55 protein-coding genes (2 of these 55 running past the window's edge) are annotated in these 56070 nt (G+C 51.8%); 22 read left to right on the top strand and 33 right to left on the bottom strand.

Annotated elements, in window-relative coordinates; all coding sequences use genetic code 11:
• The 3 genes in view from zwf to ABYA77_RS03665 are tightly spaced (at most 33 nt apart) and all read left to right on the top strand, a layout consistent with a single transcriptional unit that may run on beyond the window.
• Nucleotides 1-912 carry the 3' portion of a glucose-6-phosphate dehydrogenase gene (zwf, locus tag ABYA77_RS03655; protein ID WP_372964582.1) on the top strand. 561 nt of this gene lie to the left of the window's left edge, so only the last 912 of its 1473 coding nucleotides appear in the window; its start codon lies off the left edge, out of view; its stop codon occupies nucleotides 910-912.
• A complete protein-coding gene (pgl, locus tag ABYA77_RS03660; protein ID WP_372964583.1) occupies nucleotides 905-1618 on the top strand; it encodes a 6-phosphogluconolactonase in 714 nt (237 codons plus the stop codon). Before zwf ends, pgl begins: the two co-directional genes overlap by 8 nt.
• A gap of 33 nt (nucleotides 1619-1651) precedes the next feature.
• Entirely contained in the window at nucleotides 1652-2323 is a 672-nt protein-coding gene (locus ABYA77_RS03665; protein ID WP_372964584.1) for a bifunctional 4-hydroxy-2-oxoglutarate aldolase/2-dehydro-3-deoxy-phosphogluconate aldolase, read from the top strand.
• Here ABYA77_RS03665 and pyk read toward each other — a convergent pair.
• Nucleotides 2320-3768, bottom strand: a complete 1449-nt coding sequence (gene pyk, locus ABYA77_RS03670; RefSeq protein ID WP_372964585.1) for a pyruvate kinase — start codon at nucleotides 3766-3768, stop codon at nucleotides 2320-2322. The two genes, ABYA77_RS03665 and pyk, sit on opposite strands and share 4 nt — an antisense overlap.
• A gap of 122 nt (nucleotides 3769-3890) precedes the next feature.
• On the opposite strand from pyk, the gene edd reads away from it, so the two are divergent.
• On the top strand, nucleotides 3891-5711 hold the full coding sequence (edd, locus tag ABYA77_RS03675; RefSeq protein WP_372964586.1) for a phosphogluconate dehydratase: 1821 nt from the start codon (nucleotides 3891-3893) through the stop codon (nucleotides 5709-5711).
• Entirely contained in the window at nucleotides 5708-6304 is a 597-nt protein-coding gene (locus tag ABYA77_RS03680) for a uracil-DNA glycosylase family protein (RefSeq protein WP_372964587.1), read from the top strand. The genes edd and ABYA77_RS03680 overlap by 4 nt, the downstream gene beginning before the upstream one ends.
• Here the strand turns inward: ABYA77_RS03680 and glpD are convergent.
• The 4 genes from glpD to ABYA77_RS03700 all read right to left on the bottom strand — a co-directional run bounded on the left by glpD (nucleotide 6296) and on the right by ABYA77_RS03700 (nucleotide 11540).
• Nucleotides 6296-7759, bottom strand: a complete 1464-nt coding sequence (gene glpD, locus ABYA77_RS03685; protein ID WP_372964639.1) for a glycerol-3-phosphate dehydrogenase — start codon at nucleotides 7757-7759, stop codon at nucleotides 6296-6298. The two genes, ABYA77_RS03680 and glpD, sit on opposite strands and share 9 nt — an antisense overlap.
• A 130-nt stretch (nucleotides 7760-7889) precedes the next feature.
• On the bottom strand, nucleotides 7890-9140 hold the full coding sequence (locus ABYA77_RS03690) for an ABC transporter substrate-binding protein (RefSeq protein WP_372964588.1): 1251 nt from the start codon (nucleotides 9138-9140) through the stop codon (nucleotides 7890-7892).
• A 164-nt stretch (nucleotides 9141-9304) separates the two neighbouring features.
• Complete coding sequence (locus ABYA77_RS03695) at nucleotides 9305-11107, bottom strand: PHA/PHB synthase family protein (RefSeq protein ID WP_372964589.1); 1803 nt, start codon at nucleotides 11105-11107, stop codon at nucleotides 9305-9307.
• A 76-nt stretch (nucleotides 11108-11183) separates the two neighbouring features.
• Complete coding sequence (locus tag ABYA77_RS03700) at nucleotides 11184-11540, bottom strand: phasin family protein (protein ID WP_372964590.1); 357 nt, start codon at nucleotides 11538-11540, stop codon at nucleotides 11184-11186.
• A 198-nt stretch (nucleotides 11541-11738) separates the two neighbouring features.
• Between ABYA77_RS03700 and ABYA77_RS03705 the strand changes: the two genes are divergently transcribed.
• From ABYA77_RS03705 to ABYA77_RS03725, 5 genes are all read left to right on the top strand, one after another.
• Nucleotides 11739-13202 (top strand): DASS family sodium-coupled anion symporter, encoded by a 1464-nt coding sequence (locus ABYA77_RS03705; RefSeq protein WP_372964591.1) that lies wholly within the window; start codon nucleotides 11739-11741, stop codon nucleotides 13200-13202.
• Nucleotides 13203-13390: 188 nt separating this feature from the next.
• A complete protein-coding gene (locus tag ABYA77_RS03710) occupies nucleotides 13391-14191 on the top strand; it encodes a C39 family peptidase (RefSeq protein WP_372964592.1) in 801 nt (266 codons plus the stop codon).
• Nucleotides 14192-14245: 54 nt separating this feature from the next.
• Nucleotides 14246-15256, top strand: a complete 1011-nt coding sequence (locus tag ABYA77_RS03715) for a transporter (RefSeq protein WP_372964593.1) — start codon at nucleotides 14246-14248, stop codon at nucleotides 15254-15256.
• A gap of 39 nt (nucleotides 15257-15295) precedes the next feature.
• Nucleotides 15296-16921, top strand: a complete 1626-nt coding sequence (locus ABYA77_RS03720) for an OmpP1/FadL family transporter (protein ID WP_372964594.1) — start codon at nucleotides 15296-15298, stop codon at nucleotides 16919-16921.
• Between the two features lie 22 nt (nucleotides 16922-16943).
• Nucleotides 16944-17972, top strand: coding sequence for a MalM family protein (locus ABYA77_RS03725; RefSeq protein WP_372964595.1), 1029 nt, complete (start codon nucleotides 16944-16946; stop codon nucleotides 17970-17972).
• A 7-nt stretch (nucleotides 17973-17979) separates the two neighbouring features.
• Here the strand turns inward: ABYA77_RS03725 and ABYA77_RS03730 are convergent, their stop codons facing one another.
• From ABYA77_RS03730 to ABYA77_RS03740, 3 genes are read right to left on the bottom strand one after another with little or no spacing between them, the layout of a single operon-like run.
• Nucleotides 17980-19014, bottom strand: a complete 1035-nt coding sequence (locus ABYA77_RS03730; RefSeq protein ID WP_372964596.1) for a polysaccharide deacetylase family protein — start codon at nucleotides 19012-19014, stop codon at nucleotides 17980-17982.
• A 42-nt stretch (nucleotides 19015-19056) separates the two neighbouring features.
• Nucleotides 19057-19707: a DNA-J related domain-containing protein gene (locus ABYA77_RS03735; protein ID WP_372964597.1), complete on the bottom strand. Its 651-nt coding sequence runs from the start codon at nucleotides 19705-19707 to the stop codon at nucleotides 19057-19059.
• Nucleotides 19708-19725: 18 nt separating this feature from the next.
• A complete protein-coding gene (locus ABYA77_RS03740) occupies nucleotides 19726-20379 on the bottom strand; it encodes a TetR/AcrR family transcriptional regulator (RefSeq protein ID WP_372964598.1) in 654 nt (217 codons plus the stop codon).
• A 72-nt stretch (nucleotides 20380-20451) separates the two neighbouring features.
• Here ABYA77_RS03740 and ttcA point away from each other — a divergent pair, with 72 nt between their 5' ends.
• The gene (ttcA, locus tag ABYA77_RS03745; protein ID WP_372964599.1) at nucleotides 20452-21363 is read left to right on the top strand and encodes a tRNA 2-thiocytidine(32) synthetase TtcA; all 912 of its coding nucleotides are present in this window, start codon (nucleotides 20452-20454) and stop codon (nucleotides 21361-21363) included.
• Nucleotides 21364-21367: 4 nt separating this feature from the next.
• Here ttcA and ABYA77_RS03750 read toward each other — a convergent pair whose 3' ends face one another.
• The 9 genes from ABYA77_RS03750 to ccoN form a co-directional block, all read right to left on the bottom strand.
• Nucleotides 21368-22057, bottom strand: a complete 690-nt coding sequence (locus tag ABYA77_RS03750; protein WP_372964600.1) for a sulfite exporter TauE/SafE family protein — start codon at nucleotides 22055-22057, stop codon at nucleotides 21368-21370.
• Nucleotides 22058-22065: 8 nt separating this feature from the next.
• Nucleotides 22066-22299, bottom strand: coding sequence for a cbb3-type cytochrome oxidase assembly protein CcoS (gene ccoS, locus ABYA77_RS03755; protein ID WP_372964601.1), 234 nt, complete (start codon nucleotides 22297-22299; stop codon nucleotides 22066-22068).
• Between the two features lie 34 nt (nucleotides 22300-22333).
• Nucleotides 22334-24763, bottom strand: a complete 2430-nt coding sequence (locus ABYA77_RS03760; protein ID WP_372964602.1) for a heavy metal translocating P-type ATPase — start codon at nucleotides 24761-24763, stop codon at nucleotides 22334-22336.
• The gene (locus ABYA77_RS03765) at nucleotides 24760-25275 is read right to left on the bottom strand and encodes a FixH family protein (RefSeq protein ID WP_372964603.1); all 516 of its coding nucleotides are present in this window, start codon (nucleotides 25273-25275) and stop codon (nucleotides 24760-24762) included. The genes ABYA77_RS03760 and ABYA77_RS03765 overlap by 4 nt, the downstream gene beginning before the upstream one ends.
• Nucleotides 25276-25323: 48 nt before the next feature.
• The gene (gene ccoG / locus ABYA77_RS03770; RefSeq protein ID WP_372964604.1) at nucleotides 25324-26757 is read right to left on the bottom strand and encodes a cytochrome c oxidase accessory protein CcoG; all 1434 of its coding nucleotides are present in this window, start codon (nucleotides 26755-26757) and stop codon (nucleotides 25324-25326) included.
• Nucleotides 26758-26889: 132 nt separating this feature from the next.
• Nucleotides 26890-27780, bottom strand: coding sequence for a cytochrome-c oxidase, cbb3-type subunit III (gene ccoP / locus ABYA77_RS03775; protein WP_372964605.1), 891 nt, complete (start codon nucleotides 27778-27780; stop codon nucleotides 26890-26892).
• Nucleotides 27777-27962 carry a cbb3-type cytochrome oxidase subunit 3 gene (locus ABYA77_RS03780; protein WP_372964606.1) on the bottom strand — a complete coding sequence of 62 codons (186 nt, stop codon included), beginning with the start codon at nucleotides 27960-27962 and terminating at the stop codon, nucleotides 27777-27779. The genes ccoP and ABYA77_RS03780 overlap by 4 nt, the downstream gene beginning before the upstream one ends.
• 4 nt (nucleotides 27963-27966) lie before the next feature.
• On the bottom strand, nucleotides 27967-28575 hold the full coding sequence (ccoO, locus tag ABYA77_RS03785; protein WP_372964607.1) for a cytochrome-c oxidase, cbb3-type subunit II: 609 nt from the start codon (nucleotides 28573-28575) through the stop codon (nucleotides 27967-27969).
• Between the two features lie 15 nt (nucleotides 28576-28590).
• Nucleotides 28591-30021, bottom strand: a complete 1431-nt coding sequence (gene ccoN / locus ABYA77_RS03790; protein ID WP_372964608.1) for a cytochrome-c oxidase, cbb3-type subunit I — start codon at nucleotides 30019-30021, stop codon at nucleotides 28591-28593.
• Between the two features lie 171 nt (nucleotides 30022-30192).
• Between ccoN and ABYA77_RS03795 the strand changes: the two genes are divergently transcribed.
• Nucleotides 30193-30888: an alpha/beta family hydrolase gene (locus ABYA77_RS03795; protein ID WP_372964609.1), complete on the top strand. Its 696-nt coding sequence runs from the start codon at nucleotides 30193-30195 to the stop codon at nucleotides 30886-30888.
• Nucleotides 30889-30896: 8 nt separating this feature from the next.
• Here the strand turns inward: ABYA77_RS03795 and ABYA77_RS03800 are convergent, their stop codons facing one another.
• Entirely contained in the window at nucleotides 30897-32729 is a 1833-nt protein-coding gene (locus ABYA77_RS03800; protein ID WP_372964610.1) for a diguanylate cyclase, read from the bottom strand.
• A 129-nt stretch (nucleotides 32730-32858) separates the two neighbouring features.
• Here ABYA77_RS03800 and rlmM point away from each other — a divergent pair, with 129 nt between their 5' ends.
• Entirely contained in the window at nucleotides 32859-33935 is a 1077-nt protein-coding gene (gene rlmM, locus ABYA77_RS03805; RefSeq protein WP_372964640.1) for a 23S rRNA (cytidine(2498)-2'-O)-methyltransferase RlmM, read from the top strand.
• Between the two features lie 5 nt (nucleotides 33936-33940).
• On the opposite strand, the gene ABYA77_RS03810 is transcribed toward rlmM, so the two are convergent.
• On the bottom strand, nucleotides 33941-34234 hold the full coding sequence (locus tag ABYA77_RS03810; RefSeq protein ID WP_372964611.1) for an antibiotic biosynthesis monooxygenase: 294 nt from the start codon (nucleotides 34232-34234) through the stop codon (nucleotides 33941-33943).
• A gap of 84 nt (nucleotides 34235-34318) precedes the next feature.
• Between ABYA77_RS03810 and tusA the strand changes: the two genes are divergently transcribed.
• Nucleotides 34319-34561 (top strand): sulfurtransferase TusA, encoded by a 243-nt coding sequence (tusA, locus tag ABYA77_RS03815; protein WP_372964612.1) that lies wholly within the window; start codon nucleotides 34319-34321, stop codon nucleotides 34559-34561.
• A 13-nt stretch (nucleotides 34562-34574) separates the two neighbouring features.
• Here tusA and dsbD read toward each other — a convergent pair whose 3' ends face one another.
• Nucleotides 34575-36440, bottom strand: a complete 1866-nt coding sequence (gene dsbD / locus ABYA77_RS03820; protein WP_372964613.1) for a protein-disulfide reductase DsbD — start codon at nucleotides 36438-36440, stop codon at nucleotides 34575-34577.
• A 146-nt stretch (nucleotides 36441-36586) separates the two neighbouring features.
• Here dsbD and ABYA77_RS03825 point away from each other — a divergent pair, with 146 nt between their 5' ends.
• From ABYA77_RS03825 to pdxB, 3 genes are read left to right on the top strand one after another with little or no spacing between them, the layout of a single operon-like run.
• On the top strand, nucleotides 36587-37150 hold the full coding sequence (locus tag ABYA77_RS03825; RefSeq protein WP_372964614.1) for an elongation factor P hydroxylase: 564 nt from the start codon (nucleotides 36587-36589) through the stop codon (nucleotides 37148-37150).
• On the top strand, nucleotides 37147-38445 hold the full coding sequence (locus ABYA77_RS03830) for a DEAD/DEAH box helicase (protein ID WP_372964615.1): 1299 nt from the start codon (nucleotides 37147-37149) through the stop codon (nucleotides 38443-38445). Before ABYA77_RS03825 ends, ABYA77_RS03830 begins: the two co-directional genes overlap by 4 nt.
• A 22-nt stretch (nucleotides 38446-38467) precedes the next feature.
• Nucleotides 38468-39622 (top strand): 4-phosphoerythronate dehydrogenase PdxB, encoded by a 1155-nt coding sequence (pdxB, locus tag ABYA77_RS03835; RefSeq protein WP_372964616.1) that lies wholly within the window; start codon nucleotides 38468-38470, stop codon nucleotides 39620-39622.
• Between the two features lie 69 nt (nucleotides 39623-39691).
• On the opposite strand, the gene htpX is transcribed toward pdxB, so the two are convergent.
• The 3 genes from htpX to ABYA77_RS03850 all read right to left on the bottom strand — a co-directional run bounded on the left by htpX (nucleotide 39692) and on the right by ABYA77_RS03850 (nucleotide 42367).
• Complete coding sequence (htpX, locus tag ABYA77_RS03840) at nucleotides 39692-40573, bottom strand: protease HtpX (protein ID WP_372964617.1); 882 nt, start codon at nucleotides 40571-40573, stop codon at nucleotides 39692-39694.
• A 93-nt stretch (nucleotides 40574-40666) separates the two neighbouring features.
• A complete protein-coding gene (locus ABYA77_RS03845; protein ID WP_372964618.1) occupies nucleotides 40667-41140 on the bottom strand; it encodes a hypothetical protein in 474 nt (157 codons plus the stop codon).
• 12 nt (nucleotides 41141-41152) lie between these two features.
• Nucleotides 41153-42367, bottom strand: a complete 1215-nt coding sequence (locus ABYA77_RS03850) for a pyridoxal phosphate-dependent aminotransferase (protein WP_372964619.1) — start codon at nucleotides 42365-42367, stop codon at nucleotides 41153-41155.
• Between the two features lie 254 nt (nucleotides 42368-42621).
• On the opposite strand from ABYA77_RS03850, the gene ABYA77_RS03855 reads away from it, so the two are divergent.
• Both ABYA77_RS03855 and ABYA77_RS03860 read left to right on the top strand, forming a co-directional pair.
• The gene (locus ABYA77_RS03855) at nucleotides 42622-43107 is read left to right on the top strand and encodes a glutathione peroxidase (RefSeq protein ID WP_372964620.1); all 486 of its coding nucleotides are present in this window, start codon (nucleotides 42622-42624) and stop codon (nucleotides 43105-43107) included.
• Complete coding sequence (locus ABYA77_RS03860) at nucleotides 43085-43576, top strand: MarR family winged helix-turn-helix transcriptional regulator (protein WP_372964621.1); 492 nt, start codon at nucleotides 43085-43087, stop codon at nucleotides 43574-43576. Before ABYA77_RS03855 ends, ABYA77_RS03860 begins: the two co-directional genes overlap by 23 nt.
• On the opposite strand, the gene ABYA77_RS03865 is transcribed toward ABYA77_RS03860, so the two are convergent.
• Together ABYA77_RS03865 and ABYA77_RS03870 are read right to left on the bottom strand one after the other, a co-directional pair.
• Complete coding sequence (locus ABYA77_RS03865; protein WP_372964622.1) at nucleotides 43527-45518, bottom strand: ATP-binding protein; 1992 nt, start codon at nucleotides 45516-45518, stop codon at nucleotides 43527-43529. The two genes, ABYA77_RS03860 and ABYA77_RS03865, sit on opposite strands and share 50 nt — an antisense overlap.
• 39 nt (nucleotides 45519-45557) lie before the next feature.
• The gene (locus ABYA77_RS03870) at nucleotides 45558-46328 is read right to left on the bottom strand and encodes a hypothetical protein (protein ID WP_372964623.1); all 771 of its coding nucleotides are present in this window, start codon (nucleotides 46326-46328) and stop codon (nucleotides 45558-45560) included.
• Between the two features lie 236 nt (nucleotides 46329-46564).
• On the opposite strand from ABYA77_RS03870, the gene ABYA77_RS03875 reads away from it, so the two are divergent.
• On the top strand, nucleotides 46565-47566 hold the full coding sequence (locus tag ABYA77_RS03875) for a LysR family transcriptional regulator (RefSeq protein ID WP_372964624.1): 1002 nt from the start codon (nucleotides 46565-46567) through the stop codon (nucleotides 47564-47566).
• Here the strand turns inward: ABYA77_RS03875 and ABYA77_RS03880 are convergent.
• From ABYA77_RS03880 to ABYA77_RS03915, 8 genes are all read right to left on the bottom strand, one after another.
• Nucleotides 47555-48520 (bottom strand): GNAT family N-acetyltransferase, encoded by a 966-nt coding sequence (locus tag ABYA77_RS03880; RefSeq protein ID WP_372964625.1) that lies wholly within the window; start codon nucleotides 48518-48520, stop codon nucleotides 47555-47557. The two genes, ABYA77_RS03875 and ABYA77_RS03880, sit on opposite strands and share 12 nt — an antisense overlap.
• A 3-nt stretch (nucleotides 48521-48523) precedes the next feature.
• Complete coding sequence (locus ABYA77_RS03885; RefSeq protein WP_372964626.1) at nucleotides 48524-49675, bottom strand: JmjC domain-containing protein; 1152 nt, start codon at nucleotides 49673-49675, stop codon at nucleotides 48524-48526.
• A 14-nt stretch (nucleotides 49676-49689) separates the two neighbouring features.
• Nucleotides 49690-51057 (bottom strand): adenylosuccinate lyase, encoded by a 1368-nt coding sequence (gene purB, locus ABYA77_RS03890; protein WP_372964627.1) that lies wholly within the window; start codon nucleotides 51055-51057, stop codon nucleotides 49690-49692.
• A 74-nt stretch (nucleotides 51058-51131) separates the two neighbouring features.
• Nucleotides 51132-51752, bottom strand: coding sequence for a high frequency lysogenization protein HflD (gene hflD, locus ABYA77_RS03895; RefSeq protein ID WP_372964628.1), 621 nt, complete (start codon nucleotides 51750-51752; stop codon nucleotides 51132-51134).
• Nucleotides 51749-52927, bottom strand: coding sequence for a tRNA 2-thiouridine(34) synthase MnmA (mnmA, locus tag ABYA77_RS03900; protein WP_372964629.1), 1179 nt, complete (start codon nucleotides 52925-52927; stop codon nucleotides 51749-51751). The genes hflD and mnmA overlap by 4 nt, the downstream gene beginning before the upstream one ends.
• Nucleotides 52928-52978: 51 nt before the next feature.
• Nucleotides 52979-53428, bottom strand: coding sequence for an NUDIX hydrolase (locus ABYA77_RS03905; protein WP_372964630.1), 450 nt, complete (start codon nucleotides 53426-53428; stop codon nucleotides 52979-52981).
• Nucleotides 53425-54063 (bottom strand): pseudouridine synthase, encoded by a 639-nt coding sequence (locus ABYA77_RS03910; protein WP_372964631.1) that lies wholly within the window; start codon nucleotides 54061-54063, stop codon nucleotides 53425-53427. Before ABYA77_RS03910 ends, ABYA77_RS03905 begins: the two co-directional genes overlap by 4 nt.
• Before the next feature lie 136 nt (nucleotides 54064-54199).
• Nucleotides 54200-54502 carry a cold shock domain-containing protein gene (locus tag ABYA77_RS03915; RefSeq protein ID WP_372964632.1) on the bottom strand — a complete coding sequence of 101 codons (303 nt, stop codon included), beginning with the start codon at nucleotides 54500-54502 and terminating at the stop codon, nucleotides 54200-54202.
• Nucleotides 54503-54853: 351 nt separating this feature from the next.
• Here ABYA77_RS03915 and clpS point away from each other — a divergent pair, with 351 nt between their 5' ends.
• Nucleotides 54854-55213, top strand: a complete 360-nt coding sequence (clpS, locus tag ABYA77_RS03920) for an ATP-dependent Clp protease adapter ClpS (protein WP_372964633.1) — start codon at nucleotides 54854-54856, stop codon at nucleotides 55211-55213.
• 18 nt (nucleotides 55214-55231) lie between these two features.
• Nucleotides 55232-56070: the beginning of an ATP-dependent Clp protease ATP-binding subunit ClpA gene (gene clpA, locus ABYA77_RS03925; protein ID WP_372964634.1), read on the top strand. It continues 1429 nt past the right edge of the window; 839 of the gene's 2268 nt are visible here — the first part of the coding sequence; it begins with the start codon at nucleotides 55232-55234; its stop codon lies off the right edge, out of view.

The following is a 56070-nucleotide window of genomic DNA, read 5'->3' on the forward strand; positions in this document are numbered from 1 at the left end:
GCATTGCGGTTTGCGAACAACCTGTTTGCCTCTCAGTGGGACCAGAATCATATTTCTCATGTTGAAATAACGGTCGCGGAGAGCACAGGAATTGGTGGGCGCTGGGGCTATTTTGACCAGGCTGGCCAGATCAGGGATATGGTCCAGAATCATCTTCTTCAATTGCTGTGCCTGATAGCTATGGACCCTCCTGCGGATTTATCGGCTGACAGCCTCCGAGATGAAAAAGTAAAGGTCCTAAAAGCTCTGAAAAAGATCACGCCCGATATGATGGAGCAGTACGTCGTTCGTGGTCAGTATTCGGGGGGCGCGAGCAATGGCAAAGTAGTGCAGGGCTATCTTGAGGAAGAGGGGGCAGATAAATCCAGTGAAACGGAAACCTTTGTCGCGCTGAAGGTGGAAATTGATAACTGGAGGTGGTCAGGTGTGCCTTTCTATATTCGCACTGGTAAACGCATGCCTGAGAAAATGTCTCAGATCATCATTCACTTCAAGCCTGCGCCACACTATATTTTTGACCCAGACCAGAAGCACCTGGCTAACAATAAATTGATTATTCGGTTGCAGCCTGACGAAGGCATGACTCTGAAAATTCTGACCAAGGAAAATGGTCTTGATAAAGGCATGCGGCTACGGCAGAGCCCTCTTGAATTAACCTTCTCTGAAACCTTTGCGGCCGATCGTATCCCCAATGCCTACGAGCGGTTGTTGTGGGAAATTATGCGAGGTAACCAATACCTTTTTGTGCGTCGGGATGAAGTAGAACATGCCTGGCGCTGGGTTGATCAGATTATTCAGAACTGGCGCGACAGTGGTGAACCGCCTAAACGTTATGCAGCGGGAACGTGGGGGCCTGTAGCATCGATTGCCATGATCACCCGGGATGGCAGGAGTTGGTATGAGGATGCCTGATCTGAAGCTGCCGGCCGGTATTGAAACCTGCTTTATGGATTCGCCGGAGTCCGTTGGTGAAGCGCTTGCTGAAGACATTGCTCAATTGTTACGGAATCGTTTAGCTGAGGCTGATGAAGCTACCTTGGTGGTGTCTGGCGGATCAACACCCTTGCCCTTTTTCCGGGCTTTGCGGGAAAAGAGTTTGAACTGGGCTAGAGTGAAGGTTGTGCTGGCGGATGAACGCTGGGTGCCGGAGTGTGATCCTGCCAGCAATACAGCACTGGTGAAGCGGTATTTGCTGCAGGGTGCAGCAGCTGACGCTCAGTTTATTGCATTCAGGTACTCGGGTGAGGACGCCGTGAAGGCGTTACCAGACCTGGAAGCTGCAATAGCTGATTTGACGTTGCCCGTCGATGCTCTGGTGCTGGGAATGGGGAATGATGGCCACACGGCTTCGTTGTTCCCTGATGCGCCTGAATTGCCGGTTGCAATGAACAGGCAAGAGAGGCGGCGTGTTTTGGTTATGACGCCTCCTTCTCAGCAACATCAGCGAGTGACGTTGACCTTTCCTGTATTGGCGCAGGCGCGGTTTATTGCTTTGCATTTGAAAGGTGAAGACAAGCTTGAAACACTGGGGCGGGCGTCAAAGACCCCGGCTGACTGGAAATCCATGCCGATCCGGGCTTTTTTAAGTTCCGGGTTAACCGTGTATTGGAGCCCTTGAATTGCCAACTGGCCATACAGAGCGGAGAGCTTGATGCCACAACTATCGGAAGAGCATAAGCAACAAATTCAGACCGTGTTGATGACAGCACCGTTGATTCCGGTAATTACCATTCATCGTCTGGAAGATGCGGTTCCTTTGTGTCGGGCGCTGGTTGAGGGCGGGCTTAGAGTTTTGGAAATTACGTTGAGAACGGAGTTTGGGGTTGCGGCAATCCGCGAAGTCAGGAAAGCCTTACCTGATGCTTTGGTTGGAGCTGGAACTGTTACCGGAATTGCTCAGTACCGGGAAGTGGAATCTGCAGGTGCTCAGTTTGTCATTACGCCGGGAGTAACCGAGGCGGTTCTGGAGTTTGGGGTAACATCGGCGGCACCTTTATTGCCTGGCATTGCCACAGCTTCTGAGCTCATGATGGGGCATATCCATGGCTACCGGCATTTTAAATTTTTCCCGGCGGAGGTATCGGGAGGTATCGCGGCACTGAACGCCTTTTATGGCCCATTTCCCGATGTTATGTTTTGCCCGACTGGAGGTATTCGGCGTGATAATGCGGCTGATTATCTGGAGCTGGACAACGTTGCCGCGGTTGGAGGAACCTGGCTGACACCTGCCGAAGCGGTTGAAGCCAAAGACTGGGCGGCAATTACGGAAATTGCACGCGCCAGCCTGATGGATGCCTCAAGGCTGATAACGCCGGACAGTTAACGGATATCAGAGCCTACCCGAACGATTTTCAGTGTGTTGGTTCCGCCCTGAGCGTTGACGAAGTCCCCTTTGGTGATTACCACCAAGTCGCCATCGTTTACAAAACCACGGTTGATTAACTCTGCCAATGCCAAGGTTTTAACCTGTTCTTTTGCGTGGTTGGAGGAATCGAATGGAACAGTTTGAACTCCCCGGAACAGAGCAACCTTGTGCTGGGTAGAGTGATGCCGGGAAAAGGCAAATATTGGCAGGCTGGATTTTATGCGTGACATTAGCCGGGGTGTAGAACCGGTTTCTGTCAGGCAGATAATGGCTGTTACGCCCTGAAGGTGGTTTGCTGCATACATGGCCGACAGTGCGATGGCTTCATCCACGGCTTCCATGCTTTCGTTAATACGGTGTTTCGACTGATGCATGGAAGGGTGTCGCTCAGCCCCCATACAAATGCGTACCATGGCCTCTACCGCTTCTACGGGGTAATCGCCCACAGCGGTTTCAGCTGATAGCATCACGGCATCGGTATAGTCCATCACTGCGTTGGCTACGTCAGAGACCTCTGCCCGGGTGGGCATTGGATTGGTGATCATGGATTCCATCATCTGGGTGGCGGTAATGACCACCCTGTTGAGTACCCGGGCTCTGGCGATAATGTGCTTTTGAACGGCTACCAGCTCGGCATCACCGATCTCGACCGCCAAGTCTCCCCGGGCAACCATCACCGCATCGGAAGCTTTGATAACGTCGTCCAATGCATTGGTATCATTTGCCAGTTCCGCCCGCTCGATTTTGGCTACCAGCCCGGCATCAGAGCCGGCTTCTTTCAATAGCCGACGAGCAACGTGCATGTCTTCAGCTGTACGTACAAAGGAAACCGCCACGTAATCTGCTCCCAGCTTGGCGGCGGTTATAATGTCTTGCTTGTCTTTTTCTGTCAGCGCCTCCGCAGATAAACCACCACCGCGCTTGTTCAATCCTTTGTTATTAGACAGCGGGCCGCCAATCAGCACTGTAGACGTTATGCTGTGCTTATCAACCGCAGTCACCTCCATTTCAATACGGCCGTCATCCAGCACCAGAATGTCGCCAGGTGTCACGTCGTTAATCAGTTCTTCGTAATCAATGCCGACGCGTTCTTCGTTACCAGCTTCTTTATCCATAGCGGCGTCAAGCACAAAGGTCTGGCCGCGTTCGAGGGTTACCTTGTTGTTGGTAAAACGCGCAATTCTTAGTTTTGGGCCTTGAAGATCTGCGAGGATAGCGACGAAACGCCCTTGTGCGGCGGCTGTTTCACGAACTCTTTGGGCCCGGTCTATGTGCTCCTGAGCGCTGCCGTGAGAGAAGTTCAGGCGGGTGACGTCCACACCTGCGGTAATAATGGCTGCAAGTGATTCTGAACTGTCGGTAGCTGGGCCAAGGGTGGCAACAATTTTAGTGCGCCGGAGCATAGTGTTTGTCCTTGTGGAGTGTCGTAATTAAACAATGTATTGAGTATGGTTGATTGAATCTGAACGCAAGTCTTTAAGGAAGTACACTTACGTAGTGTGTTCATCAATGTGGGAGAGAATTCATGCAGCCTGCGGTTTTGAAGGTTACTGAGAGGATAGTTCAGAGAAGCCGGGCCACCCGTGATGCTTATCTGGCTAGAATGCATGCACTGAGCGAAAAGGCGCCCCTTCGTAGCACTTTGTCCTGCGGTAATCTGGCCCATGGGTTTGCGGCTTGCCAGTCGAGTGATAAAAACAGCCTCAAGCTGATGAATCGAGCCAATGTGGCGATTGTTTCCGCATACAACGATATGCTGTCTGCCCATCAACCTTATCACCGTTTTCCGGATGTGATTCGCGAGGCTGCCCACGGTATGGGGTCGGTGGCGCAATTTGCCGGGGGCACGCCAGCCATGTGCGACGGTGTTACCCAGGGCCAGCCAGGCATGGATCTAAGCCTGTTCTCCCGTGACACCATTGCGATGAGTACCGCGGTAGCGCTCAGTCACAATATGTTTGATGCTGTCACCTTACTTGGTATATGTGACAAAATTGTGCCAGGCCTGTTGATTGGGGCGCTGAGTTTTGGTCACCTGCCTGCGGTGGTGATTCCTGCTGGCCCAATGCCATCCGGACTTCCCAATAAAGAAAAACAGCGAATCCGCCAATTGTATGCTGAAGGCAAAATCGGCAGGGATGAATTGCTGGAAGCGGAGAGCAAATCATATCACAGTCCTGGTACCTGTACTTTCTATGGCACAGCAAACAGTAACCAGTTGCTGGTAGAAGTGATGGGGCTGCATGTGCCTGGTGCTGCATTTGTTCATCCGAATACCCCCTTGCGAGATGCGCTGACCCGTGCCGCAACAGAGCAGGTGATCCGTTTGTCCAGACCTCAAGGGGGAACCCTGGGATTGGCCGACATGGTGGACGAAAAAGCCATTGTGAATGCGCTGGTGGCCTTGCTGGTGACCGGAGGGTCCACCAATCACACAATTCACTGGATCGCGATTGCGAGAGCCGCAGGTATCATTATTGACTGGAATGACTATGCTGATCTTTCTGCAGCGGTTCCATCGATGACACGGATTTATCCTAATGGAGAAGAAGACATTAATGCTTTCCATATGGCAGGCGGAACGCCTTATCTGATTCGTGAGTTGTTGAGTGCAGGCCTTCTGCATGACGACGTGAATACGGTCATGGGGCCAGGCCTGGAGCGATACGCCCAAATGCCCCGGCTGGGCGCACATGAGCTTGAGTGGAGTCCCGCCGTGCAAGAAAGCCTGCGTCCTGATGTGCTCAGTTCGGTAGCTGATCCATTTGCACCCGACGGTGGCCTGAAGGTGCTGGAAGGCAATCTGGGGCGGGGTGTAATTAAAGTATCTGCCGTGGCTTCGGAGCACCACTGTGTGGAAGCACCGGCTGTTGTTTTTGATGATCAGAACGACCTGAAAGCCGCCTTTGAAGCGGGCGAACTGGATCGTGACTGTGTCGTTGTTGTTCGCTTTCAGGGGCCAGGGGCTAATGGTATGCCTGAGCTCCACAAGTTGACCCCGTATCTGGGCGTTCTGCAGGATCGTGGTTATAAGGTGGGGCTGGTGACGGATGGCCGAATGTCTGGAGCCTCGGGCAAGGTTCCTGCGGCGATTCATGTGTACCCGGAAGCCTTGAATGGCGGTCCGCTGGCTAAGATCCTCAACGGGGACATTATTCGCCTGGATGCGAATAATGGGCACCTATCCGTTTTGCTGGATGACGCGATCCTTGAATCCCGGGAGGTGGCTAACCGAGACCTGACCCGTCAGCATCAAGGTTATGGGCGAGAATTGTTTGGCTGGATGAGACGCGGGGTCAGTAATCCGGAGCAGGGTGCCAGCGTGTTTTGGGAATATGAAACATGAGCCGTTCCGAATTCGATCAACTCAGCTTTGAACAGCTGGTCTCCAGAGTCCGTGCATGCACCTTATGCCGTGACAAGTTGCCTCATGAGCCCCGGCCAGTGATTCAGCTTTCGGAGACCTCCCGTATTTTGATCGTAGGGCAAGCTCCTGGAAGGAAGGTACATGAAACAGGCCTGCCCTTTAATGATCCAAGTGGTGACAGACTTCGCCGGTGGATGGGGGTAGATCGGGATACGTTTTACGATGATCGTCGGGTGGCGATTTTGCCTATGGGGTTTTGTTTTCCGGGCACGGGAAAGTCTGGGGATTTACCGCCCATACCGGAGTGCGCGGATACCTGGCGAGAAGCATTGCTGGTCAGGCTCAAACACATTGAGTTAACGCTGGTTATTGGCCAGTACGCACAGGCCTGGCACTTGTCAGATGGTCGTCGATCGGTAACGGATAATGTGAAGGCGTGGAAGCAATATTGGCCGAAGCTGCTTCCGATGCCTCATCCTAGCCCCCGAAATAACCTCTGGTTTCGAAGGAATCTGTGGTTCGAGGGTGAAGTGGTACCTCTCCTTCAGGAGAGAGTTGGTCAGTTACTCTGAAAGTGCCGGGCCAACACACTTTGGCCTGAGACGGGGGGCTGTCTCACTGAGATAGGCTCCGAGCATTCGTTTTTGTTCTTCAGAAATGTACAGGCCCTGTTTGGTCCTGCGCCAGAGGATATCGTCTGGGGAGAGCGCCCATTCGTTGAAAATCAGGTAGTCCACTTCTTTCTGGCTCAGGGTGTCTGTATACCAGTGTCCCATGTCACCGCTGCTGCGCGCGCCCTTCAGAATGTGGTAGCTTTCAGTTCCGTAACTACGAACGAAGCGATGGATTATCGGTTTTGCCAGCCACGGGAAATCCGAAGTTAACTTCGAAGCTAGCTCAGGCTGAGAGGTGAAATCGCCTCCCGGGAGTAGTGATTTTCGCGTCCAAGGCTTACCCGCCTCCGGGAAATACTCACAGACCTGATCTGTGACGGCTTCAGCTAGTTTCCGGTAGGTGGTGATTTTCCCGCCAAATACTGAGATCAATGGTGGTTGGTTGTTTTCATCGTTTACTTCGTAGGAGTAATCTCTTGAAGCTGATTGCGCTGTGCCACCTTCTTCATCCATCAGCGGTCGCACTCCGGAATAGCTCCAGACCACATCTTTTGCCGTTATTTGTCTTTGGAAGTATTGGTTGGTGATTTCTAACAGATACTCGGTCTCTGATGGAGAAATTCTGGCTTCCGAAGGATCTCCCTCGTAATCCACATCGGTTGTCCCGATGAGCGAAAAGTCGTCTTCATAGGGAATGACGAACACGATCCTCTGGTCTTCATTCTGCAGAATATAAGCTTCGGTGTTTTGATTCAGGCGGGGCACCACAATGTGACTGCCTTTTACCATGCGAATCTGTTTGGGTGCTTTTATTTCCAGACTGTCCTTAAACAGACTGCTGACCCAAGGACCGGTGGCATTCACTATGACTTTAGCTCTGAGACTGTGACGGTTTCCTTGCAAAGTATCTTCCAGGGTGATCAGCCAATGTCCGTCTTGGCGGATGGCGCGGGTGCAGCGGGTGCGTGTAAGAATGGTAGCACCTTTGTTCCGGGCGTTGGCGGCAGATAGCACCACTAGCCGGGCATCATCAACCCAGCCGTCCGAGTATTCGAAACCTTTTGTGATCCCGGACTTCAAAGGTGAGTCAGAGCCAAAGTTGATAGAGCGAGAGCCAGGCAGTAATTCCCGTTTGGCCAGGTGATCGTATAGAAATAATCCGGTACGGATCATCCATGCGGGGCGCAAGTGGGGTTGGTGGGGCAGGCGAAAACGCATGGGCCACATGATGTGTGGCGCGCTGGCCAGCAGTGCTTCCCGTTCTGCGAGCGCTTCCCGTACCAAACGGAACTCATAGTGTTCCAGGTAGCGTAGCCCCCCATGAATCAGCTTGCTGCTGCTGGACGAGGTGGCAGAAGCCAGGTCGTTCATCTCACACAGAACAACGTTCAGGCCTCGCCCAGCGGCATCCATGGCTATGCCTGTACCGTTGACCCCACCACCGATAACTAAAAGATCACAGTGGTCAGGGAGCTCACCGGGCCTGGACGAGTCGGTACTGTTTTTGATCTGATCTTCAACCACTGCTGACTAACTCCTTGTATCAGAGCTGGAGTGGTTTGCCGGCCTGGCGGCGGCGCTCCTCCCACTCTTCTTGGGTCTGGGCTGCTTGTTCTCCCGGCATTGCGTCGATGATCTCGAAGTAATCCGAGGCATATTCATCGGCCACGACAGCGGTGCGGGGTTTAACTTTTACCACGTAAACTGTCTGAATGTTCTGATGATCCAGTTTACGCCAGTATTGCTCGTCTTTCAGAAAGCTGTATGTATGGTTTTCCAGCGCACGGATCACGTTGGCAGTGTTGGTGGTGCCAGCTTTTTCAACGGCATCCTTATACTGGTACACAATACTGTAGGCTGAGGCTGCAGAGGAAGAGGGGCGCATATCATATCGGGATGAAAATGCTTCGACAAACGCCTGCCCCCTTGGGTAATTGTATTCATAAGGGAGGTTCCATACCCAGGGAGCCGCACCGACGACGCCCTCCATTATCGTAGGCCCGACCTGCCGGGCCATGCTGAGAGTAAGATTGGGAACCACTACCTGCATACGCTTGGTTAATCCCATGTCATAGGCCACTGTGAGTGCCCGCACCATATCGTCTCCAAACAGGCCCATAATCAGAACGCTGGCATCCGATTCTGCCGCCTGTTCAAGCGCCTTGCGGAAGTCGGTAGTCAGAGCCCGCGGAAATGGAATTTTTACACCCGGGTGACGTTCAGTATCTTCTGTATTGGAGAACTGACGGACAGATTCCTCAACGGACCAGCCCCAAGTGTAGTCTGCCGTCATATAAAAATAGTTGTCAGTGGCATGGTGTTGTTGGAGATATTTGCCAAGGGCCTTAGCGGCCATCCAGGCATTGTAGGGTTCACGAAACATGTGGCTATGCCCTTCGCTTCCCGTTGTTTCATTCGAGTAGGTCAGGGTGCCAAAGTAGATGCGATTGCGGTCACGGGCTGCTTTACCTGAAGCAATGGCGACCGCACTGGATACGCCGCCAAACACCATTTTCGCACCTTCTCTGTCAATCAGTTCTCCGGTGTTTTTTGCGCCCCGCTCTGGTTCACCACGGGTATTTCGTATCACCAGTTCCAGTTGTTTACCTTGTATGCCGCCGGCCTGGTTGATTTCTTCAATAGCAAGAAATGCCCCCAGTCGTTGCTGCAATCCCTGATTTTTATAGCGCCCGGTTTCAGGGTAGTTCAGGCCAATTTTCAAAGTTTCAGCGGATACGGTTGCGCAGCCAAAAAACAGCAAGCATGCTGAGAGCAGGGTGGTCCTGAAAGTCATCGTGATTTTGCCTTCGGTGGTGGATGTCGTCAGCCTGCGAGTATCGGTCACAGGCTGACGTAACTAGTAAGTTTCCGCTGGAGTCCCGGGCACAGCAATGGGACTATCGTGGATATTTCTTTCCGGTTGCGTAGTATTTGATATAAATCAGTTTATCAGCGCTGTTATTGCCTGCCGGCCTCTGCCGCTTTGACTTTAACGTAGCTACCGGGAGCATCTTCAATAACTTCCAGCTTTCCATCGCCGGGAATTCGCGCAGGCACCTGAGCGCCTTCGTATTTCTTCACCCACTCTCGCCAGTATGGCCACCAGGATCCATCGTGCATCTCCGACTCGTTGAACCAGTCGTCTGGACTTTCCGGTAAGGCGTTGTTGGTCCAGTAGCCATACTTTTCTTTGTAGGGCGGGTTGATGACCCCGGCAATATGGCCAGATCCTGAGAGCACGAATTGAACGTCCCCTCCATAAACCCTGGCACCTTTATAGGTTGTTTTCCATTTGGCGATGTGGTCCTGGCGAGCAGAGAGGAAGAAGGATGGAATTTTAACTTCAGCCAGGTTGATGGTTTCACCACAAATCGTGAGCGCGTCCGGTTCAACCAAACGGTTATGCAGGTACATCTCTCGCAGATAGTAACTGTGCATGCGATAAGGCAGGTTTGTGCCATCCTGGTTCCAGTACAGCAAGTCAAAGGCTTTTGGTTTGATGCCCTTCAGGTAGTTGTTTGTCCAGTAGGACCAGAACAGGTCATTTTCTCTGAGCAGGTTGAACGTAAAGGCCATCGCCCGGCCATCAAAGTAGCCCTTTTTCTCCATGGCGCGCTCGATACCGCGAATGGAGTGATCATTAATGAATACACCAATGCCACCGGGATCCGAGAAATCCAGAAGTGTTGTCAGATAGGTGGTACTGACAATGGGCTTGAGTTTCTTTTTCTCCATCAAAGCCATCGCAGACCCAAGCAGTGTTCCACCAATGCAGTAGCCGATAGCATTCATTTTTTCTTCGCCAGTGGCTTTTTTTACCGCCTCTATAGCCTCAAGTATGCCGAGTTGGACATAGTCACTCCAGCCGGTTTCTTTGTGATCCGGGCCCGGATTTCGCCATGATACGACGAATACAGTTTGGCCTTGGTTTACCAGCCAGTGGATAAAGGAGTTTCGTTCCGAGAGATCAAGAATGTAGAACTTGTTGATCCACGGCGGAACAACCAATAATGGCCGCTTTGCAACGGTCTTGGTGGTAGGGTTGTACTGGATCAGCTGCATGAGCTCATTTTGATAGACAACCTTACCCGGAGTTGTGGCCAGATTACGACCTACTTCAAAGGCAGTGCGATCGGTCATGGCCACGTTAAACAGGCCTGGGTTTTGGCGCATGTCGTCAAGCAGATTGCGGGCACCATCAATCAGGTTCATGCCTTTGCGCTCCCACGTGATGCGTAAAACTTCCGGGTTGGTGAGCGGATAGTTTGAGGGCGACAGGGCGCTGGTCAGTTGGCGTGCATAGAACATCATTTGGTCATGACTGGGGCCTGGTAAGCCCTCTATGCTTTCGACCCAATCCAGAAATGCCTGGGAATTGATCAGGTAGGCTTGCTGCAATACCGAAAAGGGCAAATGCTTGTTCCAGTCATCGGCAAGAAAACGCCGGTCGTCTGCAGCAGGCATGACGGCAGGCTCTGTTTGTTTTCCTCTGATGCGGGCAAAAGAATAACGGGCAAGTCCCAGGTATTTTTTTGTCAGGTCTATCTCTGCGCTGGCGAAACGGAGAGGGTGCAGCACCAGATCCTCGGCCATGGCGCGGTAGGCATCTGACATTTCTGTGAGGGTCGAAAGCTTGGCGTAGTCCATCATGCCCGTGTCACCCAGCAGTTTCTCTATCTGCTGCTGACTTTCACGAATGCGGGGTTCAAAGGTCTTGAGAAATTGGTCTGCAGTCTTACCGAAAAAGTTCAGGCCAAGCATTGGGGCGGCTCCTGTTACCTGAATGGAAATAGCCGGAATAACTCTGTTATTCCGGCTATTATAGTGCCCAGGCTGATTAGGCTGCTGTTTTGCCAGCGGAAGGCTTGGAGTTAGTCGGTTTTTCCTTCACAGGTTCTTTCGCTTCAGTTTCGAAGACTTTTTGAACTTGCTCACGGGTTTCTGTGAAATAGTCTTGCCAGGCTTTCCAGTCACTGGTGAATTGTTCATTCAGTGATTTCAGAGTTTCGGCCTGGTTGGATGTCAGTTTTTTCAGACCGTCAAGATCCCGGACTTCGGCAGCTTGCTTGGCCTGCTCCATGGCAACGTCAGCGTAACGACGCAATGCTTCCATTTGCATTTCTGCGGCCTTGCTGAATTGGCTGAACAGAGTTTCGTTGAGACGAGTGGCTTTTTCAATCAGATCAGTGTTCATGGTTCACAGCTCCTTTGTGATAACTATATGAATTAATTATCCTAACCTGCGATAGATGACGAGGTTTTGACAGGTATCAATTATCTGCTCAGCATAGTCTCTAGTCTGTGAGCTAATAGTCGGTGAGTGAACGTCTTTATGGCTAATTCGCTTTTTATCGATTACCTGAAAACATCAACCTGACCAGAGTAATTGTAAATGACAGTAAGGAAAATAGGGAAGCAGGCAAACAAGGGTATGCCGAAGGCGCAGGCTATTGGTCTGATACTCGGGGCGGTATTTCTCTTGGTCACCGTATTGATGCCTGCACCTGAGAGTATGAGCCCGCAAGCATGGGCGGCTTTGGGGTTGATGCTGCTTATGGCTACCTGGTGGTCTACTGAAGCTATTCCTATTCCTGCTACAGCTTTGTTGCCGATTGTTCTGGTTCCTGCTCTTGGGTTGGGGCGGATCGGGGAGGCTACAGCACCCTATGCAAACCCAATTGTCTTTTTGTTTCTTGGCGGTTTTACGCTTGGGTTGGCGATGCAGCGGTGGAACCTGCACCGCCGGATTGCCCTGCTTACGCTCAAAGCAGTGGGTGATCAGCCACGGCGACAGATTGCGGGCTTTATGGCCGCTACAGCCTTCCTCAGCATGTGGGTAAGCAATACGGCTACCTCGATTATGATGCTGCCGATCGGACTATCGGTTGTCAGTATGATGGGGAGTGATAACCCCGAGGCGGTTCGTCGCTTTGGTACAGCGTTGTTGCTGGCTATTGCTTACGCTGCGAGTCTTGGTGGTATTGCGACGCTCATTGGAACTCCGCCTAATGCACTGCTGGCAGCTTATCTGAGTGAGACCCAAGGTGTTGAAGTCGGTTTTGCGCAGTGGATGCTGATTGGTGTTCCTGTCAGTGTTTCGATGTTGGTTCTGACCTGGTGGTGGCTTACACGTGATGATTTTGGCCTTGATGGCACGGGAAATAGCGGTGACATGATCAGTGACGAACTGGCCCGGCTGGGGCCGATGAGTCGCGGTGAGAAATTGGTGACAGTGGTGTTTTCGATTACGGCCATGGCGTGGATATTCCGGCCGTTGCTTTCTTCAGAATTAATGCCCTGGCTCAGTGACACGGGAATTGCGATTGCCGCAGCTTTGGTCATGTTTATTACCCCGGTGAATCGTGAAGAGCGTACGTATATTCTGGATTGGCCATCTGCCAACACGCTGCCTTGGGGCGTTCTTCTGCTGTTTGGTGGTGGTCTGGCCATGGCCGGGGTAATCAGTAGTTCCGGTTTGGCAGAATGGATCGCTTTGAGCCTGGGTGCTTTGGGTACGTTGCCAACATTCCTTGTTATTGTGCTGGTTGCTATCGTTATTATTTTTCTGACAGAAGTTAGCAGCAACACCGCCACGGCAGCTGCTTTTTTGCCCTTACTCGGAGCTTTGGCTGTATCTCAGGGGGTATCACCGTTGTTGTTGACTGTGCCAGCGGCTATTGCAGCAAGTTGTGCGTTTATGATGCCCGTGGCAACCCCACCAAACGCGATTGTTTTTTCCAGTGGGCATGTGCAGATAGCAGACATGATACGTGCTGGTTTTGTGTTGAATATTGCCGGGGTTTTTGTGGTTACTCTGATCACTTACGGTTTGGTAGGATTGGTTTTCCCGCTTTAACGCGTAGAGCTGATGCAGGGGGCGGTGGTGCCCCCTTGAACCAGTTCTCACTCCTGTCCTGGTGGGCCTCACCTGCAGCGATAGATTTGAGGCACAGTTATCTTTAAGCGGATTGCGATTTCGGTATCTTACGGTAACAAGATGTAACCGCTAAGTTGCATGTCTAATAAAAACAGGAACTTTCCATAATGCTGCTGGTGTTGGCCGGATCTATTCTCACTTTCGCCATTGTGCAAGAGGCCACCGAGGTTGAACCGTTTGACCGGGGCACCATCGTGTTGGAGCACAAAGTCGACTCCAGTGCGGTGGAGCATCGGTCGGATGTTCGGGTTGAGCCTCTGGTGGAGCAGAGTTTCCGAAACATTGTTCGCCAGGCATACGATTACAGCTGCGGCAGTGCGGCGTTAACAACAGTACTCAATAATTATCTTGGTCGAACGCTTTCAGAGCGCCAGGTGATGGAAGGGTTGCTTCACTACGGCGAAAGTGAGCGGATTGTTGAGCGCCGTGCATTTTCTATGCTGGATATGAAAAAGCTGGTTACCGCGCTGGGATACCCCTCGGGTGGGTTTCGTGCTGGCATCGATGATCTGATGGAGCTTGATCACCCCGCTATCGTTCCTATCCAACATGCAGGTTTCAAGCATTTCGTTGTACTTCGTACTATTCGTGACGGACGCGTTTATCTGGCAGATCCCGCAGTCGGAAACATCTCTTTTACCTTGGCTCAGTTTGAAGAAATCTGGGATGACAACGTGCTGTTCATTGTTTTCCCCGGCAGCGACAAGCCTCTCGATAATCTGGAACTGAAAGAGGAAGACCTGCGGTTTGTTGATGATCAGACGATGACGCTGTTGGCCATGCACCAGATTCCAGCGTTTTACGAGTCTACGGATAGGCGGTTGCAGAACCTGCTTGAACGACAGAAAAATAATCCGGACGGTAGCGTAGAGAATACGCGCAAACAGCTTTATTACCGTCGTAACTAATTTTCGGGCGTTTGCCCGGAACAGGAATAAAATCAATAAGAGTAGGGAGTCAGGATGAATCGTTGGTTTGTGCGAGGCTTTTTCCTTGTTTCCGCGGCGGGTCTGCTTCCGGGTATGACGTTGGCGCAGGATGGAAGCGTGGATCAGGCGAGGGAAGCGCTTTCGCGTCAGGAAGGAGATGAGGATTCCAGCAGGCAGCTGGAGGAAGTCTTTCAGGCAGCGGAAAAAAACTACTCTTTGCAGAAAAAAGGTACTCATTCTCTTAACTATTCATTTGACTACTCCTATACAGGTGATCAGAGGCTTGACCTGTCAATATCCAATGGGTCGGTCCGAAATCTCGATGTTGTTCCTTCTGCGACCCACAGTTTTACAAACTCTTTTTCTTATGATTACGGGTTGTTGGATAACCTGACTATCGGTACGCGTATTCCATTGATTGTTAAATACGATACGGAAGACGAGCTGAACGTATACGACCTCGGTGATGTTTCCTTTACCGGTCGCTGGCAACCGTTTGCTTATGTGCCGGGTAAAATATCGACGACCTTTTTTGGTACGCTCAACAGCAAGACAGGCGTTAGCCCCTACGAAATCGATATCAAGAGGCAACTGTCTACCGGCAGCGGATATTACTCAATCGGTGGTGGCCTGAGTATGTCTAAGGTTCTTGATCCGGTGGTCGTGTTTGGTTCTGTCAGTGGCACCTACAACATTGCCCAGGATGGGTTAGAACAGGTACGTGGTGGCCGCTTGCTGACCGAGGTGGAGCCAGGCTTCGGCTTTTCTGGTTCAGCCGGTTTTGCCTATTCGCTGTCTTATGACATCTCGTTAAGTGTCTCCGCACAAGTCAGCTACAGCGATGAAACAATTCTGACCTTTTCCAACGGTGATCAGGCCGCAGCCCAAGACCAGATGACGGGGTTCCTGAGCATGTCGCTTGGTACCCGTGTCAGCGATATGACGATTGTTAACACCAGCCTGGGTATTGGTCTGACGGAAGATGCGCCGGACTTCTCTCTAGGTGTATCCCTACCCATTAATTTCTCCGGCCTCAAAGAGTGATTGGAGCTGCAGACGTTCTAAGGGAAGGGGAAGTATTTCATGGGACAACCTAGTTACAAACGGCATATTCTGGCAACGATGATTGCCGCCGGTATTTCCTGTGGAGCTCAGGCGCAGCTGACGCAAAACCTGACGCTTCATCCGAAAGCATTGGCACTGGGGAACGCGGTTACAGCGGATCCCCCCGGGATTATGGCCATTCATTATAATCCGGCTGGCTTGACTAAACTGGACGGTCGTCAGCTTGAAGTAAACGTACTCAGTATCTATATGGATATTGATGCCGATTTTATTGCAGATGAAGAGTACGAGATTTTTGGTATCAAGGGTCTTGAAACAGACCCGTTGACTGGAAAACAGCGGGATCCGGTAGCAAATACCCATAGCCATACGAACAATGTAGCGCTCTATCTGCCTGGGTACGGTGTTTTGCCTCTGCCCCCTGGCCCGGCGGTTGCTCCATCTGCGGGGATCAGTATCAAGCCTCCGGGATCGAAGCTCACTTATGCTAATGCGTTTTATATGCCGATGGCGGCAGGTTACGCGCGTGATGATTCTGACCCGGGCCGCTATCAGCCACAAAACAACGCCATTCAGAGAACGACCTATTTGTCGCCGACCATTGGCTATGAAATAAATGATGAATGGTCTGTGGGCGCTGGTATTCACCTGTCACACTTTGGCCTGGCTGCGGAGCAGTACATGCGAGCGCCGAACATGCTGCTAGGGGTGGCAGAAGTGTTGCAGGATGCCTTCAACTGCGAGAGTGGTGATGAACCTTTGCAGCCTTGGCTGGCTCTTTGTGGTGGCAACATCGGCCCGTTTGATGACATTGGTGCGATGAGCCTGAATGTTCAGGAAACTGTTTCTCCTACCTATGCGTTGGGCGTGATGTGGGAGCCGACAGATTGGTTCCGCTGGGGAGCGAGTTATACGTCCGAAGCGGATATGAACCTGAAGGGTAAGTTTGAGATCCAGTATACCGATGACTGGGCGGGTTTCTGGCAGGGCCTGAACGGCTCGGTTCTTGGTGCGATCACATCGGCCATTCTCAGTTTGCCTTCTGGTGCTCCTCGTGAGGCCGGTAATGTATCAATGAACCTTGTGTACCCTCAGCACTTTCAGACCGGGATCAGCGTAGATGTGCATCCGATGCTAACACTGAATACGGACATTGGCTGGACAGATTTTGCTCAGTGGGATGCATTGGAATTCACGTTTGACCGTGATCTTGAGTTCTTGAACGCTGCCAGAATTCTGTCTCCAGACAACGCAACACCGAACAGCCTTAAGTTGCCTATGGGCTTCAAGAGTGTGTGGAACTGGGCTTTTGGTGCAGAGTTTCACGTGTCTTCTCGTCTTGATTTACGAGCGGGTGTTGAAATACGAGATTCTGTCATCCCCGACGACCAAAGGTCCATCATGGCTCCGTTCGGTGGTGCGAATCTGTACAGCGTGGGTATGGGGTACAGGTGGGATAAAAACACGGAAATCGATATGAATTTATCGTACTTGCAGTCGATTGAAACCATTCCGGCCGACTCGAGTTGCAACGTAAACTGTGACAACATAACGAATATCATTTACAACCCATATGCTGGCCTGGAGATCAAAACCTCAACACGCGTAGTAATGGCAGGTCTGAGTTTCAGGACCAAGTTCTGATTTACACTGCGGAGATTGCCCGATGGTTCTGACCCGATTAAGCCGCCAATCACTCTGCTTGCTGACCGCTGGTTTATTGGCAGGTTGCCAGTTGGGTGGTGGTAATGCAGGACCTGAAGAGCGTGAAGGTTACTTCACCTGGGTTGATGAACAGGGACGGGTTCGTTACTCCATCATTCCAGCCTCCGAGACTTCGGTTTCGACTGGCAGTCATGCTGCCAGCCTTGCTGAAAATAGCGTCCCCATAGCCAGTGAGCTGCCCAAAGAGGAGGAATTCACGGCTGAGAATTACCCGGATGGAGATGAACTGGCACGCAAGGGCTTTATCCGTGAAGGTCAGCGGCAACCTTACTTCACTTGGTTAGATGCTGAGGGGCATGTACGCGTCAGCTATTACACGCCTGATATTGATCTGGATGCAGGCTCCCGTGCCAGCCCGCTGAATCTGACACCGGCTACTGTCTATTTGCCATCAGAATCCATCGCTGAAACTGAACCCGTCGAGGGTTATGATCCGAACGCGTTTGCGATATTGGGTATAGAGCAGGAACAAATGAGTGAGTTTGATAAATTCTCATCAGCTTGTTGCCAGGATCTTGCCCGTAGAAACTATCTGGAGTGGGTAGAGGGTAGTGAGTTTGGTGTCCGGATTGATAGTGATACTACCCGTCATGAGTTTAGTTCCGGTGAATCCCCTTTTCAGTTAATTGCGCTGCCGTCTGGAACAATTAAGCCAGGCTTTGTTATGCGGATCCGTGCCTACAACCACCAAGGTGTATTTATACCTAGCCTGGCTTTTCTTGACCGGGAGTTCCGGGTAGTCAGGGTGGTGACTGATCTGGTGATGGATTACACCCCGGAAAACTGGCGCCGTCGGGGCTTTTTTGAGGCCTGGGTGCCGGCATTTCCAGGTCAGGGGGAGCGTTGGATGATTGTCTACACTCGTTCAGAAGATTTGGCAGGGCAGACTGTCATCGATACAGATTACGGCCCCCAGGCAATTACTCATAAGGCCGAAGGTGAGCTGGGGATCGCCACCTTCGAACAATAAGTGTTGCTTAGTCTTCTGGTGCGTCAAGATTCAGCCAGGGCTGAGACAGCCAATAGAATCGTCCATCTCCTGCAGGGTGTGTACAGTTGTAGCGGAACCGTCGGCCGGGTATCGCCCTGGGTGCCTGAACCGTCACTGTGCTTCCGTTGAGGGTGAAATCAATACGGCCTATTCCTGACGCGAAGCAGGTCAGATGGTCTGGCGAAAGCTTATCGCTCAGTTCCAACGTCAGGTGCGGCGGGTTTCTGGTAATCACGCTGTCCGGGAGTTCGCTGGCGGCAACAGGGAAGGATTTGCTGAGAAGTTTGTCTTTCAGGCTACCGAGTTGTCCATAGGCATTTGCCATGGGAAAACGGGGTAGCCGTGTACCGAGTGAATCATTGCCAATTGCACCGGAATGCTGACCAAAACCATACCAGCCCCTTTGCCTGACTTTCTTCTCCACGCCGGTGTCGTATTCACCATAAGGATAAGCAAACAGCGTTTCAGATGACCCCAGCTGTGCCTTTAGTACTTTTTGTGCTGCATCCAGGCTGTGGTCCACGCGATTGCTCCAGTGCTCTTCTGATTCTCCTCTTTTTCTGGCGAGATGGGCATGGTCTGCGCTGTGGTTTGCGATGGTTACCAGCCTGTTATTTGCCAGCTCTTCAAGTTGTTTCCAGCTCATATAACCCTGAGTCCCGACAGCGTTTGTGCTTACGAAGATGGTGTAAGGCATTTGGTACTGCTCAAGAATCGGAGCCGCCAAGGTATAGACGGATTCATAAGCGTCATCAAAGGTGATGGCAATCTGGTTGATATCTGTTGCTGTGTCCGAAAGAGCCTGGGTTGTGCCGGAGTTCAGGTTAACGACTTCTAACCCAAGATCTGAAATCATTTGAAGTTGTGCCTCAAACAGCGAGACGGAGGTACTGGTTGCAGGAGGGGTGCTGTCATCAACATGATGGTACTGCAGCACGACAAGATCTGCGTTGGTTGCTTGCGGCAATGCCAGAAAAAGGAAAAGGGCTGAAGCGCGAGCCAGCTTTCTGAAAATCATCATGAGCAGGAGCTTCCGGTTTGAGGTTTGGTTGAAGCAGGATATTCAGGAATAATAGGCCTTAAGTATAGAAAACGACTCGTTCAGGCTTTGCACCTCTTCAGTACTTCCTCCTCGATCGGGGTGGGCTTTCATAACCAGCTTCCGAAACTGCTGTTTTACCGTTATAAACTGCGCTGGCGGGCACTCAAAACCTAGTCTTTGTGCCGCTGAAGACACTGAGGTGTTATCCGGTTTTTGCCGTACTGTACCTTTCCAGAAGTTGTCCACCATGTTTCTGATCTCGGTATTGGACATAAAATACTGACCGATATCCAGGTAAAAAGATCTCAGCTCATCGGTGTGCCCGGGCAAGGATTCATTCGTGTCTCTATCTATAGCGAAGAGCCTTATCCGAATGGGGGATAGATGAATGCTTTCACCTTCTGGCAGAAGTTGGTCGTTAAGCCTGTAGAGTGTGTGGAAAATCAGGAAGTGCACAGGATAAAGCTGTTCAGACTGATGGAAATTTACCGGTCCGATCAGGCCCCAGCGATCACTTTGCAGAGCTTTGATTAATTCCAGCTCACTGAGCCCGAGAGGTCCGGCTGCACGGAGCTCATGCTCGACTGCAAGCAGAAGGTGTTCGATCTGTTGTTCAAGCCAGTGAGGTTGCTGCACGTCTGCCTGCTTCGGGCTGTGTGGTGTGGTTGTCATGATGCCATAGTATGCCTGTCAGCTGTTGCTTGAAAGTGACGCCAGGGCTGGCAATCCGCCAAGAAACAGAGCGGTCGAGAATTCGGCAGCACGCCGGGCTTCTTCGTCCATACCCGCCGGAGATTTTCTGGCTTTACGGGCCACCAGCATGCTCATGTCGTAGGCAACTCCGAAGAATGCAGCGCACAGATGTTCCGGGTCAATTGGTGGCAATAATCCTTTCTCCATAGCTGTACGGACGTCCTGCTCTAGTGACAGTAAGGTCAGCCCAAGCATATCGGAGCCAAACAGGTTTCTCAGAGCGCGTTGATTCTGGTGGGCCAGTTCGTAGACCACAGGGTCTTTGGCGGTTGCGCTGTATAGCGCGTAATAGGTTGAATGGATAAATTCTTCGGTTGACTTGGCTGAATGGCGGTACGCACTCATATCACTGTTGAGTGCTGTCAGAAAGTCCGTTAGCAAGGCTGCAAAAATATCCTGTTTGCTGGAAAAATAATTATAGAAAGTACCTGCCGCCAACCCGGTCCGCCGAACAATATCCCTGATAGTCGTGTTGTCGTAGCCGTGTTCCTGGAAGCAATCTCTGGCTGCCAGGAGTATGGCGTTGCGGTTGCGAATGCGGTTGAGTGCGCGTTTGCCGGTGGTATCCTGACTCAAATTCAACATATCCATGTTGCTATCCTGTCCCTTAATGTATGTGGTGCGTATAATTCCCGGCTCACTTACCTTGTGAGCGTACAACCGATGTCTGAAGCAATGACTGCCAAGCCTGAAAATATACCCGCTTCTGAGCAGGAACGCTGCCATAAACTGGAGCTGAACAAACTGCAGAAGCGCCTGCGCCGGGATGTGGGGCAGGCAATTGCTGAGTACTCGATGATCGAAGCCGGGGATAAAGTCATGTGTTGTCTGTCAGGCGGCAAAGACTCCTACGCGATGTTGGATATTCTGCTTAATCTGCAGAAGAGTGCTCCGGTGAATTTCGAGCTGATTGCTGTGAACCTTGACCAGAAACAGCCCGGCTTTCCAGAGGACATTCTTCCCGGGTACCTCGAGGCCCTTGGGGTTGAGTATCATATCATCGAGAAAGACACCTACAGCATTGTTAAGGAAAAAGTGCCGGAAGGGAAGACAACATGTGGTCTGTGTTCACGCCTGCGCAGAGGAATTCTCTATAACTTTGCCGAAGCCCACGGCGTCACCAAAATCGCCCTTGGTCATCATAGGGACGATATGCTGGAGACACTTTTCCTGAATATGTTCTATGGTGGAAAGCTGAAGTCCATGCCGCCGGTTCTGCACAGTGACGATGGTCGCAATACAGTTATTCGCCCATTGGCCTTCTGTCGTGAGAAAGATATTGCCCGTTATGCTGAGCTTCGGGAGTATCCGATTATTCCGTGTAATCTGTGCGGGTCTCAGGAAAACCTTCAGCGACAGATCATCAAAGAAATGTTCCAGAACTGGGATAAAGAGCATCCTGGCCGTTTGGAAACCATGTTTCGGGCTCTGTGTAATGTCGAGCCATCACACCTGGCCGATCCGAACTTGTATGATTTCAGGGAAGGTAAGCGGTTAGGCGGGAAGCGCCAGGCAGTCGTGCAGAGCGCTGAGCCTGAACAGAGTTTTGGGCGGCTGGACGTGTTGAATCTCTGAGTGTTCAGAGGTTCAGCAGTGCTTGTAGCGGTAAAGTCCACAGTCCAAACAGAATGAGCAGTGCACCACTGAACTTCCGGAAATTCTGGTTGCTCTTTATGCCTCGGATCCATTGCGCTGCATAGCCGGTGGCCAGCATGGAGGGCAGAGTACCCAAGCCAAAACAGAACATAGTCAGTGCGGCGCTGGGCACTGTTGGTTGAAGGGCTGCCCAGCCCAGAGTGCTGTATACCAGTCCGCAGGGGAGCCACCCCCAGAGTGCGCCAAGAGCCAGGGCCTGCCCCGCGTTGTTTACCGGAAGAAAACGTTTGGTGAGAGGTGATAGCGCCTGCCAAACGGGGGCGCCGATTTTCTCTACGAAGCGAATCCCCTGCCACCACTGCCCCATGGATAAACCCATAAAAATAAGCAGCATGCCTGCCAGTGTCATCAGCAATATGCCAGCCCATTGCCATTGACCGGCTGCACGGGTGCTAAGCAGGGCTATGCCAGCGGCAATCAGCGAGTAACTTCCGATACGCCCAAAATTGAATGCCAGCAGGAGTAAGGTCTGTCTTAGTCGAAACCCCTTGCCAACCGGTAGTGCCATCGACAAAGATGCGCTGATACCACCGCACATTCCCAGGCAATGGGTGCTGCCAAGAAGGCCGATGATAAAGGCGCTTGTGTAGCTCAGGTAGAGTTCGGGTTGCATTTGAGCTGTCAGCTTTCCTGATTTGGTTTGCTTTCGCTGCTGTCAGCAGTTTTTTTCCGGGCTTCACTTTTATCGATACGAGATTCTGTGGGAATCATGTCTTTGTCGTCATCGTAAAGTATCCGGTGTGCGGGGCCGTCCATATCATCATACTGGCCGTTTTTTACTGCCCACGAAAACAGAAGAAGGCCGAGCGCCACCAGTATCAGCATCAGGGGAACCAGAAACATGACAATTTGCATCGTTACCTCCTCGTCGGGGTTTACCCCAAAGGTGTCAGGCGGGTTTGGGTGAGCTGGCAACTACGCCCGGAGCCCTGCTCAGACGCAGGGCATTAAGTACCACAACCAGTGAACTGATAGACATGCCAATGGCTGCCAGCCACGGCGCAACCATGCCTGCAGCGGCCAGCGGCAAGGCACAAACGTTATAGCCGAATGCCCAGATCATGTTTTGGCGAATAATCCGGCGGGTTTGCTGGCTGGTATTCAGGGCTTCAACAAGTTGATAGAGCTGCCCGTTCAGCAACACCGCATCTGCTTTTAATTGAGTAAGATCAGCGGCTGATCCCATGGCGACTGAAATACCGGCGCCGGCCATCGAAGGCAAGTCGTTCAAGCCATCACCAACCATCATAACACGATGCCCTTGCGCACGAAGTTCATCCAGTACCTCCAGCTTACGCTCGGGTGAGGCTTCGCCAATGGCCCGGGTAATGCCAAGTTCGGTTGCTACTTGTTGAACGTGCCCGGAGCGGTCTCCACTGAGCAATATGGTTTGGATGCCCATGCTTTGCAGGGTTTTAATGGTAAGAGGAGCGTCGTCCCGGATCTGGTCATCAAGCTGAAAACTAGCCAGCCATTGGTCTTCTGTTGCCAGCCAGATCTCCATGCCAGTGGCTTGTCCTGTTGTGGGCTCGCTGGCTTGAGTGTGGCTGGCAACAAAGCCTTTATGGCCTATAAATACGTCTTTACCGTTGAATTGACCGGACAAACCTCCGCCCAAGTGGTTGGTGACATTGGCAACCTGAGCCGAAGGCATGCTGTGAAACACTTTGGCAATGGGATGCTCAGACTGCTTCTCAAGCCCGGCCGCCACTCTCAGACAGGTTGTTTCATCAAAGCTGCCAAGAATTTTATGGCCGGTTAGGTTCAGCTCTCCGCGGGTCAAGGTCCCTGTTTTATCAAATACCACAGTGTCTACAGTGTTCATGGACTCCAGGGTGTGTCCCCGGGTTGGGAGGAATCCAAGTTTTCGCAACCGGACAGTGGCTGAGGTGATGGCGGTAGGTGTTGCCAGTGAAAGGGCACAAGGGCAAGTTACCACAAGCACCGACAGGGTGATGTCAAAAGCATTGTCAGCTCCGGCCAGCCACCAGCCAATCCAGACGACAGGCGCCAGAATCAGTACCCGGCCAACAAACTTGCCCGCAATCCGGTCAGCCATCCGTGCAACTGGTGGTTTTTCAGACTGAACCCGGTCCAGTACTCTCAAAATGCCGGAAAGCCGGGTTTGGGCGCCGGCCTTGGTCACTCTTATATCAAGAGGGTTTTCCCCGTTGATGCTGCCTGCATGTACGGCATCGCCGGGCCGTCGGGTTTCTGGGAGATATTCACCGGTGAGTGCTGCTTCATTGAGTGTGGATTCACCGACGACGATTTCACCATCTGCGGGCAGAGTCTCTCCCGGGCGAACACGAATGATGTCGCCTGGCTTAATCTGATGGGCGGGAACGATCTCCGCCTCATTATCTGTCACGCGGGTGGCTATCGCTGGCTGAAAGCCCGCCAGTGCATTACCTGTCAACCCTGCCCGATAGCGAGCCTGGACTTCGATGTATCTGCCCAGCAGCAGAAAGAATGTGAACATGCAGACTGACTCAAAATACACCTCCTGCCCACCAAACACTGTTACCCAGGCACTGGCACCGTAGGCCAGGCCAATTGCAATGGCGACAGGTACATCCATGGTCAGGTGCCGGGATTCAAGGTCTCTGCGGGCATTGCGGAAAAAGGGGCGGGCACTGTAAAAAACCACCGGTGTGGCAACAATCAAACCAAACCACCGGAAAAAACTGACAAACTCTACGGATAACTCGCTGATGAGTTCAAAGTACAGAGGAAATGCCAGCATCATGCTCTGGAATGTGCCAATTCCTGCAACAGCCAGGCGGATCAGCATTGAACGGTGTTCAGTTTTCAGTGCTTGTTCGGCCGCATCGGGTTGATAGGGGCGGGCAGTGTAGCCCAGCTCATAGATGGCAATCAGAAGGTCGCTCAGGGATGTTTTTTCAGGTGACCAGATTAGCCGGGCTCGCTGGGTGGTGTGATTGACCGTAAAGCTCTGAACGCCGGCTTTGTGCTTCATATGGTTTTCAAGCAGCCAGATGCAGGCAGCGCAAGTGATCTCACCAATAAGAAGTTGGGCTTCTTGCCCCGCTTTTACAGGCGACACAAAGGATTGCTGCACCAGAGGGTGATCCAGTTCACGAAGGCGGAGGAGTTGTGACTGACTGAGCTCTTTTGGCTTGATGGCCGGTTCGGTGCGAAGGTCATAAAAGCCAGTCAGACCTTCCTGATGGATGGTCTGGCATACCGCTTTGCAGCCTTGGCAGCAAAAGTGTTGTTCTTCGCCTTCAAGTTGGAGGGTAATCGGTGGATTACCCTCCGCAGGCTCACCGCAATGGAAGCAATTCTGGGGGGTCACCCTTGCGCGCTACCCTTTGCATCAATTGTGACGGCATGTTCTGCCGGCAACCAGATCTGGCCTTTAACGCGCCAGTCGCCATCCGGACCTTGAATGTCGTAATACCAGCGACCGTCAAAGTCTTCAAGCATCTTGCCGGAGTATTCACCCGGGACCAGTCGCTGCAACTGAACTACTCGATCCCGGTCGCCCAGGGTTGGGTGGTAGAGGTTAAGAATGATGTAGGGAAAGTCGGCGGGGCCGTCTTGAGTGTCAAGCTCGAGCGTTGCCTTACGCCCTGTAAACTTAAGACTGCCTGCAACGTGCATGTCTGAGGCTTTCTGATCACGGGCGATCTCCATGTTAATGCCGCGGCCTTCCTTCGAGTAATCGTCGCTAACCATAGGGTTATCAAGGTTGGCGGAGATCACCAGTATGGTAAGGCCCCACATAATGGACGCCAGTGGGAAAATGGCAAGGAACCAGAACCAAGGCTGGCGGTACCAGGGAGATACAGCAGTGTTGTCAGTCATGACTTATTTCATCTCGAATTTTGATTGAATGTCCGGTTTGGGCCACGATTATCGTGGCCTTGGACCAACAAACCGGCTTTCAGTTTCCAGTAACAGAGACGAGTCGGTCGTTGATGTTGCCTGGAAGCGGATTGTGCTGTTTGTAACTTCAATCGATTCCGGCAGAACATCGACAACTGTGGGTAGTGACAAGACCTCACCACTGGCCACTGTTACTGAAGTTGGCGTTATGATCCGGATATCTTCGAGTCCATCTACAGACAGCTCAAAGCTTTGAGGTACTTCTGTCATGTTCTGGATCTTAACGGTAAACGAATTCTCTACCCGTCCTTCACCATTGAAGCTGAACAGAGCACCGCGGTCGCGAAGTACGTCTAGTTGAGCGGGGACGCGGGTCGCAATAATGAAGATGACTGTGCCAATCATTGTGGCTAGCACAGCACCATAGCCAAAGGTTCTGGGGCGCAACAGCTTCGAGGTTTTGCCTTCGAGTTCGTTTTCCGTGGTGTAGCTGATCAGGCCTTTGGGATAGCCCATCTTGTCCATAACTTCATCACAGGCATCAATACACAGTGCGCAGCCAATACATTCGTACTGCAGGCCGTCACGGATATCGATGCCAGTAGGGCATACCTGTACGCATTGGTCACAGTCAATACAGTCGCCTAAACCCAGTTCTGCAGGATCTGCACCTTTTTTGCGACTACCGCGAGGCTCGCCCCGATTCGGGTTGTAAGACACGATACGGGTGTTGGCGTCGAACATAACAGACTGAAACCGGGCGTATGGGCACATATACAGGCAGACCTGCTCCCGCATCCAGCCGGCATTCAGATAAGTCGCTACGGTAAAGAAGGCTACCCAGAAATAGGCCCAGCCATTGGCATGCAGGGTAAACAAGTCAACGATCAATTCACGGATAGGGTAGAAGTAGCCTACAAAGGTCAGGCCGGTGGCCAATGCTACCAAGAGCCAAAGTGTGTGTTTGATAGTCTTTTTGATTATTTTTTCGGAAGAGTTGGGACTTTTGTCCAGCTTGATACGTTTGTTCCGATTACCCTCGACCTTTTCTTCAATCCACATGAAGATAAATGTCCAGACCGTTTGAGGGCAGGTATAACCACACCACACCCGACCAAACAGGGTGGTAATAAAGAACAGACCGAACGCAGAAATGATCAGCATTGCCGAAAGCAGGAAGAAATCTTTCGGGTAGAAGGTCACACCGTATAGGTGGAACTCCCGTGCGGGCAGGTCGAAATGGATGAGCGGTTGACCATCAAGGGTGAGCCATGCAAAAAGAAAATACATACCCATGAGCGCCAGCAAACTGACGTTACGGATTTTCTGGAATAACCCCTTAACTTCTTTCACATAGATTTTCTGCCGACTGGCATAAAGGTCTATGGATTTGTCTTTATTGCCCTTGTCGGAAGGATTTGGTGTTGGGTCAACCTGTTTAACAGGAATCTCATTGCTCATGGATACCTCCCGGTACTTTATATTGCTGGGAGCGGGCCTCGGTGGGTCTGCAGATCTTTTCAAGCCTGTACCCGCAAGAGCAGATACAGGGTTGAAAAGACCTGGCCGGGATAGGCCCCGGCCGGGTCAGATTCAGTTAGACAAGCTATAAACGTAAGCTGCCAAAATCTGAATCTGGTCGTCAGTCAGACGGCCTTGCTGAGCAGGCATCTGGTTCTGGCGACCGTTTACTACGGTTTCTTTGATCCATTCGTAGGTCGAACCGTACAGCCAGATGTTGTCTGTCAGGTTCGGCGCACCCATAGCTTGCATGCCTTTAGCGTCAGCGCCATGGCAAGCGGTGCAGGCTTGAGCAAATACCGCGGCACCGGCTTTTGCGGCATCAGCGTCTTGTTCACGACCGCTGAAGCTAAGAACGTAGTTGACCACCTGGTCTACCTGCTCATTGCTCATGTTTGGCATGACGCCTTTCGGTGTCATGGTGCCATTACGACCCATTGCGATAGTGTGCAGGATCTGGTCCGGAGAGCCACCCCACAGCCAGTCTTTATCTGTCAGGTTGGGGAAGCCTACCTGGCCGCGAGCTGCGGTGCCGTGGCACACAGAGCAGTTGTTGGCAAACAGACGCTGACCAATTTTCATGGCGTCTTCGTTCTGTGCCAGTTCAGGTATTGGTGTTTTACCGAACTGGGCATAGATTTCGCCGTATTTGTCTTCTGCTACCTGAACTTCTGCTTCCCATTGGTTAGTAGACGTCCAGCCCAGAAGGCCTTTGTAGTTACCAAGGCCTGGATACAGTGCCAGGTAGCCCAAGGCAAAAATACAGGTTCCAAGGAACAGGTAGAACCACCACTTTGGTAGCGGGTTGTCATACTCTTCGATGCCATCGAAAGAGTGGCCCATAGTTTTGTCAGTTTCGGTGTCGGTTGTCTGACTTTTACGAGTGGCCCAAAGCAGCCACGCACAGCCGAACACAGTACCGAGCACGATCACGCTGACCCAAACGCTCCAGAAGGTACTCATTGTTTCTTCTCCGTTTTTTCCTGTTCGAGCGTACGCTTATCCACTTCGTCATCATCGAAGGGCAGGTGTGCGGCTTCGTCATTGGCTTTCTTTCGGTGGGCGCTGTAAGCCCACCAGATGATGCCAAAGAATGCTGCCATTACCACTAGCGAGTGAATTCCGCGTAACTCATTGATATCCATTGGATCACCGTTTCTCTGAAAGCACAGTGCCTAACTGCTGCAGGTATGCGACCAGTGCTTCAATTTCGAACTTGCCTTTCAGTTCAGCAGCTGCACCAGCAACTTGTTCGTCCGTATAGGGAACGCCAAGGGTCTGGAGTGTTTTCATGCGTGCTTCAATGCTTTCATGATCGGCTCGGTTCTCGAACAGCCAAGGGAACGCTGGCATGTTGGACTCGGGTACCACGCTGCGCGGGTCAAACAGATGCTGGCGCTGCCATGCATCTGAGTAACGACCGCCTACACGAGCCAGGTCAGGCCCGGTACGTTTGGAACCCCACAGGAACGGACGGTCGTAAACGAACTCGCCCGCTACGGAGTAGTGGCCATAGCGCTCAGTTTCCGCACGGAATGGACGGATCTGCTGGGTATGGCACACATGGCAGCCTTCGCGGATATAGATGTCCCGGCCTTCAAGCTCCAGGGCAGACAGAGGCTCAAGACCTTCTATCGGCTCGTTCACGTCTTTGCTGAAGAACATGGGAACAACTTCGGCCAGGAAGCCGCCACTGATGGTAAAGACGATCAGTACGATCATCAGACCAAGGTTTTTCTCGACTATTTCATGTCTCATCTGGTCAATCTCCCCTTAGGCCGCCTGAGTTGCCGCATTGTTTTCAGCAACCGCTTTTTTCTGGCGTACGGTCATGTATACGTTGTACGCCATAATCAGCATGCCGGTCAGGAAGATGGCACCACCGATAAAGCGGACAAAGTAACCAGGATAAGAGGCTTCCAGTGATTCTACGAAGCTGTATGTCAGCGTGCCGTCTTCATTCACTGCGCGCCACATCAGACCCTGCATGATGCCGTTTACCCACATCGCAGCGATGTAGAGAACCGTACCGACAGTGGCCAGCCAGAAGTGAACGTTGATCAGCGAAACGCTGTGCATTTCTTTCTGACCCCAAAGCTTCGGAACCAGGTGGTAGATTGCGCCAATACTGATCATTGCAACCCAGCCCAGAGCACCTGCGTGTACGTGGCCGATGGTCCAGTCAGTGTTGTGAGACAGGGCGTTTACGGTCTTGATGGACATCATCGGGCCTTCGAAGGTAGACATACCGTAGAAGGACAGGGACACCACCAGGAAACGCAGAATAGGATCAGTGCGTAGTTTGTACCACGCGCCAGACAGGGTCATCATACCGTTGATCATACCGCCCCAGGAGGGAGCCAGCAGAATCAGAGACATAACCATGCCTGCAGTTTGTGCCCAGTCAGGCAGGGCAGAGTAGTGCAGGTGGTGCCCGCCGGCCCAGACGTAGGTAGCAATCAGAGCCCAGAAGTGGACGATAGACAAACGGTAGGAGTAAACCGGACGGTCAGCCTGCTTGGGTACAAAGTAGTACATCATGCCCAGGAAGCCTGCGGTCAGGAAGAAACCTACGGCGTTGTGGCCATACCACCACTGCATCATGGCGTCAGTTACACCAGCGTATGCAGAGTAAGACTTGAAGGCGGTAGCGGGAAGCTCCATATTGTTACCGATGTGGAGCACGGCAACAGTGATGATGAAGGCTCCATAGAACCAGTTGGCTACATAAATATGAGGAGTGCTGCGCTTGGTAATCGTGCCAAAGAACACGATTGCGTAGACTACCCAAACCACCGCAATTGCGATGTCGATAGGCCATTCCAGTTCGGCGTATTCCTTGGTCGTGGTCAAGCCCATCGGAAGAGTGATGGCTGCAGACACGATAATGGCTTGCCAACCCCAGAAGGTGAAGGCGGCCAGACCGTCGGAGATCAGGCGAGCCTGACAGGTCCGTTGAACAACGTAGTACGCTGTCGCGAACAGTGCACTACCACCAAAGCCGAAGATTACGGCATTGGTATGCAGCGGCCGCAGGCGGCCGAAATGTGTGAAGGGGAGATCGAGGTTGAGGGATGGCCAAACCAGCTGTGCTGCAATCAGCACTCCCAGGGCCATACCAACAATACCCCACACCACTGTCATGATGGCGAACTGTCTCACCACCTTGTAGTTGTATGTCAGGTTTGTATTTACTGTGCTCATAGCCTTACCAATGGGTTTTTATGGGGGAATATGCGGCCGCAAGTATGGAGAAACCATGACCCCTTTGCAATGATTCAGGTCAACTCCTGACATCCATCAAAAGTGTCGGAATAGGTAGTCTGACCAGTGAGTTGGAATGGATTCCGGCTCTTTCAAAAGGTTTTAAGGGGTTTGTCAAAGTTGGTAATGATACCGTCTGCCAAGGTTGAGGTGAATGTTGTGGACCGAATTACGACTAAAGGCTATCCCGGCAATGCCCGGGCAGCGTTTATTCTTGCGCATGGTGCCGGGGCGCCAATGGACTCTCCATTTATGGACGTTTTAGCGCGAGAGCTTGAATACCAGGGAATCGCTTGTGTGCGATTTGAATTTCCGTACATGAAAAAGCGGCGAGAGGACGGAAAAAAGCGCTTCCCGGATAAACAGCCGGTTTTGTTGGGGGCGTTTCAGGCAGAAATACAACGTGTTCGCGGGGAAATTGGTGCCCGGTGCCCCCTCATTATTGGTGGTAAGTCCATGGGGGGGCGAATGGCATCGGTTTTGGCCAGTGACGGTGTAGACAGTGTCGATGGTGTTGTGTGTTTCGGCTATCCCTTTCATCCGCCGGGTAAGCTCGACCGTTGGCGTACGAATCATCTGTCAGCAATCCGTTGCCCGCTTCTGATCGTTCAGGGCACGCGTGACCCGTTCGGAAGGCCTGACGAGTTGAAGGCTCAAGGTCATCAGGAAGGCATAACTCGCCTTTGTTGGCTGGACGGTGGTGATCATGATTTCGTACCGCCTGTCCGGCATCCCCTGGATCAGGGCAGTCTGATCAGGCAGGCTGCCGTTCTGTCCCGTCAGTTTATAGAGGAAATAGCTGGCTGAAGGGGGAGTCAGGCAGGAGTCAGAGTGTCTCGGCCTATGGACTTTGAGTGGTAGAGTGCTTCGTCAGCCCGGCGAAAAAGGTTGCGCGGGTCTTCTTCATGGGTCATTTCTGCCAGTCCGGCACTGAGTGTTATGGTCACGCCTTCATCGCCCGGTGCGTCAATAACCGTGGAGCGGATCTCTGCAAGGATGCTCTCGCAGAGCCGTGTTGCACCCGCTATGTCGGTGTCCGGAAGCAATAGCACAAACTCTTCACCGCCAAAACGAATAGCCACATCTCTTGGGCGTTTGACGTGGCGCCGTAAAATATCGGCAATCAAACGCAGGCAGTGATCACCAAAGTTGTGACCCCAGGTATCGTTGATGCGCTTGAAATGGTCGGCGTCAAATAGTGCGATACTCAAAGGTTGGCCGGTTCGCTTTGCTTCCAGGCAAAGCTCCGGCATCAGTTTGTCCAAATGCCTTCTGTTATAAAGCCCGGTAAGTGCATCGTTCAGGCTGAGGGCTTCCAATTTACGGTTGGCGTGTTCCAGTTCGCGCATGGTGTTGCGTAATTGAGCCGTGCGCTCATGAACCTTCAGTTCCAGTTCAGTGCGTGCCTGGTGTTCGATATCAAGGAGTTTCTGGTTTAGCAGGCGCCAGCGTTGAACCATGGCGTAGTTAAGCAGGACTACCTGAGCGCCGACTACGGCCTGCATCATAACTTCCCTGGCCTGGTAGTCTCCCAGATAACCAAAGGCAGCAGATGCGTAGATCAGTGCTCCGATAACCATAACCATCCAGGCGGTCAGGTACCAGAAGGCCGGTTGATACCCTTGTCGCCAACGAATGGTGGCAATGATGGTGAGTACCACAATAACGAAAAGCGTAAAAACAGTATTGATCAGGATAGATTTTGTATATGGCAGAACCAGTGTAAGCCCGAGCAAGCCGGCAGCACACCAGGCCAGCGTCCGGAGCGTTCTTTCAGAGAGGGTGTGTCGTGGTACTTCCAGAAATGACCACCCGAAAAGAGCCATCGCCAGAGCGCTGATGGTTAGCAATAGTGGGATGGAAATGTTGGCAATCCCGGAATTGTTCGGCCAGAAATACTCGTTACCAAATCCTCCCATGGCGAACAGAAACATGGCCATGGAGGCGGTGTAGAAAGCGTTGTGAAAATAGTAGCGGGTACCAGAGCTGACAAATAACAGAAGGTTAAAGGCGGCCAGAATTAACAATGCGCCGTAGAAAAGGCCGTGCACAAGCGTTAAGTGATTGCTTTTAGATATCAGCTCACTGGGCGTCACCAGGCTAAGCGGCACATTCAGAGCCCCACTGCTGTGGACCCGGACAAAAATAGTGCGGGTTTCTTTTGCCTTCAGTGTGACGGGAAGCAGGAAATAACGGTAATCTATGCCCCTGCTGTAAAAAGGTAGAAGGTCACCGGTCACCAGCGTTGGGGCAGCATCTGAGAGGGCATCAACGCCGGATTTTTGCCAAAAGGTGACTTCGTCCAATAGGGGATAGTTAAGTTTTAAGTACCAAAGGTTTTGCTGAGGACTCCTGTTCTGAACCAGCAGCTTTATCCAGTAGGTTGAGTCTGTATGGCTGAAGACCAGATCGTGGCCTGCTGCTGGCAACCATTTCATATCCTCTGGCAATGCTTCCGGCGCGGACGCGGAGTGAGCCTGTTCGCCTGGTCGGGTAATGGCGTAGCACAGGTGATTATTAATGAGTTGCCGTGCACTTGCGTCGTTAACGTCCAATACCGGACATTGCGCTTCTGCCAGGGCTGTCACTAAAAGGCCTGCCAGTAAAAATAAGCTGCGCAGAAGCAAAGACTGGGTTCGCGGTACCATTAAAGATATCCGTTTGAAGTTGGTGTGCAGAGTGTAGCTGGCATTGTCAAAAACGGCTGTTAAACAGGTTCAAGTTTCACCTCTGTCGGGGCGTCAGAATTCCGGCAAGGTTTGACGCAAAGGTAAGTGATGCAACAGATAATGCTGATGTGCAGGCCCGGATTTGAATCCGAGGCAGGGCAGGAGTTGATCGATCAGGCTGCAAACAAGGGTATCTATGGCTATTTTCAGCCAGAGCGCAATACGGGGCAGGTTCGTTTCACAATTGGCGGGGTTGATACGGCTGAACAGCTAATGTCCCGGCTGGCGTTGGATAGCCTGGTGTTTACCCGGGACTGGTTTGCGGTTGTGGGTGAGTGTGACTTACCACCGAAAGACAGAGTGGGTGCAGTGGTCAGTTTTTTGAAAGACCATGGCTGGCGTGGCGACCGTTGTGCTCGCCTTGAAGTTCGTTTATCTGAAAATAACGACAACAAGGATCTTGGTAATTTTTCCCGAAAATGGGTCGCGCCCCTGTCGCGAGGGCTTCGGGAAGCGGGATTGCTGAAGTCTGATGCTAAGGGGCAAGCCCCAGCGCGGTTGGAAATTCTGATGAATGATTTTGATGCCGCCATTGTGGGATTTAGCCTGGAGGGAAATCGTTCTCCTTTCCCAGGAGGCATACTGCGATTGCGTTTGCCGGCTTCGGCGCCAAGCCGTTCGGCGTTGAAGCTGGAAGAAGCGTGGAAAGTGTTTCTGCCGAAGGAACGTTGGCTGGATTATCTGGGCGGAGGAAAAAAAGCCGTTGACCTTGGAGCTGCACCCGGTGGCTGGACCTGGCAGTTGGTTCAGCAGGGCATGATGGTTTCAGCTATTGATAACGGGCCAATGAATCCCGATCTTATGGCAACAGGCCATGTGGAACATGTTGAAACCGATGGGTACGCATGGCGGCCAAAGCGAGCTGTAGATTGGATGGTCTGTGACATTATCGATAAACCCCAGCGGACGGCGAGACTGGCCGTGGACTGGGTGGGTGGCAAATTGTGCCGCTATACGGTATTTAACCTGAAGTTACCCATGAAAAAACGCTACGAGGAATGGCTTGTGTGCCGGGATCTTATTGCCCGGGGGCTAGAAGACGCCGGCTTGAACTACACATTGAAAGCACGCCATCTCTACCATGATAGAGAGGAGATAACCTGTTTCATTGAGCGGCTTGATTAATGCGTTTAGGGCATTGGGCTCTGTTTCAGAATAGTGATGATCTCGTCCTGATCCATCATGGGAATCAGTTCTGTCATCAGTTCTTTGCGTTCGTCTGAGTGGTACCACCGGGTCCAGTCAAGCTCTGAGCGCCAGTTTGCCAGTGTAATCCGATGGTTGGGATCATTGCTATCTACCAACGTTTCGCCAGAAATAAACCCGGGAGTGCTGACCGCCTGTTGAAGTACTTTGCGGGCACGAAGTTCGTAGGCAGTCTCCAGCGTTTCGGCAATATGGCGTTCAATCAGAACCCGGATCATGTAAGTCTCCCTTTATTTTCGGTGCTATAAACAATAATTTAGCACCGAATTCTAAAAAATCACGAGAACCAGAGGAAGTGACACTTGGGAAACCTGGAATTTCACGCGGAACTGGATACGCGAGGGCTGTTTTGCCCTGAGCCGGTCATGATGTTGCATACCCGAATCACTGATATTGCAGTAGGGGAGGTTTTGAGGGTTCTAGCCACTGACCCCGCTACCACTAGGGATATTCCTCGCTTTTGCCAGTTTTTGGGGCATGATCTGGTAGATCAGGGTGAGCAAGGCGGTGAATACGTATATTTAATCAGGCGCCGTGACGCCTGATCGCTGAGAGCTGTTATGGCAGCTTGTTCAGGTGGGCAAGGAACTCTTGTTTGTCCATCTCTCCCAGAATTCTGGCCTCGGCCAACTCCTGCCCGGAGCTTCCATAGAACAGGATGGAAGGTGGCCCGAACAGGCCTAATTCATCCAGAAATGCCTGCTGTTCAGGTGTGTTGTCTGTCATATCGATCTGCAGCAAGGTATACGGTGCCAAGGCCTGAATGACCTCAGGCTGATTGAAGACATTGCGCTCCATAACCTTGCAGGAGATGCACCAGTCGGCATAAAAATCCAGCATCACCGGTTGTCCTGTTTCCCCGGCACTGGCGAGTAGAGTGCGAATCTGTTCCGGGTTTTCCAGCCTTTTGAAAGCGGCATGGTTTTGAGTGTTCTTCTGATAGCCCTCGGCCGCAGCGGTGAACGGAGCCAGCGGGCGAAGAGGGTCAGTGGCACCGCTGACGGCTCCTGCCAGTAACGCCAGGCCATAAGCGAACAGTATAAGTCCTAGCCCTTTGCGAGTGCGTTCCCAGCCAGCTTTAGCGGTATCAAGCGCACCCAGTTGTACGCCTGTAATGGTGACCAGCGCCCCCCACAAACTCAGCCCTGCCCAGGCTGGAATGAGTCGCTCAATCAGCCAGATCGCAACAGCCAGCAGCATAACGCCGTAGAAGTGTTTGACTGTAGTCATCCAGCGGCCGGTCGTTGGCAGGAGTTTGCGCCCCCCAACGGCAACAAGAATAAGTGGAACGCCCATGCCCAGGCCCAATGCGAGCAAGGCCATGCCCCCAATCACGGCATCCTGAGTGGTGGAAATATAAAGCAGGCTGCCGGCCAATGGTGCAGATACGCAGGGCGATACAATCAAGGCAGAAAGTGCACCAATGCCAAAAATGCCGAGTACCCGCCCGCCGGTCATGCGCTGACTGGCATCATTAAGCGGCTCCCTGATGGCTCTTGGAAGCTGGATTTCGAACATGTCGAACATCGAGAGAGCAAATATCACAAACAAGGTAGCGAAGACCCCTAGAACCCAAGGTGACTGCAGTTGCGCCTGGAGGTTAAAGCTGGCGCCAAGTAAACCGGTAATAACGCCTGCTGCAGCATAGGTAATGGCCATGCCCAGAACATAACTCCCCGAAAGCAGGAGTGCTTGCCCTGTGGTACGCGTGTTCTGCCCGGAAACCATACTGGAAATGATGGGGACCATTGGCAGCACGCAAGGTGTGAAGGTTAGCCCAAGCCCCAATAAAAAGAAGACGCCTGCAATCATCCAGATGGATTGGCTGGACAACAATCCTGCCAGTCCGGTGGCGCTGGAGGTGTCCCCGGTATTTAGCGGATTTGCGTTGGAGGTGTTACGGCTTGCCGTCGGTTCTGCAGCACCTTTGCCTGGATAATACAGAATGTCTTTGGTTTGGGGGGGGTAACACAGTCCGGCTTCTGCACAGCCTTGATAGCTCACCTGAAGTTCTGCTTCAGATGCATTTTCTGGCAGTGTGATCGGTACGCGAACGTTAACCGGCTCGAAAAAAACGGTCATTTCACCGAAAAATTCGTCTTCGGTAAGAGTTCCAGGGAGCGAGAATTCAAACTGCCCGACAGTGACAGATTTATCCACTGCCATAATCTTGATGCGGCTTTTATAGAGATAATGCCCCGGAGCAATATTCCAGGACAATACAACGGCATCGGTATCGGTAATGTAGTTAAAGGGTAGAGCTTCATCGACCGGCAGGAATCCGTCGTTCGAATTATTATTGAAGAAAGAGTTTCCTGACGCATAGGCTATTGTAGGTAAGATCGCGGTGCACAGTGCGCATAGAGTAAGAATTGCCGGCAAGGCTGGCCGAAGGATGCGCTGAATTAAAGGAAGCACTGTCATGAATCTTTTAATATCCTGTGTCGTAAATGCGTAAAGTCGTTACGGCGGAAATTGACCCGGAGGGCTGTGAAAAGTTCCCTCTGGTATTGCCTGCTGTAAAGTCGCACAATAGCTAACCGATGAATCACAATCCAGACGATCTTATCATGCTGTTTAATGACCTGTTCCGGGAAAACTACCGGACTATTCTGGTCAAAGGCAGTGATGAACCGGAATACCTCCCGGCAGGTGAACCCGATGGGCTTGCCAGGGTGGTTTTTGCCCACGGTTTTTTCGCCAGTGCCCTGCATGAAATTGCCCACTGGTGCCTGGCTGGTGAGTACCGGCGTACTTTGCATGACTATGGGTACTGGTATTGTCCTGACGGGCGAACGCCGGAGCAGCAGCAGGCTTTTGAACGCGTTGAAGTAAAACCACAAGCCATTGAGTGGTTGTTGTCGCTGGCGGCTGGGTCCCGGTTTCATATCAGTGTGGATAATCTGGCTGGCGGTGGTGCTGCCAACGAGCAGGCTTTTCGGGAAAACGTTTGTCATCAGGCTGCTCACTATCTGGAACATGGTCTGCCAGAGCGGGCGCAGCAATTCTTCGATACGCTCATGCACTTCTACAATACTTCAGCTCGTTTTAAAGATAGCTGGGCTCGCGATAGGGTTCGCATCGCAGCTACGGGCACTGGACACGATCAAATAAGGATAACTGAAACTCTATGACATCTGACATAAAAGACACCGGCAAATTGCGCTTCAGTGATTTGAATCTGGACCAACGCCTGCTAGATGCCATTAGCAAAATCGGCTTTGAATATTGCACACCAATCCAGGCAGAAACTCTGCCGTGGACTCTGGCGTGTGAAGATCTGATTGGACAAGCCCAGACCGGCACGGGTAAAACCGCCGCTTTTCTGATTACCGCCATTCAGACGCTGCTGGAAACTCCGATAAATGAAAGCGACCGGTTTGCATCGGAGCCTCGGGTGCTGGCACTGGCGCCAACCCGTGAACTGGCTATGCAAATTGCCAAAGATGCAGAGCATTTATGCCAATACACCGGGCACAATGTTGTCACGGTTGTCGGCGGAATGAACTACGACAAGCAGCGTGAGCAACTGCAAAACGAAATAGTCGATATTCTGGTTGCTACTCCGGGCCGGTTAATCGACTTCCTGGGCTCACAGGATGTGTTTCTCGACCAGTTGGATATTCTGATCCTGGATGAAGCTGACCGGATGTTGGATATGGGCTTCATCCCCGATGTGAAACGCATTATTCGCAAGTGTACGCCTAAAGAAGATCGCCAGACGTTGCTGTTTAGCGCCACCTTTAATCAGGATGTTCTGAACCTCGCTTCCATGTGGACTCAAGGTGCTGAGTTTGTTGAGATCGAACCGGAACAAAAAACGGCGGAGCGGGTAGAACAAACTGTCTACCTGGTATCGGACGAGGACAAACTTCCGGTGCTGGTGAACTACCTCAAGCGCCCGGAAGTAGAAAAGGCGATTGTGTTTGCTAATCGCAGAGACCAGTGCAGGGATCTTGAAGAAGATCTTAAGAATCAGGGAGTCAAGGTATCCCTGATGTCTGGTGAAATCGCCCAGAACAAGCGCCTGAAAACCCTGGATCAGTTCAAGAAAGGGGAAATTCAGGTGTTGGTGGCTACAGATGTGGCTGGACGGGGTATTCACGTTAATGGCGTGACCCACGTGTTCAATTACAATCTTCCGGAGAATGCCGAAGATTATGTGCATCGCATTGGTCGAACTGGTCGAGCGGGTAAGACTGGCGTTTCCGTCAGTTTTGCCGGCGAAGATGACTCTTATGCATTGCCGGCTATAGAAACCTATATCAGCCAGAAGCTGAAAACCGGTATACCAGAAGAAGACCTGATGGTCGCCATGGAAAACCCGCCAATTACCCGGAAACGCGGTGGCCGCAGGCCACAATCCGGCCGTAGCACGGGGGGGCGTAATTCTGGCGGTCGGGGCCCGCAGCGCTCCCGTCGGAATTAATCGGGGTTTTGGAGAGCAGGTTATGTTGATCGTTGCAGATGAGAATATTCCATTACTCGACTCCTTTTTTGGCGATATTGGTGAGATTCGCCGGGTTACTGGCAGGACTCTTAACCGGAGCCAGGTCGAAGATGCTGATATTCTCCTGGTGCGCTCGGTGACGAAAGTGAACCGCGAACTTCTTGAAGGTACGCGGGTTCGCTTTGTTGGCACGGCGACCATAGGAACCGATCATATTGATGTGGAGTGGCTGAAAGAGCAGGGTATCGGCTTTACCGCAGCGCCTGGGTGTAATGCGCGAAGTGTAACGGAGTATGTCCTTGCGGTTGTTTCTTTGTTTGCTGACCAGCTTGGAATTGATGATTGGTCAACACTGAGTGTAGGGATCGTTGGAGCCGGCAATGTGGGCAGCGAACTGGCCAGAGTGCTGGACCGTCTTGGTTTCGGCGTGAAATTGTGCGACCCACCCAGAGAAGAAGACGAATCAGGCTCTGATGAGGAGTTCGTGTGTCTGAGTGACGTCCTCAAGTGCGATGTGGTGACCTTGCACACGCCCTTGACCCGAACCGGTGATCACGCAACGTATCATATGGTGTCGGATCAGGAGTTGGCCGCCCTGAGTTCTGAGCAGTTACTCATCAACGCTGGCCGGGGTGAGGTTATTGATTCTGAGGCCTTGATGCGCCGACTCACCCAGGCAAATGCGCCTGTGGTTGCTTTGGATGTTTGGGAGAATGAGCCTCGTATCAATCCGGAGTTGGTGGATCGGGTTTGGCTGGCGACGCCCCATATTGCCGGGTATAGCCTGGAAGGCAAAGTGCAGGGTACCGAGATGGTATATCAGGCGCTTTGTCGTTTCCTGGGGCTGCCAGTGCGTAAAAAGGCGGGGCAGTTTTTACCCGAACCGGCGTTGAGCAAGATGTCTTTCACTCGTAATGCGGTTGAAGATGAAGCCATCAGGCTTGCTCTGAGCGCTTGCTATGACCCTAGGCAAGACGATCTTCGGTTGAGGCGTACGATGAAGGGTTCACAAGACGAGCGAGCGGAGGCGTTTGATCGCCTGCGCCGGGATTATCCTGTGCGCAGGGAATGCTCTAGTCTGAAAATCCAGCTCAAGGGCAGTAGTAAATCGTTGCAGGATCGTTTCAGAGCCATGGGTTTCAAGCTGAATATCTAGTCAGAAAGAGTGCAGGTCATAAATAAGAAGGGGCGCATCTGCGCCCCTTCTTATTTATGACAGTAAAGCTTACAGACTTGCCTTCTGGAGTGCAGCAATCCGGTCCTCAAGTGGCGGGTGGGTCATGAACAAGGCTGAAAGGCCCGCTCGGGCACCACGGTTTATACCGAAAGCCTGTAGTGTATCCGGCATTTGATCAGGCACTTCGCTTTCCTGTTTCAGGCGGGCCAGGGCGTTGATCATGGCGCCTCGACCGGCTAGTTGTGCGCCGGCAATGTCTGCCCGGAACTCCCGGCGACGGGAAAACCAGAACACGATGGTGCTCGCCAGAATGCCAAGGACCATCTCCGCCACGATGCTGACAATGAAGAAGCCCATGCCGTGGCCGTTTTCATTTTTGAAGACTACACGATCCACAAATGAGCCAATCACTCGTGATGCAAATATAACGAAGGTGTTTACCACGCCTTGTATCAGGGTCAGAGTGACCATATCACCGTTTGCTACATGGCCGATCTCGTGGCCAAGCACTGCGGTGATCTCCTCTTTGTTAAATCTGTGCAGCAGGCCTTCGCTGACGGCAACCAAAGCGTTGTTTTTATTCCAGCCCGTTGCAAATGCATTGGATTGGGAGGCTGGAAAAATCGCAACTTCAGGCATACCAATGCCCGCCTTCCTGGCAAGTTCGGCTACCGTATCTACCAACCAGCGCTCAGCTGGCGTACGGGGAGATTCAATAATCCGTGCCTTGGTGCTCCATTTTGCCAGGTGCTTGGATATAAGCAGGGAAATGAACGAACCGGTAAATCCGAATATTGCCGCGAATATTAGCAGTGAGCTGTAGTCGATTCCCTGCTGGGCCATGTAGCTGTCTACGCCGAGCAGGCGGAGGGTAAAGCTCGCAACCAGGATAACGGCCAGGTTTGTAGCTAAAAACAGCAGAATGCGCATAGAGTTTTCCTGTCTAAATGTACGCCGGAAATCGTTGTCTTTCTGCCTGTTATATGTGGATTGCATTCATGTCTTCAAGGGGCTTAACGTCCTTTAATGAAAGGTGTCCTCGCTGACATCCATAAAAAACGCTGACTGAACCGCGAGACTGATCTGACTTGAGCTGCCGCTTTTCAGGGCACTGCGCAGCAAATGAATGTAGGTGGATAGGTCTTTCTGTACAGACAGTGGCAGTTCTTGTGCCGGAGGTTGTGCTCTGAGTTTTGAAACCAGGGCTTTAGGTGCAGGGGCGCTCAGGCGAATGAAAGCACTTCGTGTAAGCACAGCCTGATCGAGTGCTTCTTGCCGGATAGTGTCGACATAACGTAAAAATCCCTCTTCTGAAAGCCAGAGCAGGGCGCCAAAGCATGCCATGTGCCGGTTGCTGTGCAGGCCAAACTCATCAGTGTCATCCTGCCCTGCGATGTCTTCCACAAACAGGTTAATACGCCGCGGGAAGGCAGCGTAAAGTTGGACCAGTGCGATGGCAACGTCCTTGTAAAACTCTTCTACGTGAATGTCGGCCACGTCAGCACCCTTTTACTGGCGGTAATGCTCAAGGAAGTTACCTAGTCTGTTCATCGCATCCACCAGGGTATCGACTCTGGGCAGGAACACGACTCTGAGATGCTGTTGGTCATCGACGTTAAAAGCTGACCCCTGAACCAGCAGAATCTTTTCCTGCAGGAGAAGATCTAATACCAGTTTTTCATCGTTCAGAACGGGGAATTTTTTTGGGTCCAGTTTCGGGAACATATAAAGTGCGCCCTGAGGCTTCACACAGCTGACGCCGGGAATGTCGTTCAGCATTCTCCAGGCTACTTCGCGCTGCTCGTACAGACGGCCGCCTGGTGCAACTAAATCGTTGATGGACTGGTAGCCACCCAACGCTGTTTGAATGGCAAGCTGAGCTGGTACGTTTGCACAGAGGCGCATGTTCGAAAGCATTTCGATGCCTTCGATAAGGTCTTTTGCCCGATGCTTAGCACCGCTGATGATCATCCAGCCAGAACGGTATCCGGCCGCACGATAGTTTTTGGACAGGCCGTTATAAGTGAAGAACAGGACATCTTCCGCCAATGAGGCGATGGACGTATGGACTGTGCCGTCATAAAGAATTTTGTCGTAGATCTCATCCGCCAGAATGATCAGACTGTGCTTTCTGGCTAATTCAATCACCTGGTGCAGTAGTTCTTCGGAATACACAGCACCTGTGGGGTTGTTCGGGTTAATCAGAACAATTGCCTTGGTACGGGGCGTGATTTTCTTTTTGATGTCATCGATATCCGGGAACCAGTTCTGCTGCTCATCACAACGATAATGCACGGGTTTGCCGCTGGATAGAGTGACAGCGGCTGTCCACAGAGGATAGTCGGGGGCGGGGATGAGTACTTCATCGCCGGTGTTCAGCATGGCCTGCATGGACATTACGATGAGCTCACTGACGCCATTACCCAGGTAGATATCGTCGATATCGACTTTGCCAATACCACGTTGCTGGCAATAGTGCATAACAGCCTTGCGGGCGGAGAACAGCCCCTTGGACTCAACATAGCCTTGAGCCTGCTGTATGTTGTAAATCACGTCCTGCTGAATTTCTTCAGGAACGTCCAGTTCAAAAGCCGCAGGATTTCCAATGTTCAGTTTCAGTACCCGGTGGCCTTCTTCTTCCAGCCGACGCGCTTCACGCAGAACTACGCCGCGGATTTCATAACAAACATTATCGAGTTTGGCGGATTTGAAGTAGCTATGCATGGTGTGCTGACGTCCTTAACTAACGGTCTGGAAGAGTTACCCGGGGTAACACAAGCGTTCTATTCTAGCGGAGTGAGACGCAAAGGTAACAGGGGCAAATGTGTTCAATTGTGGCGAATATCGGATTGTTTATCTCTGGCGCTTAAAGTGACCCCTCTCCTATTCACTCAAATGAGTTGCAAAAAGCCTGGTTTTTAACAATTTAATTGTACACAATATAACTTGGGATGTTGAGATAAACGAGGGATAAATTTATGGCTGGCGAATCTATATATGATTTCAGTGCCAAAGATGTAAAAGGCAATGACGTTGCAATGTCTGACTACCGTGGAAAGGTGCTGCTGATCGTTAATACCGCTTCCAAGTGCGGCTTTACGCCTCAGTTTGAAGGGTTGCAGGAGCTCCACAAAGAGCTTGGCGATAAAGGTTTTGAGGTGTTGGGGTTTCCATGCAACCAGTTCATGAATCAGGACCCCGGCAGTGATGAATCCATCAGCCAGTTTTGCTCACTGAATTATGGTGTGGATTTCCCGATGTTTTCCAAAATTGAAGTGAATGGAGAAGGCACTCACCCTTTGTATCGTTTTCTGAAAAAAGAGGCCAAGGGCCTGATGGGTACCGAAAAGGTTAAGTGGAATTTTACGAAGTTCCTTGTTGATGCTGAAGGCCATGTGGTTCGTCGTTATGCGCCGACGGTAAAGCCGGCGGAAATCCGGGATGATATCGAAAAGTTGCTCTGAAATGGCCGGGGTTGACGAGTTGTTAGCGCTGGACAATCAGATTTGTTTTGCGCTCTACGCTGCGAATCGGGCGGTTACGGCACGATACCGGCCTCTGCTTAGTGACCTGGGGCTGACCTATCCGCAATATCTGGTGATGCTTGTTCTGTGGGAGCAGGACAGGGCGGGGCAGTCGCCAACGGTATCTGAACTGGGGCGGCGTTTGCGGCTGGACTCAGGCACGTTGACACCGCTATTGAAAAGGCTGGAAGAACGGATGCTTATAAAGCGGAACCGTAGTTCAGACGATGAGAGGGTGGTGAGAGCCTCGCTGACCGGCACAGGGCGACAGCTCCGCTCCAGGGCTGTGAACATTCCGGAACAGCTACTATGTGGTCTGGATGTTGACCCAGACCGTCTTATGGCATTGAGGGGTGAGCTCAGGCGTCTGCTTGAGGCTCTTGAGGGTGTGGAGCCCAGCGGGCAATAACTTCTTTAAGTTGTTTGCGGTTATAGGGCTTTGTAATGTAGTCGTCCATGCCAGATGCAAGGCAATCTTCCCGGTCGCCTTGCATAACATTTGCGGTCACGGCAACAATTGGTAAATTTTTCCATCGTGGATTTTGGCGAATAACCCGGGTAGCTTCATAGCCATCCATAACCGGCATCTGGCAATCCATCAATATCAGGTCATAGCTATTTTGCTCAATGGCATCAACCGCTTTTTGTCCATTTTCTGCCAGATCAACCTGGTGTCCCAGTTTTCTCAGAATGCTTCTGGCTACGATCTGATTCACTTGGTTATCTTCAACCAAAAGAATCTTCATAGGTTGCACCGGTTGAATTGATTCGCCGGGAGGTGACAGGGCATGTTGCGGTGTCTGATCGTGAACAGGTAGGGGTAAGGTGACAGTAAAGTGAGTGCCTCTGCCGACCTTCGAGTCTACCTGGATTTGTCCGTGCATGCGCTCAACGAGCTGTCTGCAAAGTGTCAGGCCAAGACCTGTTCCTCCATAGAGCCGGGTGGTGTCTGAGTCTGCCTGAGAGAATGGTGAGAAAATCCTGTGCAGACCTTCCCGGGACATGCCGATGCCGGTATCAATCACTTCTATTCGGAGCTTGCCAGAGGAATAGCCTGCTCTGACTTTAATCGTGCCTGTATCCGTAAATTTGACAGCGTTACTTAACAAGTTGTTGAGTATTTGCCGGGTACGCGTCGGGTCTCCCAAAAAGGTTTCTGGCAGGTTTGAATCGATTTCACAGATCAGGTCAATGTGCTTTTGTCTGGCTTGCTGGCCATGGAGTGTTGCACACTCTTCAATTAACCCCCGTACCGTAAAGGGTATGTTTTCCAGGCTCAGTTTGCCGGCTTCAACTTTTGAAATGTCTAGAATGTCATTGAGGAGGTTAAGCAGGTTTTCCCCGGCTCTCACTGCTATTTCAATGCGGTTTCTCTGCTCTGGGTTATTTTCATTTTCCAGGGCCAGCCCCAGCATGCCGAGCACCCCGTTTAATGGTGTGCGTATTTCGTGGCTCATGCTGGCCAGAAAGTTGGCTCTTGCGCGAGCTCTTCGAACTGCATCTTCTTTAGCTTTGACGAGTGCGTGATTACCTCTCTGCAAAGCTTCGTTTTTTTCAGAAATCTCTCGTGTACGCTCTTCGACTTCATATTCCAGCTGGCTCGAGTAGTTTTTTATGGAGCTCTCGGCGTTACGGAGCCTGGCTACACTGCTTTCCATGTTCTGGAGGTGTTGGTTAATGATGCCAACCATCGCGCCGATTTCGTCGTTCTGATGGTTGTCAGGTACTGGAAGACGGATTTTCTCCGGGGAGCGCTCGTTAACCTGGCTCAGAGCATTGATAAGGCTCATCATTGGCCGGGTCAGTACAACATAGAAAATTGTCAGTAGTGCGATGGTTAATATGAGGCTTTTAAGTAAGCCGATCAGTAAAGTATGGCAGGCACGATTCAGAAACTGAAAGCCGTAATGATATGTGTCGAACGTCAGAACCAGCTTGCCCAGTGGCAGCTCTTTGAGTTGAGGTACCTGCAGGGTCTCATCAAATGTGCGGCTTGGGCCGAACAGAAAGTCGCTCATCCATCTGTAGTGTGAGGTCGCGCTTCGTTTGCTGGCAGATGACATGGTCTGGCCATCGCTGTCGATAATGCGCGCATCGATGGTGGCCGGGTGGCGCAGTAGTCCGTGCAACAGCTCCTCAGCAAGGCGCACATCAATGTTATAGGCAATTTGCGAGGCTGGGCTGTGGCTGATTTTCAGTAGCGCCTGAACTTCCTCGTCCATGGCGTTTTGTGCCGTAAAGTAGTCGAGAGTTATTTGCGCGAGATTGAGAATCAGCCCGAGAGCCATGGCTACCAGAACAGTGTCCCGGGTGAGCCGGTAAGAAAGCCGTTGCCTGAATCTGTTAAACACGTTGAGTGATTATCCCTGCGTTGGCTTTCTTATCTGATTTTAGCTGTCGTAATCTGCCCGTTTCTTCCATGAATCGTCATCCTGAAGAAAGTTATCCCATTCCTGGTCAAGTTTGGAAGTGTTCCTTACGTCGGAATTGCCATCCAGCAGACTGGCTTCGAGCTCTTTGATTCGGATTCTGAAGCTTTTCACGGCTTTAAGAGCCAGAGCGTTGTCTTTTGATTTGCCCATTTCCGTGCTGGCCAGGTGGTAAGCATGAATGGCTTTTCGGGTTTCATTGTGGCGAATGTAGTCCCTCGCCTGAAATACATGTAGATCTGCATGGGTTTTGTGGATTAGAAACAGCACGTATTTCAGGTTTTGTTTGGCCGTTGCTGAATCTACCCGACCACTTTTATGCATGCTTTCAATCAATTTGAAGAGGCTGTGTAAAAGTTCTTTTACGTAGCTGGCTTTTTCCGGAGAATCAATTTTTACCGGAGGGTAGCGATCCGTTTTACTGATAACCTGTTGTTGAATTTGTTTCACGGATTCAAGCCATTTATCAACGGGTTTGTCTGATTTCAATGCAAGCAATGCATTGCAGGCATCTTCCATCTGCTTGAGCAAGATGAGCTTAAGGTCGGTGTTCAGGTATTGTCCTGGAATTTCGGTTAGCAAGCGTGAAGCCCGGTTATAACTGTCCTGTTGGGCTGTTGTTTTTCGAACGCGTTCGATCCGGGCTTTTTCCCGCATTTGGCTAAAGACAATAATCACCAGGGATATGGCAACGATTGCCGCAAGTATCAGCACGATGGTAGTAGGTTCCATGGTGATGGTCTGGCTCCGAATTCAGGTAGGCGACAGGTGATTAAGGGCAGGCCGCCAACTGTTAATGTTGTTGGGTAACTTTCTGAAAGCCTAGCAGAAATCTTGCTATTCGTCCGTATTCTATTGTATTCGTAAATTATGCATTCATTTTATGAATTATTAAGATGCTGTATATTGTTTTGCTGAATAATAGTGGCTGCTGGCTTTCTGTATTTTCATACCCATAGGTGCGATAGATGGATATTTCCCGTGTAGATTTGAACCTGCTGGTGTACCTGGATGTACTGCTCAGGGAGCGTAACGTCACCAAGGCTGCAAACCATCTGGGGATTACTCAGCCGGCCATGAGCAATGGTTTAAGGCGGTTACGGGATTTGTTTGGTGACCCAATTCTGGTGCGGACCAGTGAAGGCATGACGGCTACCGAGCGTGCACGGGAACTTCAGCCGCTGGTTCGTTCTATCCTTTCTGACATTGAGCAAGCTGTTCAGGAAAAGACACCCTTTGCCGCACAAGACAGTCAGCGCGTATTTCGGATAATGGCCAGTGATTACGCGGAATCATGCTTAATGCCTCGGGTTCTTCGACGTATTCGGCAGGAGGCGCCCCATGTGACCCTGGATGTGCTCACTCCCAGTGATGTGAGTTTTCTGGACGTGGAGCAGGGCAGGTTGGATATGGCGATTAACCGGTTTGACAAGATTCCGCAATCATTCCATCAGAAAACACTTTGGACTGAACATTTCGCTTGTTTGATGAATGCCCGAAATCCGGTTCTCAATGAGCCCTTTACTCTGGATACCTATCTGGGGGCCAGCCACATATGGGTCAGCAAAACCGGGTTTGGTGTCGGTGTCGGGGTTAACCCAAAGGATGTTCAGCGACTGGGCTGGGTTGATGAAGCGTTGGGCCGGATGGACCGGAAAAGGCAGATTTCGGTTTTTACGCGACACTATCAGGTGGCCATGTTGCTCGCGGAACAGCACGACTTGATTGCTACTTTGCCTTCCCGGGCGGCCTGGCTTCAGAAGGATAATGCAAATCTGGTGGTTAAAGTTCCGCCCTTTGAAATCCCGCCTTTTGAACTGAAGATGGCCTGGAGCCCACTGCTGCAGCACAACTCGGATCATCAGTGGTTGCGAAAGCTCATCGCGGAAGTGGCGGAGGAAGTGGACGAGGAGTTTGCACCCTTCGGTGCTCAGTTTGAATCATCGCAGCCGCTTGATTCAGAGCGGTAGTTCTCGCAATTCCAGTGAGGGCTGAGCGGCATCCCACATACGCTGAAAGGCTTCTTCCTTAAGCTTTATTCGTCTTCCGCCCGTAAAGTTGGCAAAGCCTTTAGGGTTGTTAAAATCGTGCCGACAAAGAATGCCTTCCCGGTCTACCAGCAGAAAAGGCTGGTCTTCCTGTGGATGGTTTTCATTTACCAGCCGGAGTTCTATCCGGCTGGGGAGACGGCGCATCAGCTCAATCAATCGATGACGCTTTTTTACCAATGGCTTGTCATCGTGTATAAGCAGGCGTACGTCACTTAACCTGTGTTGGCGAGCGACGGCAGAAACCAATTCGGTCAGTTGGTGACGGTCATAACGGTCGTGATCAAGCACCTGGTCGTAGATCCATAGCCTTTGCCTCGCCTGGCCTGCCAGCGAGTCCATCAAGCTTAACAATGTGCTTTCCTGATCAAAAAACCAGCTTTCTGTGTCGGCACCGAGAATCAGTGGGTTTGGATGTTCGTCGGTGGCTTCATGGGCCAGTTTGGGGGCCAGGCAACGCATGTCCAGGTGGGGGATGCCAGCGTCGTCATAAGGTGTAGAGCAGATATGAAATCCGCAGCGTTGGTAGAAGCCTATGGCATGTTGCTGTGCTGAAAGCCGGAGTTCCTGAAAGCGATCACCAGATTCTTCAAGCAGATGGCGTATCAACGCCTCACCAATACCTTGGCCTCGATATTCCGGCAGCACGGCCATTCGGCCGATGTATCCGGTTTCCTCGAGGGCTGAGAACAAGCGGGCTGTCGCGATGGGGGTATTGTTCTGACCTACGACGAGATAGTGGTCTGCTATCTCGTCAGTGTCGTCCCATTCCAGTTCAGGTGGAACGTTCTGTTCATCAATGAACACCCTCTGGCGGATGTCACGAACAGACTTCGGTGCCAATTGCCAGCTGTATTTACGGAATTTCAGTGTCATCGCTTACTCGAAGTAGACAGAGCCCTGATTGTAAAGTGTGGTCAGTAATCCGAGAAGTGCTTCATCGTCAGAAAACTCAGACAGTTCAGCCATATTGATGTGCGCCCCGGCACACAACAATGGTGCGAAAGGTCGTGCGTCACCTTTCAGCAGGTATTGTTCACCATCGACGAACAGGGCGGTTTCATTATCCAGTTCATGGTAGGCAAAACGGGAACCTTCATTCCAGCGCAGTTGCTCACCGGCCTGGATCGCTTCGGCAAAGTCTTCAGGGGTGGCGGGCTCATCAGCGGGAACTACGATATCCAGACTTTTGGGCGCTGTGGTGAACTGGCCAAACCAGAGGGCCAGTTTGCGACGGTCGTTGATCTGTTCACGAATGACTCTGTCAAGGCGATCGATGACTTCAGATGTGATCGTGCCGGGGTTGTCCTGCACCTCCAGATCCGGATCGTCCAGGTGTTCTGCTGCGCCATCCTGATTACACAGATAGTCGGTATAGCCAGTGAGCAGGTCATCTATGGTCGGAGCACGAAAGCCCACAGACAGAGTGATGCAGTCGTCTTCGGCAATGCCGTAATGGCCGATTCCTGGTGGCAGGTACAACATATCGCCCGGTTCCAGTGTTACGGTTTCTTCACCTTCCCAGCTGCTGAGAATACGCAGGGGAGTGCCATCTACTCGTGGTGAGGTATGGTCACATTGGCCGCCGAAGGTCCAGCGGCGGTGTCCCTGGGCTTGCAGAAGAAAGACATCGTACATGTCGTAATGCGGGCCAACGCTACCGCCTTTGGGGGCGTAACTGGCCATGATGTCATCAAGGCGCCAGTTGGGAATAAAGCGAAATTGCTCGAGCAGCTCTGAGATGTCCGGAACCCAGTGGTCCAGCCCCTGAACCAAGAGTGTCCAGTCTTGTTCGGGCAATTCACTGAAGCGTTCCGGGGTGAATGGGCCATTATGGAGCTGCCAGGGCTTTCCTGCGTCATCTTCGATGATGATGCGTGATTCAACGGCTTCTTCGCAGGCAAGACCTGCAAGTTCGTCAGGGCTCACCGGGCATTGAAAACCAGGGAAAGCCTGACGGATGACGAGAGGTTTTTTCTGCCAGTATTCTCGCAGAAATTCAGAAGCTGTCAGTCCGCCAAGCATGTCCATGGTGTTACTCCCGTTCAGATGTTGCCGGCCTGTTCGACCGCGTTGCCAATGTAGGTTCCCGGAGTCAGGGTGCGCAGCTCTGCTTTTGCGTGTTCCGGAATATCAAGAGTTTCCACGAAATTCTGAATGACTTCTGCTGTCATGGCCTTGCCGCGGGTCAGATCTTTAAGCTTCTCGTAAGGTTTTTCAATGTTGTAACGGCGCATTACGGTCTGGATGGGTTCAGCCAGTACTTCCCATGCGTTGTTCAGGTCATCGTTCAAGCGAGACGGGTTGATTTCCAGCTTGCCCAGGCCTTTGAGAGTAGCTTCGTATGCAATCAGACTGTGGGCGAAACCAACACCCAGGTTACGCAGCACGGTAGAGTCGGTCAGGTCACGCTGCCAGCGAGAGATCGGCAGTTTGGCAGAGAGGTGGCCGAAAATGGCGTTAGCGATGCCCAGATTGCCTTCAGAGTTTTCGAAATCGATTGGGTTAACCTTATGAGGCATGGTGGATGAGCCAATTTCGCCCGCCACGGTTTTTTGCTTGAAGTAGCCCAGGGAAATGTAGCCCCAAACATCACGGTCCAGGTCGATCAGGATGGTATTGAAGCGCGCGATGGCGTCGTACAGCTCGGCAATGTAATCGTGAGGTTCGATCTGGGTGGTGTAAGGGTTCCAGTCCAGGCCGAGTCGTTCAATGAACTCTTTTGCATTGGCTGCCCAGTCAATCTGAGGATAAGCCGACAGGTGTGCGTTGTAGTTACCTACAGCACCGTTGATCTTGCCCAGCAGTTCAACAGCTTTGATCTGTTTGATCTGGCGGCGCAGGCGGTAAACCACGTTCGCCAGCTCTTTGCCCACAGTGGTGGGGGATGCTGTCTGGCCGTGGGTACGTGACAACATGGGTTGTTCGGCGTGCTCTTTGGACAGTTCCGCGAGTTTGTCGACAACCTTTTCCATGGCGGGCAGAAGACCTTGGTCCAGACCTTCCCGCAGCATCAGGGCATGAGATAAATTGTTGATGTCTTCTGAGGTGCAGGCAAAGTGTACGAACTCCGTAACGGCGTGCAGCTCCGGTACGTCAGCGATTTTTTCTTTGATCAGGTACTCAACCGCTTTAACGTCGTGGTTGGTTGTGCGCTCGATTTCTTTAATGCGCTCGGCATCAGCCAGGCTGAACTCACTGACCATTTTGTCCAGAAATGCGTTGGCTTCTGCAGAGAATGCCGGCACTTCGGTAATTGCAGGGTGTTCGGCCAGCTTCTGTAGCCAGCGGATCTCGACGGTTACCCGGTTACGGATCAGACCGTATTCACTGAAGATGCTGCGAAATACGCTGACTTTGCTGCCGTAGCGTCCATCGACCGGGGAAATGGCGGTCAGGGCGGTGAGTTCCATCGAAAACCTCTCAGTTCATCAAAGAATCGGATTAGAAATTAGGGGCTATATAATACACCAGCGCGGGGATCGAATCAGCGCAACAACTCGCGGGCGTGGTTGATGACTTTTTTCCGGGAGAAAATCAGTTGCCAGCGACGGCCTCCACATTGCCGCCAAAGTACGGCTGAACGAATGCCCGCCAGCAGCAAGGCTCTGACTTTAGAAGCATTTTCATCCTGCTGAAGTACCCGGGGATTGCCGCTAACCTGAATGCGCAGACGGAAGGTGCTGATGGTGTCGCCGTAGATTGATGCCAGATTACTGATCAGGTTGCTGTGGCTGTAGCCAAAGTGGCTGGCGGTGTGGCGGGCCTGTTCAATGCGATTGCCAATGACATCAAGCATGTCAGGACTGTTCTTCAGTTTGGATTCCAGTTGAATCAGATTCAGCACGTAACGAAGTATTTCGACGTCTTGTGAACGGCTTTGCTGTGCCAGAGATGTTGACAGCGCTTCAAGGCCTTCACGAATGTCAGAAATTTCACCACCGTAGACATCCAGCGTTGACGCTGGATCTGTAGCGAATAGTGAACGAAGACAGGTTTCCATGCTTTCTTCGCTGCAGGTGCCTTTATGCGCGACTTGTTGTACCAAAGCGGCGGCCTGGAACAGTCCACCAAGCGCTAGAGTCTGGTCATGCAAGGTGCGACTCATGAATGCTCCCCGGCTGTGTCTGCCTGGTTCAGTCGCTCTGGAAGCGCTTCTCCGTCACGCCAGGTTTCTTCGATGACACCGCCGCCCAGACAAACGTCATTGATATAAAACACGACAGACTGGCCAGGAGTGACCGCACGCTGAGCGTCGTCAAACACGACCTTTACGCCACCGTCGATAACGGTAACATCACAGTCCTGATCTGGTTGGCGATAGCGTGTTTTTGCTTTGCAACGGAATTGTTGAGCAGGTGGTTCGCCCGAGATCCAGTCAATAGGGCCTGACGCCAATCCTCGCGAAAACAGCAGAGGGTGGTGTTTACCTTGCACGGCAATAAGAACGTTTCTGGTGAGATCCTTTTCTGCCACGTACCACGGTTCGTCACCAAACTTGGCCAGCCCTCCAATGCCCAGGCCCTGACGCTGGCCAATCGTGTGGTACATCAACCCCTGGTGTTTGCCGATCACTTCGCCATCGGGTGTTTCGATGTTTCCGGGTTGCGCTGGCAGGTACTGCTTAAGGAAGTCGGTGAATTTTCGCTCACCAATGAAGCAGATTCCTGTGGAGTCTTTTTTATCGTGGGTGATGAACCCTTGTGCTTCGGCAATACGACGCACTTCGGGTTTCTCCAGCTCACCGACGGGGAATAAGGTGCGGGCAATGCGATCACCGGAAACAGCGTGCAGGAAATAGCTTTGATCTTTATTGGAATCCAGTCCTTTCAGTAATTCGGCTTTACCGCTGCCGTCGTTCAGTGGACGCTGGCGGGTGTAATGCCCCGTGGCAATGTAATCTGCGCCTAGTGTGATGGCGTAGTCCAGAAAAGCCCGGAATTTCACTTCTTTGTTACACAGAATGTCCGGGTTTGGAGTGCGACCGGCGCTGTACTCGGACAAAAAGTGCTCGAACACCCGGTCCCAGTATTCAGCGGCAAAGCTGGCAGTATGCAGTTTGATACCCATTGTATCAGCCACTGCCTGCGCGTCGGCGAGGTCGGTCATGGCTGTGCAATATTCTGTGCCGTCGTCTTCATCCCAGTTCTTCATGAAGAGGCCTTCCACCTGGTAGCCCTGGTCCTTTAACAGCCAGGCAGCAACCGAGGAGTCTACGCCGCCGGACATGCCGACGATTACGCGGGTGTTTTGAGGGGCTTTAGTGTCAGGATTTTGAGTCATGGGCCTACTGGTAACCGGTGAGAAAGCGGCGATTTTAACACCTTGAGTGAGTTACGTCTGTCCGTCGACGACTACATCAAGGGGGAATTGTCGTCCGTTTCGGTAATCCTCGATGCACTGCAATACCAGTGGGCTGCGTAGCGTGCTGCCGAGCGCCCGGATTTCGTTCAACGTAAGCCAGTGGGGGGCGATGATGCCTTCGTCCAGCTCAGAAGTGACTTGTCTGACAGGCTTGGCTGCATAGCAGAAACGATGGTAAGTAACGCCGTTAGCAGGGGCTTTGTAGGTGTATACGCCCAGAAAGTACGTTGGTTCCACTTCCCAGCCGGTTTCTTCAAGTGTTTCACGACGTGCGGCATTCAGAATAAGTTCATCTTCTTCTATGTGCCCGGCGGGCTGGTTGAAAACAACCTTACCACCACTGATTTCTTCCACCAGCAAAAACCGCCCGTGATCGTCTTCCACAATAACAGCTACGGTGGCGTGAGGTGTCCAGGTCATTTCTTTTGAGTTCTCCTGTCAGCTCTATTGGATCGGGTTATAGGGCGGCCCGGCTTCATGATGTTTGGCTTTGAGGGGCCAGGAAGGTGCACTCGTTCGAGTCTGAACTCTCCTGGCTGAAGCTGATCAAGTGTCCAGTCGCCAATACGGAAGCGTATCAGCCTAAGGGTAGGGTAGCCGGCGGCCGCTGTCATTCTTCGTACCTGTCGGTTTCGCCCCTCAGTAATGGTGAGTTCGAGCCAGCTGGTGGGTATGGATTCTCGGTACCGCACTGGGGGAACTCTGGGCCAGACGTTTGGTGGTGTCATGCGCCGGGCTTTTGCTGGGCGAGTGGGGCCATCTTTAAGATTTACGCCGCCGCACAGCTTCATTATGGCTTCGTCAGAAATTTCACCCTCAACCTGTACCCAGTATGTTTTAGGCATTTTGTTTTGGGGAGAGGAAATCCGGTGTTGAAGCGGGCCGTAATTGGTCAGTAACAGAAGTCCTTCGGAGTCATAATCCAAACGTCCGGCAGGGTAAAACCCGGGACTCTTTATCCAGTCAGCTAGCGTTGCTCGGGAGTTACTTGTACGTTCGTCAGTAAACTGGCTGAGTACCTGAAAGGGTTTGTTGAACAGGATCAGTTCCGCCATTCACAGGTTCCTGTCAGTTGCGAAAGGGCTGAGGTGACAAGCCTACTGGATTGACCGGAATGAAAAAAGCATAAAAAGAACATCCCGCCGGTTGTAACCGGCAGGAATCAGTGGACAGGTCGCCTTGAACCAGGTGTCAGGCGTTGGCGGCTTTGGATTGGTATCCTTCGTGATCGGAGTGGTTCTGGCCGTTAGTTTGAGTGCCCTGGTTTTCCCGTGAACTCTGTGCAGGAATGTCGTCTGGCACAATGTTCACTGCATGAACGCCTTTGTCACTCGGCTTTTTGTCGAAAGTGACTGGCTGGCCCGCCTTCAGGGTTTTGTACCCTTCTATCTGAACCGAAGAGAAATGAGCAAACAGATCATCGCTGCAGCCATCTTCGATGATGAAGCCGTATCCCTTGGCATTGTTGAACCATTTAACTTTGCCCCTAGGCATGATGAACTCTCCTGTCCCTTTGCTGTCACTCTTATTATTGGAGTAGATGCTTTATTACCGGTCGCAATGATTCTGTGCCGGCCCCGGCGCGCAATCCCGTGTGTCTGGTTGCGCCTGGATACACTACACCTGTATAGCGTTACATTAATTTACAATGAATGTTAACTCTCGACCAATACTGTTTCTGAGTCAAGAGTCACAGGCGTTTGAATAACTGTTTCATCAGGGTATGGAATCGGTATCATGTTAAAAATGATAAATAACCCATGCCTGAGTCGGGGGTCTGCCTTGAAAACGCCTCGCTTGGTAACCACATTAAGTTAGCAATCCGAATAATCGGTAAGTAGAACCATGCGGACAATTGAGAATTCTCTACTAGTATTCAATCAGGGGGAGGATGAACAACCCGGGCGTCAAGGTGGTGTGAGTGTTGCACCCGCAAAGCCCGCTCTGAAGCGCCCCGCCCGGTATAGGGTGGTACTCCTGAACGATGATTACACCCCCATGGATTTCGTGGTGGAGGTGTTGATGACATTCTTCGGAATGAATGAAGAAAAGGCGACGCAGGTGATGCTGCTCGTCCATACGCAGGGAAAGGCCGTATGTGGGGTATATACCCGCGACATCGCAGAAACGAAGGCAGCACAGGTGAATCAGTATTCTTCAGAATGCGAACACCCGTTGCTTTGCGAGATTGAACGCGCGGACTGACAGACCTAGGGGTAGCCCATGCTGAGCAAAGATCTTGAACTTACACTGAATACAGCCTTCAAAAATGCTCGCGACAAGCGTCATGAGTTTATGACTGTCGAGCATTTGATGCTGGCTCTTCTTGACAATGAATCGGCAGTGGGAGTGCTGAAAGCTTGTGGTGCAGACCTCAAACAGCTTGAGGACGAATTGGTTGAGTTTGTTGATTCGACGACTCCGTTAATCCCGACCAGTGACGGTGATAGAGAGACGCAACCTACGCTAGGCTTTCAGCGTGTCCTGCAGCGTGCAGTGTTTCATGTGCAGTCATCCGGGAAAAAAGAGGTGACCGGTGCCAACGTGCTGGTTGCCATTTTCAGTGAGCAGGAAAGTCAGGCTGTTTATGTTCTCAAAAAGCAGAATGTTGCGCGCATTGATGTGGTGAATTTTGTGTCTCATGGCATTTCCCGTGTGCAGGGTGCAGAAGACCAGGAAGGCGGCGAACACATTCAGGAAGAGGCAGGTGAAGAAGGTGGTCATGCCCGGCCTCTGGAAAATTATGCTGCGAACCTGAACGAACAGGCTCGCCAGGGCCGGATTGACCCGTTGATTGGCCGTGAACTTGAAGTTGAGAGAGTGGTACAGATTCTGGCCCGTCGCCGTAAAAACAACCCCTTGTTAGTGGGTGAGGCTGGCGTAGGTAAAACAGCGATTGCTGAGGGGCTGGCCAAGCGGATTGTCGACGGCGAGGTGCCGGAAATTATTTCGGATGCGGTAGTTTACTCTCTGGATATGGGAGCGTTACTAGCGGGCACTAAATACCGTGGAGATTTCGAAAAACGCCTTAAAGGTTTGCTCAGTGATCTGAAGAAACAAGA

It is taken from the genome of Marinobacter sp., from assembly GCF_041595835.1.
In the GTDB taxonomy this organism is placed as follows: Bacteria; Pseudomonadota; Gammaproteobacteria; order Pseudomonadales; family Oleiphilaceae; genus Marinobacter.

Excerpts from the sequence above, each read along its gene's own strand:
- pgl (WP_372964583.1), top strand. The coding sequence starts at position 905 with ATGCCTGATCTGAAGCTGCCGGCCGGTATTGAAACCTGCTTTATGGAT.
- ABYA77_RS03665 (WP_372964584.1), top strand. The coding sequence starts at position 1,652 with ATGCCACAACTATCGGAAGAGCATAAGCAACAAATTCAGACCGTGTTG.
- pyk (WP_372964585.1), bottom strand. The coding sequence starts at position 3,768 with ATGCTCCGGCGCACTAAAATTGTTGCCACCCTTGGCCCAGCTACCGAC.
- edd (WP_372964586.1), top strand. The coding sequence starts at position 3,891 with ATGCAGCCTGCGGTTTTGAAGGTTACTGAGAGGATAGTTCAGAGAAGC.
- ABYA77_RS03680 (WP_372964587.1), top strand. The coding sequence starts at position 5,708 with ATGAGCCGTTCCGAATTCGATCAACTCAGCTTTGAACAGCTGGTCTCC.
- glpD (WP_372964639.1), bottom strand. The coding sequence starts at position 7,759 with ATGGATGCCGCTGGGCGAGGCCTGAACGTTGTTCTGTGTGAGATGAAC.
- ABYA77_RS03690 (WP_372964588.1), bottom strand. The coding sequence starts at position 9,140 with ATGACTTTCAGGACCACCCTGCTCTCAGCATGCTTGCTGTTTTTTGGC.
- ABYA77_RS03695 (WP_372964589.1), bottom strand. The coding sequence starts at position 11,107 with ATGCTTGGCCTGAACTTTTTCGGTAAGACTGCAGACCAATTTCTCAAG.
- ABYA77_RS03700 (WP_372964590.1), bottom strand. The coding sequence starts at position 11,540 with ATGAACACTGATCTGATTGAAAAAGCCACTCGTCTCAACGAAACTCTG.
- ABYA77_RS03705 (WP_372964591.1), top strand. The coding sequence starts at position 11,739 with ATGACAGTAAGGAAAATAGGGAAGCAGGCAAACAAGGGTATGCCGAAG.
- ABYA77_RS03710 (WP_372964592.1), top strand. The coding sequence starts at position 13,391 with ATGCTGCTGGTGTTGGCCGGATCTATTCTCACTTTCGCCATTGTGCAA.
- ABYA77_RS03715 (WP_372964593.1), top strand. The coding sequence starts at position 14,246 with ATGAATCGTTGGTTTGTGCGAGGCTTTTTCCTTGTTTCCGCGGCGGGT.
- ABYA77_RS03720 (WP_372964594.1), top strand. The coding sequence starts at position 15,296 with ATGGGACAACCTAGTTACAAACGGCATATTCTGGCAACGATGATTGCC.
- ABYA77_RS03725 (WP_372964595.1), top strand. The coding sequence starts at position 16,944 with ATGGTTCTGACCCGATTAAGCCGCCAATCACTCTGCTTGCTGACCGCT.
- ABYA77_RS03730 (WP_372964596.1), bottom strand. The coding sequence starts at position 19,014 with ATGATGATTTTCAGAAAGCTGGCTCGCGCTTCAGCCCTTTTCCTTTTT.
- ABYA77_RS03735 (WP_372964597.1), bottom strand. The coding sequence starts at position 19,707 with ATGACAACCACACCACACAGCCCGAAGCAGGCAGACGTGCAGCAACCT.
- ABYA77_RS03740 (WP_372964598.1), bottom strand. The coding sequence starts at position 20,379 with ATGGATATGTTGAATTTGAGTCAGGATACCACCGGCAAACGCGCACTC.
- ttcA (WP_372964599.1), top strand. The coding sequence starts at position 20,452 with ATGTCTGAAGCAATGACTGCCAAGCCTGAAAATATACCCGCTTCTGAG.
- ABYA77_RS03750 (WP_372964600.1), bottom strand. The coding sequence starts at position 22,057 with ATGCAACCCGAACTCTACCTGAGCTACACAAGCGCCTTTATCATCGGC.
- ccoS (WP_372964601.1), bottom strand. The coding sequence starts at position 22,299 with ATGCAAATTGTCATGTTTCTGGTTCCCCTGATGCTGATACTGGTGGCG.
- ABYA77_RS03765 (WP_372964603.1), bottom strand. The coding sequence starts at position 25,275 with ATGACTGACAACACTGCTGTATCTCCCTGGTACCGCCAGCCTTGGTTC.
- ccoG (WP_372964604.1), bottom strand. The coding sequence starts at position 26,757 with ATGAGCAATGAGATTCCTGTTAAACAGGTTGACCCAACACCAAATCCT.
- ccoP (WP_372964605.1), bottom strand. The coding sequence starts at position 27,780 with ATGAGTACCTTCTGGAGCGTTTGGGTCAGCGTGATCGTGCTCGGTACT.
- ABYA77_RS03780 (WP_372964606.1), bottom strand. The coding sequence starts at position 27,962 with ATGGATATCAATGAGTTACGCGGAATTCACTCGCTAGTGGTAATGGCA.
- ccoO (WP_372964607.1), bottom strand. The coding sequence starts at position 28,575 with ATGAGACATGAAATAGTCGAGAAAAACCTTGGTCTGATGATCGTACTG.
- ccoN (WP_372964608.1), bottom strand. The coding sequence starts at position 30,021 with ATGAGCACAGTAAATACAAACCTGACATACAACTACAAGGTGGTGAGA.
- ABYA77_RS03800 (WP_372964610.1), bottom strand. The coding sequence starts at position 32,729 with ATGGTACCGCGAACCCAGTCTTTGCTTCTGCGCAGCTTATTTTTACTG.
- rlmM (WP_372964640.1), top strand. The coding sequence starts at position 32,859 with ATGCAACAGATAATGCTGATGTGCAGGCCCGGATTTGAATCCGAGGCA.
- ABYA77_RS03810 (WP_372964611.1), bottom strand. The coding sequence starts at position 34,234 with ATGATCCGGGTTCTGATTGAACGCCATATTGCCGAAACGCTGGAGACT.
- dsbD (WP_372964613.1), bottom strand. The coding sequence starts at position 36,440 with ATGACAGTGCTTCCTTTAATTCAGCGCATCCTTCGGCCAGCCTTGCCG.
- ABYA77_RS03825 (WP_372964614.1), top strand. The coding sequence starts at position 36,587 with ATGCTGTTTAATGACCTGTTCCGGGAAAACTACCGGACTATTCTGGTC.
- ABYA77_RS03830 (WP_372964615.1), top strand. The coding sequence starts at position 37,147 with ATGACATCTGACATAAAAGACACCGGCAAATTGCGCTTCAGTGATTTG.
- pdxB (WP_372964616.1), top strand. The coding sequence starts at position 38,468 with ATGTTGATCGTTGCAGATGAGAATATTCCATTACTCGACTCCTTTTTT.
- htpX (WP_372964617.1), bottom strand. The coding sequence starts at position 40,573 with ATGCGCATTCTGCTGTTTTTAGCTACAAACCTGGCCGTTATCCTGGTT.
- ABYA77_RS03850 (WP_372964619.1), bottom strand. The coding sequence starts at position 42,367 with ATGCATAGCTACTTCAAATCCGCCAAACTCGATAATGTTTGTTATGAA.
- ABYA77_RS03855 (WP_372964620.1), top strand. The coding sequence starts at position 42,622 with ATGGCTGGCGAATCTATATATGATTTCAGTGCCAAAGATGTAAAAGGC.
- ABYA77_RS03860 (WP_372964621.1), top strand. The coding sequence starts at position 43,085 with ATGATATCGAAAAGTTGCTCTGAAATGGCCGGGGTTGACGAGTTGTTA.
- ABYA77_RS03870 (WP_372964623.1), bottom strand. The coding sequence starts at position 46,328 with ATGGAACCTACTACCATCGTGCTGATACTTGCGGCAATCGTTGCCATA.
- ABYA77_RS03875 (WP_372964624.1), top strand. The coding sequence starts at position 46,565 with ATGGATATTTCCCGTGTAGATTTGAACCTGCTGGTGTACCTGGATGTA.
- ABYA77_RS03880 (WP_372964625.1), bottom strand. The coding sequence starts at position 48,520 with ATGACACTGAAATTCCGTAAATACAGCTGGCAATTGGCACCGAAGTCT.
- ABYA77_RS03885 (WP_372964626.1), bottom strand. The coding sequence starts at position 49,675 with ATGGACATGCTTGGCGGACTGACAGCTTCTGAATTTCTGCGAGAATAC.
- purB (WP_372964627.1), bottom strand. The coding sequence starts at position 51,057 with ATGGAACTCACCGCCCTGACCGCCATTTCCCCGGTCGATGGACGCTAC.
- hflD (WP_372964628.1), bottom strand. The coding sequence starts at position 51,752 with ATGAGTCGCACCTTGCATGACCAGACTCTAGCGCTTGGTGGACTGTTC.
- mnmA (WP_372964629.1), bottom strand. The coding sequence starts at position 52,927 with ATGACTCAAAATCCTGACACTAAAGCCCCTCAAAACACCCGCGTAATC.
- ABYA77_RS03905 (WP_372964630.1), bottom strand. The coding sequence starts at position 53,428 with ATGACCTGGACACCTCACGCCACCGTAGCTGTTATTGTGGAAGACGAT.
- ABYA77_RS03910 (WP_372964631.1), bottom strand. The coding sequence starts at position 54,063 with ATGGCGGAACTGATCCTGTTCAACAAACCCTTTCAGGTACTCAGCCAG.
- ABYA77_RS03915 (WP_372964632.1), bottom strand. The coding sequence starts at position 54,502 with ATGCCTAGGGGCAAAGTTAAATGGTTCAACAATGCCAAGGGATACGGC.
- clpS (WP_372964633.1), top strand. The coding sequence starts at position 54,854 with ATGCGGACAATTGAGAATTCTCTACTAGTATTCAATCAGGGGGAGGAT.